The organism is Bacillus sp. VA15, from assembly GCF_055721145.1.
This window is the reverse complement of sequence record NZ_JBVQPQ010000008.1, coordinates 1-57,545: the sequence shown is the minus strand read 5'-3', so window position 1 is coordinate 57,545 and position 57,545 is coordinate 1. Positions and strand designations below refer to the sequence as shown.

Sequence of the window (57,545 nt, the reverse complement as noted above, 5' to 3'; positions counted from 1 at the left end):
GAACGAAGGTCAACAAGGATAAGGTGGTTGTCAGTTCCGCCTGAAACGAGCTGGATGCCCTCTTTCGTTAACGCTTCAGCCAGGCGTTTTGCATTTGAAATAACGTTTTGTGCATATGTTTTGAAATCGTCCTGCAATACTTCGCCGAATGAAACTGCTTTTGCGGCAATAACGTGCATCAGCGGGCCGCCTTGAATTCCAGGGAAGATTGATTTATCAATTTTCTTGCCGAACTCTTCACGGCAAAGGATCATACCGCCGCGAGGTCCGCGAAGTGTTTTATGTGTTGTTGTTGTCACGAAATCAGCGTAAGGAACCGGGTTCGGATGAAGGCCTGCCGCAACAAGTCCTGCGATATGCGCCATATCCACCATGAAGTAAGCGCCGACTTCATCAGCAATTTCACGGAATTTTTTAAAGTCGATTGTACGAGGATACGCACTTGCTCCTGCTACGATAAGCTTCGGCTTATGAGCGAGGGCTTTTTCACGCACGTCATCGTAATCAATATATTGAGTTTCTTTATCTACGCCGTACTCAACAAAGTTATATTGAACACCGCTGAAGTTGACTGGACTTCCGTGTGTTAAATGGCCGCCGTGGGAGAGGTTCATCCCAAGTACAGTATCGCCTTGCTCCAAAATCGTGAAGTACACTGCCATGTTTGCTTGTGCGCCTGAATGCGGCTGAACGTTTACATGCTCCGCTCCAAAGATCTCCTTCGCGCGGTCACGAGCGATATCTTCAACGACATCGACGTGCTCACATCCGCCATAGTAGCGTTTGCCCGGATATCCCTCAGCGTATTTATTTGTCAAAACAGATCCTTGTGCTTCCATAACCGCTTCACTTACAAAGTTCTCAGAAGCAATCAATTCGATCTTAGTCTGTTGGCGTTCACGCTCATTTTTAATGGCGTTAAACACTTGTTCGTCTTGCGCAGGTAAATGTTTCATCAGCGAGATCCTCTCCTATCCGTATCCTGTTCTTTGTTTTTACCACCACTATTGTACATGGTTTTTTAGGCCAATGTAAAAGATTATTTTTAAAAAATCAAAACTTTTATTGGTAAAAACGAATATTAATAACTTAAATTTAAGTTAAAGTTCGGAATTTATTTTCTTCCTTAAAACAAAAGAAAAGACTGGCATGCAGTCCTTTCATTCGCACTCATAAACGGCCCGTACTCCGCCGATCAGTTTCGGCCGCGTACGCGCTAATGTCACATGGGCTGCACCTAGACTGTTTTGAGAGACTCGTACAGGGACAGCCACCGGCTTCAGATGCATGCCGATAAACGTATCGCCGATGTCTATCCCGGCATCAGCCTGAATGGTTTCGACAAGAACAGGAGACTTCATCTGCTTAAACGCATAAGAAGCCATCGCCCCGCCCGCTTTCGGAACGGGTACGGCAGAAACGGTTGGAAGCCTTAACAGCCGGGCCGTTTCTTCCTCGATGACAAGTGCTCTATTCAAATGCTCACAGCATTGAAACGCGAGATGGATTCCCGTTTTTTCCTTAAGCCCGGCAAGCCCGCTGTAGATGCTTTCCGCGATGTCTACATTGCCCGATGTTCCGATCCGGCTGCCGGCCACTTCGCTCGTGCTGCATCCAAGGACAAAGAGCTGATCTTGTTTCAATCCCGCTTGTTCCTGAAATTCAGACAGCATCGTATTCCACGTTTGCTTGATCTCATTCATTGAACGCACCCCTACAGGTTTTTCTCTTCATAATCTGAGATTTTTCCAATACGGGTTTGATGTCTTCCGCCGGTAAACTCAGTGGTCAGCCAGATTTTCGCAATTTCCCGCGCCAAACCGGGGCCGATCACTCGTTCACCCATCGCGAGGATGTTTGTATCATTATGCTCTCTCGTCGCCTTTGCGCTGAATGTATCGTGCGCCAGCGCGCAGCGGATGCCTTTGACTTTATTGGCGGAAATGCTCATGCCAATACCTGTCCCGCAAATTAAAATCCCTCTGTCAACTTCGCCGCTAACCACTTTTTCGGCCACCGGAAAAGCATAATCCGGATAATCGACAGATCCGCTGCCACAGTCACAGCCCATATCAATATATTCAATTTGCAATTCGTCCATTAACTCTTTGATTTCATTTCGAATGTGAACGCCGCCATGATCCGATGCTATGGCTACTTTCATCTGCTTTTCCTCCCAGCGTGTGTGATACGGCCCCGCCCGCTATGTTAACCGCGCAGCCTGTCCGCTCTTTCATTCACACCATATGATGTGCTTTTCACTATATTCTACTCCTTCACGCAGGATTTGCAAATGACCTGTTTGCAGATTTTCTGACAACTTACCTACCGTCTTTTTTCAGTTGTTTTGCCAGCTGCCGAAGAAGCTCTTCAAGCTCATCTCTCGTTTGTTTATAGATGTCAATTGAACCGCCGAACGGATCGATGACATCCCCATGGCTGCCTGTGGCATATTCTTTTAGCGTAAACACTTTATCACGATAACGTCCAAATTGGCTGGCAATGATCTGTTTGTGCTGATGGGTCATAGCCAGAATCAAATCAGCTGATTTCATATGTTCTTCAGTTAATGGAGAAGACACATGATTCAGGGCAATGTGTTTTTCAAACAGCGCTTCGACCGCTTGAGGCGTCGCTCTCCCATTAGGCGAAGCAAACACGCCTGCCGAGCGGACACTGACATTCAGCCCTTCCGTTTCTGCAATTGATTTAAAAAGCGCCTCAGCCATTGGGCTGCGGCACGTATTTCCAGTACAGACAAAAATAATATTCATGTCAGTCACCCCTTATTTTTCTCTATTATATATGAAGAAAAAAGAAACGGCGACTTCGTTTCTTTTATTGGTATATTAAATTGGCAAAAGCAGCTTTAGGCCGAATACGATTAATATGATGCCCCCGAGCGCTTCGCTGTATGTGCCAAGCCATGACTGCACTTGTTTTCCGATCAGCAGGCCCAGCCATGTCAAAATCATGCTGAAAAGCCCGAACAGGGTAATTGTAAGGAGCGGATGTGATCCGTATATCCCCAAGCTCAAACCGACGGAGAAGCTGTCAAGGCTGACGCCGATGGCAAACAGCAATAAGCCCGGCCCTGTCGGCGACATGAATCGTTCTTCTGACTGTTTAAAAGAGGCCATAAGCATTTGAACCCCCAGAACAAATAGCAGCGAACCCCCGATATAAACCGCTAACACACCGAGGAGCCCTGACAGCATGTTACCGGCCGCCATCCCCCCGAGAGGCATGATGACGTGGAAGAGGCCGATGATGAAACCAATATAGAATATCTGCTTTTTCCTGAGTTTGACCATGCCCATTCCGAGACCGACAGAAAAAGCATCCATCCCTAAAGCAAACGCCATGATGCTTAAAGTAATCAGTTCGCCTATGAACAAATCCGACATACATGAATAACCCCCTTGGACACGCCCCGCTTTTTTAGCCTATGCGTGTCCAAAAAGGGTTAGAACATCTGACTGTGTTCAGCGAATCACTCTTCCTCCGGCGGCTTTCATCAGCCTGTTCATAATGGCGAGACCCACGCCCGTGTCTGGAAAGGATTCCGCGATAATAAAATCCACCTTATTCTCATCGAAGCTGCGTAAAGCATCGTACAGCGCAGCCGCAACAGTCTCAAGCTGAGCCCGTCTGCCGCAGCTCTTCACATAATCAGCGGAATAAACACCCGCGTTTTCTTCTGTCGTCAGGACACCGACCCGTCTGCCGCCCTGTTGATATTCTTGAATGAGATGCTGAATGCGCTCTGGGCCGCCTTCGCAAATAGCAAGCGGCGCTGTCGGCGCATAATGTGTATATTTCATCCCTGGAGAAATCGGCTTCTCATTTTGATCGCTGAGTCCTTTATCCACAAGGATCGGCCCGATCTCCGCTTCAATTTGTTCTTTTGTAATGCCACCCGGGCGCAGGAGAACAGGGATGTCGCCTGCACATGAAAGTACGGTTGATTCGACCCCAATCCCAGTAGGGCCTCCGTCCATAATTCCAGCTATTCGGCCATCCAAGTCGTGAGCCACATGTTCCGCCTTTGTCGGACTTGGCTTGCCTGATAGATTGGCGCTAGGTGCCGCAATCGGCAAACCCGACTCGCGAATCAATGCTAGGGCAAGCGGATGATCCGGCATCCTAATGGCAACCGTTTCAAGCCCTGCCGTTACACGAGGTGAGAGCGCACCAGGTTTGCAAGGCAGAATGAGCGTAAGTGCTCCAGGCCAAAACCGTTTCATCAATGTTTTCGCCTTTTCGGGCGCCGGACCCGTTAAACCGTTCAGCTGACCAATGTCCGCAATGTGGACAATCAGGGGATTATCGCTCGGCCGCCCTTTTGCCTCATATATTTTTTTGACAGCATCTGTGTTTTTCGCGTTTGCGCCGAGACCGTATACCGTTTCTGTCGGGAACGCAACGACCTCATTTTCCCGAAGCAAAGCAGCTGCTTGTGCAATTTGTGGATCATTTGTGGATAACTCGCCAGTTACATCCACAAACCATCTTTTCGTTTTCATTTTCTGACCAAACTCCTTATTCACAACAATAAAACGATTGTTTTACGCGTGTAATCCTTTTGAAAGTATAAAAGATGTCCTGTAATAAAACAAGCGTTATCCACAAATTGTGGACAACGCTAATGAAGAAGTGGATAAGTATGTGTATAAATCACACTTATCCAGACGCTTTTTTCATCAAGACGGCCCCTTCGGTTTGCCGCGATTCACAGAAGTGATCAGAAGAAAACAGCTCTTCAGGTACGCTTTCAGCTGGTTCAAATCCCAGTGCCGTCAGGAAGTCAGCAGAGGAATGCTGATTCGCTATTAAATATACTGTTTTGATCTGGTGCTTTTCGCACAGCAGCTCCATGCTCTGAAAGAGCGTCACAACATGGCCTTGGTGAAGCTTGTCCGATATCACAAGTGATCGCAGCAGCCCTTGATCACAGCTTATTTTTTCAATTCCGAGACATCCGGCAATGTTTTTCTCGCTGTCCTCCAGCATAAGAAACTGGGTGAAGCCTTCTTTCACGCCTTCATGATTGGTTTTCGCCTGTTTTAAAAATTCCTCGAGCACGTCTCCGTCTTTTTCCCTTGCCACCCGCAGTTGATAAAACATCCGTTCACCCCGTTTTTGCATTCTTTCTTCCAATCTATGAGGCAAATCTATTTTTAGACCAGGTGTTTAGGAAAAAAGGTCGGAAATCCATTCGACTAAGAAGAATTTCACTTCTGTGCCGTCTTCCTTCTCTTCTTTCTCTGCTTTTTTGGCTTTTTCCGCTTTAGCGGTTACGTCCTCAAGCACTTTTTCAGTCTGCTTTTTTGAGGCTTCTTTATCTTCTTGTTCTTTGACGGCTTCCCCATTAGAAAAATCGAGAAAGCAGAGCGGCGGGAACAGCACACACCACCAGTTGGCGCCATCGCCGTTTCCAAGCGTAATCAGAATCGCTTCATACTCACCAGCCGGATATACCATGTTGCCGTAAAGCTTTGTCGGAAATGAGATTTTGTCAAAATCAACGGATATCGATTGGTTCGCTCCTTCTTTCTCCATTGTTTCCTTTGCAATTGCTTTGATTTCAGGGAGCTTTGAGCGAATCACACGCCGTGCTTCTTCAATAGAAGTAATATCTTTTACCCAAGTTGTGATTTCTTTATTCACTGCGTCTCTTATATGACGTTTTAATTGCTGATCTTTGTCACTGTCGCTATTTGCTAATATTCTCAGGCGAATCGCCTGATCCGGTATGACCACCGGCTGATTTTCTGATCGCTGTGCCGTCTCCTCTTTTGCCAGCCCTACAAGCGCTCCGGATAATAAAAGAAAGATATATATACATATGATTACTGTTTTTTTCATCGGTCCCCACCGTTCCTCTCCGTGCTTTGTTTCTAGCCCTATTATGGACAAGGAGAGCCTAAGGTAAACGTACAGGGTGAAAAAAATCTAGCAAGCTGTTAATCTAATTTATGGTACGATAGTGTTTTAGGAGGTTTAAGATGAAATATAATTATACAGTGCTGTTATCAGCATTCACGATGTCGGTTCTTTATTCGATTATCTATATTCATTCGTTTATCATTGCCGCTGTCATCACGATGGCATTTTATTTTCTGTTTCCTTATTTGATATTCGCGCTGCCGCTTCAATTCATGATGAATAAAAAACCGAAACGGTTCAGCCCTTTGTATCTGCTGTATTACCTTATTGCGGCTTTTATTGCCAACGCAATCATTTTCGGCGTGTTGCAGCCTTCGGGACAATCTCTGTTTCAAAATACAGCCTTTTACATCTTCGCTGTATTAACAGCTCTTGTCTATTGGATATGGGATTCTGTTTTACTGCAAAAAAAGGAAGCCTAAAGAGGCTTCCTTTTTCATTAAAACAAAACCGTCAGCAAATAACATAGAATAGAAGGTATCGCCGCAACAAAGAAAGCAGCCGCCATTTTCAAGCGGGCTGTACGGCCTTCTTTGGTTTCTGAATGGTAGTTTGCCCGCTGATCGCTTCCGCTTACAGCCAAACCCGATGTGATGATCGCAAGCCCAATCAAAACGAGAGACGCAACGCCAAACAGCGTTTCATATGAAAGAGCCTGCGGAAAAATAGTGCCAACCATGCTCTCAATCGCAATGAGCAAGATTCCTGCTGCCAGGGCCTTTTTCATCTTTTACATCCCCTTTGCCGGTGTTAACACAGCTTGATTCATCAACTCGCCAGCAAGCTGCTTATATATCTTTATGAATCACGGCGCATATGGTTCTGTCTTTTCCGTTAATATCTTTCAGCACTTCCACTTCCGCACCCTTAAACGCCTTGAGGATCAGCTCTTTGACCGCTGCGCCCTGTTTCCATCCGATTTCAAAAACGACAAACACTTTATCCTTCATGACAAGCGGGAGGTCTTCCATAAACCGCTTATAGAATTTCAGCCCGTCTCCGCCATCGGTGAGAGCGTGCAGCGGCTCATGAAAACGGACAATCTCTGATAGATCAGCCATTTCTTCTTCTGAAATATAAGGAGGATTCGAGACGACAATATCCGCTTTTTTGCCTGCCTTAATAAAAGGCTCAAGCAGATCGCCCTGATAAAAGCCCACATCTGCTCCGAGCGTTTCCGCATTGGCGGAGGCGACTTGCAGCGCCTCTTTCGAGATATCGACAGCCGACACAGAAAAGTTTTTGTTTTCAAGTGCAAGCGTGACGGCTATCGCGCCGCTCCCTGTACCGACGTCAACGACTTCGAGCCTGCTGTCTTCAGAAAAGACATGCCGATATTTTTCAAGCAGATGATAGACAACCTCTTCTGTTTCCGGCCGCGGGATCAGCACATCATCATTCACCATAAATTCCCGTCCGTAAAAAAACTCTTTTCCTATAATGTACTGAACCGGCACGCCCTCTTTATGCATCTCAACGTGACGCTTAAAGCGATACAGTTCGTCTTCGCCAATCGGTTCCTGTAAGCTGGCGAGCAGCTTGCTTCTGTCCATTCCGGTATCATAAAGCAAAAGAAGCTCGGCCGCATTTTCTTCTCTTCCCGCTTCGGTTAAATAAGAAGAAGCCCATTTCAGGGCTTCAAATATCGTCTTCATCTTAACCTTCCGACTGCTGAAGCTTGCTTGCCTGATCTTCAACGATCAGCGCTTCAACCACTTCGTCAAGTTTTCCTTCAAGAATCTGATCAAGCTTTTGAATCGTCAGGCCGATTCTGTGATCCGTCACACGGTTTTGCGGGAAGTTGTATGTGCGGATACGTTCAGAGCGGTCACCTGATCCGACTGCTGATTTCCGTGTTTGATCATATTCAGCCTGGGCTTCCTGCTGAAATTTATCGTAGATTCTGGCACGGAGAACCTTCATTGCTTTTTCTTTGTTCTTGATTTGAGATTTTTCATCCTGGCACGATACAACAACACCTGTCGGCAAGTGCGTCAGACGAACGGCAGACATTGTTGTGTTAACGCTTTGTCCGCCCGGTCCGCTTGATGCAAACGTATCAACACGGATATCCTTCTCATGAATGTCAACCTCTACCTCTTCTGCCTCAGGAAGACATGCTACTGTTGCAGTGGATGTATGGATACGGCCGCCTGATTCTGTTTCAGGAACACGCTGTACGCGGTGGGCGCCGTTTTCATATTTGAGTTTAGAATATGCGCCGCTTCCCGTAATCATAAAGATGATCTCTTTGTAACCGCCCGTTCCGGTTACATTCGCTTCCATGACCTCTGTTTTCCAGCCTTGCAGCTCGGCATAACGGGAATACATTCTATACAGGTTACCCGCGAATAAAGCGGCTTCCTCGCCTCCCGCAGCTCCGCGGATCTCCATGATAACGTTTTTGTCGTCATTAGGATCTTTCGGGATCAGGAGCACTTTCAAGCGTTCTGACAGTGTTTCCGTTTCCTTCTGAAGTTCAGAAATCTCTTCCTTCACCATGTCGCGCATCTCAGCGTCCAGCTTCTCTTCAAGCATCGCTTTTGCATCAGCCAGCTGTTCTGACGCATCTCTGTATTGTCTATATACGTCAACTGTTTCTTGTATATCAGATTGCTCTTTTGAATATTCTCTTAGCTTTTTCGGATCATTTACTACTTCTGGATCGCTTAAAAGCTCATTTAATTTTTCGTATCGTTCTTCGATTGACTTTAAACGGTCTAACACGGTCTTCACCTCTGTTTTCCTGTGCGTAACATTCTCATTATAGTATAGTGCTTACCCCCAGTCAAAAGCATTTCAATCCCAGCTGGAAAAGCCTTCTCTGCTATACTGGGAATCAAGGAGGGATGATGTTGCTGAAATCCATACATCATATTGCAATCATATGTTCAGATTATGAAAAGTCGAAAGCTTTCTACGTACATAAGCTCGGTTTTCAGGTGATTCAAGAAACGTACCGCGAAGACCGCAGTTCCTATAAGCTTGATTTGTCGCTTAACGGCTCGTATGTCATTGAGCTGTTCTCGTTTCCCGATCCGCCCGCACGCCAAACACGGCCTGAAGCTGCAGGCCTGCGCCACCTCGCCTTCACAGTCAGCAACTTGGATGAGGCCGTTCAGGAGCTTCATGAAAAAGGAATCGAAACAGAGCCGATCAGAACAGATCCGCTGACCGGAAAGAGGTTCACCTTCTTTTTTGATCCTGACCAGCTTCCTTTAGAGCTGTATGAACAATAACGGTTTTTGAAGAAAAAAAGGAGATACCCACTTTCTTTGCCGAATCTTTTCTTGTTTTGTCTAACAAGAAGGGAACCGCATTCTATGGTCGAATACCTAGCTAAAAAGGAGGTATGGGATCATGAATACAAATATGGTAGCAAGTGAACTCGGCGTCTCCGCAAAAACGGTGCAGCGATGGGTGAAGCAGCTGAATCTTCCGGCCGAACGCAATGAGCTCGGGCACTACTCGTTCACTACAGAAGACGTGAAGGTTCTAAAATCTGTTCAAAAACAAATCTCTGAAGGCACGGCGATTCAGGATATTCATGTGCCGCAAAGCACTAAAAAGCGCACAGGCTTCATTGTCCAAAAAACAAATGGCGATACAGAACGGCGAATCGAACAGCTCGAACAGAAGCTGGACACCCTATTACAGCAAAGGCAGGACGAAACTGAACTGCTGACAAGGATTTCGGAACTGGAACGCCAGCTGAAACAAAAAGCCGATGAGGGTGTATCTTATCAGCTGCTTCAGCACCGCAGAGAAATTGATGACATCCTTGCAGACCTGCAATCACTGACCTCACAAATGAAAGAATTCACCGCTCAGCCGATCCCCGAGACTGCTGCTGCTTCCGAAAAAACCAAAACAAGAAAAAAACCGCTGCTGTCACTGTTCAAATTTCAAACCTAAAGCAAAAAGCTCCCCGTAAAGGGAGCTTTTTTGATTACGCAGTAAGCGCGATAATGATCGGAAGTGAAATCAATGACAGAATCGCACTGATCACAAACGCAGAAGCTGTTTCTTCCTCTTGTTTCTCGAAACGAGTTGCAATCATGGCCGCAACAGCAGAACCAGGGAATGCAACAAGAAGGATCGCTTTTGTTGTTTGGTCAGCTGGAAGTCCGACTGCAAGAGCAATCAGGAACATTAACGCAGGCTGAACCGCAACTTTGAGTAACGCAATACCAAATGCCGGTACGCTGAGTTTGATACTGCGGATACCAACGGTAACACCGACAGCAAAGAGAGCAACACCAGATGTTGTGCTTCCAAGCTGATCGAGCATTTTAACACCCAGCTCAGGAAGAGTGACCCCGCAAAGCACTAAGATCATACTGATTAACGGAGCAGCTGCAAGCGGCTCAGAAAGACCGTGCAGGATTGATTTTCCTGTCATCTTCCAGAAGCTGTCGCCGCCCTCTTCGTTTTTCTTAGAAGACTCACCAACAGTAGCAACAATAATCGCAAGCGGATCAAGAATCGCATTAACAACGATACCTGTAACCGCGATCGGAATCGCAACCTCTTGCGCACCGAACAAGCTTCCCAGTACAGGAATACCCATAAATGCGAATGTCGGCTGTGCAGAGTTCAAAGAAAATACGGATGAGTTCGTTAAATCATATTTAAACACAAATCTGCAAAGCAATAAAATAACGATATAGAAACCAACAATCCCAATAATTAAAGAAACCATTAATGGAATTTGAGATAAAAATTCACTTCTGGAAGTTGTCAAAATACCAGCGATAAAGTGAGCTGGAAGTGCGTATTTCGTTACTAACGTACTTACCCCTTTTGCCGACTTGGCATCATAACTTCCAAAATGTCCTGCAAACCAACCCAGCACGATAACAAAGAAAATCGGCGCCAGGAGGATTAAGATATCTAAGATGCTCAAAATATTCTCCTCCAAATCCTATGTCCGTATACTTTAGCTTTACAAAAAGCTTTCCCTCGGACGAAAAAATTTACTCGCTAATTATTTCGCGATGACTTTTTTGTATTCCGGTGTCCACATTGCATCAAGAACCGCTTGTTTCACATCTTCAGGCTGACGATTTGCTACGCCGTCTTTAATTGCTGCTTCAGCAACGGCAATTGCAACTTGAATAGAAACTTCTTGAAGCTTGTCAATGCTTGGAAGCAATCCTGCTCCAGGTGTTTCAAGATCAACCATTTCAGCAATCGCATCAGCAGTTGCAGCAAACATAGCAGGTGTAATGATACGCGCTTCAGCTACAATTGAACCAAGTCCAAGACCAGGGAACGCGAATGCGTTGTTAGATTGTCCGATTTCATAAGAAACACCGTTGTATTCTACATTGTCAAATGGGCTTCCTGTTGCAATAAGCACTTTTCCGTCAGTCCATTTGAACAGATCTTCAGGAACTGCTTCAGCAAGGTGAGTCGGGTTAGACATTGGCATGATAACCGGACGGTCTACGTGAGATGCCATCTCTTTCACAATTTCCTCTGTGAACGCACCTGAAACCCCTGAAGTACCAATCAAGATAGTTGGTTTCGCTTGGCGAACCACTTCATCGAATGGAATTTGGCCTTTTTCATCGCGTTTCCAGTCTTGTACTTCATCTGTACTGCGAAGATAAGGTTTTTGGAAATCAAGGATGCCTTCGATTTCTTCAGTCAGCAAGCCTCTGTAATCAATTGTGTAGAAGCGTTTGTTAGCTTCTTCTTCAGATAATCCAGCAAGCACCATTGTGTCACGGATTTGGTCGGCAATACCGATACCAGCAGAACCAGCACCAAAGACAACAACACGCTGATCTTTAATAGAAGCGCCAGTTTTCTTCATAGCAGCAAGCACACCAGCGAGTGTGATCGCGCCTGTACCTTGGATATCATCATTAAATGTAAGAACTTCATGGTTGTATTTTTTCATGATATTGCGTGCATTTTTGTTACCAAGGTCTTCCCAGTGAAGAAGCGCTTTAGGGAAGAATTTCAATGCTGCTTTTACATAAGCGTCAATGAAAGCTTCATAGCGTTCGCCTTGAACACGTTCATGCTTGTTACCAATATATAAAGGATCATTCAGAAGTTTTTCGTTGTTTGTACCGACATCAAGCACTACCGGGATAACACGGCTAGGGTCAATGCCAGCTGCAGCAGTGTAAACCGCCAATTTACCGATTGCGATGTTAATACCGCCTACACCCCAGTCACCGATACCGAGAATACTTTCAGAGTCAGTAGCAACGATCAGATCAATATCCCCTGCTGTCGCATGAAGGTTTTCAAAAGCTTTTTCAATACCGTCAATATTGTCGATTGACAAGTAGATACCTTGAGGTCTTCTATATTCATGGCTGTATTCCTGAATCGCTTCACCAACTGTTGGTGTGTACACAACAGGAAGCATTTCGCGAAGATGGTTTTTCAGCAATTTATAGAAAAGAACTTCGTTACGGTTTGCAAGATCACTTAAGTAAACATTTTGACGAAGGCGGTCAGGCTGCGCTTGGAATTGCTCGTATGCGCGTTGTGCTTGTTGATCAAGAGAAAGTACAGTTGGCGGCAGAAGTCCTTCTAAGCCAAGTTCTTGTCTTTCTTCTATTGAAAAAGCAACACCTTTATTTAAAGTAGGAATAGATAAAACTTCTTTTCCTCTAAGAGTTGTTTCTAAGTGGCCTTCTTTCGTTTTTTTTATGTTATTCAAGCAAATCTCCTTCTTTCTTGAAATAGTTAACCAAGTTAAGTAATAACCCATCTAAAAAATACCGATCATGATCTTTATGCGACTTTGTGACAATTATTCGAACAATGTCTCAAAACTATTTACATTACGTAAGCTATTGTATGCCTGTCCAAATCAAAATTCAAGGGAAGAAAATTAGTTAATTTTTTAATACACTTAATTAAATTTTTTAATTATGTATTATCAGAATATAAAAAAAACACCGGTGTTTTTAGCCGGTGTTTTCTATCTTTAGACCCATGTTTTGGACTATTTTTTAAATTTTCCTGGGACTTCGTGGTGATGTCTGCATCTTGCTTCATACGATTCGGATGCGCCCACCAAAATGACCGGATCATCGTAAGAAGCAGGTTTACCGTCAATCAGGCGCTGTGTTCTGCTTGCCGGTGATCCGCAGACAGAACAGACGGCTTGCAGCTTCGTCACACTTTCCGCAATCGCCATAATACTAGGGACGACGCCGAACGGCTCTCCCCTAAAATCCATATCAAGGCCCGCCGCAATCACACGGTAGCCTTTATCGGCAAGAGATGATAAAACCGCAACAATTTCCTCATCAAAAAACTGCACTTCATCAACCGCAATCACATCCGTACTCTCACTGATGTGATCCCAAATGTCCGCAGCAGAAGAAATGGCATAGCTCGTCATGGATGTTCCATTATGGGAGACAACAGCATCTTCGCTGTATCGATTATCAATCACAGGTTTAAATACCCTGACTTCCTGCTTGGCGTAAGTCGCTCTCTTCACTCTTCTGATCAGCTCTTCAGATTTCCCCGAGAACATGCTGCCACAAATCAGCTCAAGCCACCCGCTTTGTTTCATTATGTACATAGGCTTCGCTCTCCTCTCTGCCAGCTGTGTGTTTTAGACAATATAAAAAACAGGCAAGAGTGCTTCTTGCCTGTTGAAAAATCTATTATTACTTAAGACCGTATTTTTTGTTAAAGCGATCAACACGACCATCAGCAGAAGCGAATTTTTGACGGCCAGTGTAGAATGGGTGGCATTCAGAGCAAATCTCAACGCGTACCTCTTCTTTTACTGAGCCTGTTTCAAATTCATTTCCGCAAGCGCATTTAACTGTTGCTTTTTTGAAATTAGGATGAATTCCTGCTTTCATTGTATCCATCTCCTTCCGCCCTGAATCCAGTGTGGAAACAGAGTTATTATTTCGGAGCATTGTCCGAAACGCATATGAGAAAATTATATCAGTGATTTACTTCTTTTGCAAATACAATTTATCGTCTAGTAGATGATAGATTTGCCTGTTTCCATTCTTGATTGAGAATATCGAAAAATTCCTGGTTTGTTTTGGTTTTTTTCATTTTTCTCATGAATTTTTCTGCGAAATCAGGTGAATCAGACATCGTTTTGCGGATAGACCATAAACGATCAAGGTGCTCTTTAGGCACAAGCAGCTCTTCCTTGCGCGTTCCCGAACGGCGGATATCGATGGCCGGGAAGATGCGGCGCTCTGCCAGAGAACGGTCAAGGTGAAGTTCCATGTTGCCTGTTCCCTTGAATTCTTCATAAATGACATCATCCATACGTGACCCTGTATCAACAAGAGCCGTAGCAAGGATAGTTAAGCTTCCGCCCTCTTCGATATTTCTCGCAGCCCCGAAGAAGCGTTTCGGACGGTGGAACGCTGCTGGGTCAATCCCCCCGGAAAGCGTTCTTCCGCTCGGCGGAATCACTAAGTTGTAGGCGCGGGCAAGGCGTGTGATGCTGTCCATCAGAATGATGACATCTTTTTTGTGTTCCACGAGACGCATCGCGCGCTCAAGCACAAGCTCGGCTACTTTAATATGGTTTTCCGGCACTTCATCAAACGTTGAGCTGACGACATCCCCAGCTACAGAACGCTCGATATCGGTCACTTCCTCCGGTCTTTCGTCGATCAAAAGCACGATCAGCTCTGCTTCAGGCTGGTTTGCTGTAATGCTGTTGGCAATTTCCTTCAGCAGCATCGTTTTTCCAGCTTTTGGAGGCGCGACAATCAAACCGCGCTGTCCAAATCCAACCGGCGCCATCATGTCCATTATTCTAGTAGACAAGAAGTTCGGCTTTGTTTCAAGCACCATTTGACGGTCAGGATAAAGAGGTGTAAGAGCCGGGAAATGCACACGCTCTTTTGCCGATTCGGGATCATCCCCGTTTACTGCTTCAACGTGCAAAAGTCCATAGTAACGCTCATTTTCTTTTGGCGGGCGAACCTTGCCTGATACTTTGTCTCCGTTCCGCAAATCGAAACGGCGGATTTGTGAAGCTGAGATGTAAATGTCTTCTGAGCTTGGAGAGTAGTTGATCGGTCTCAGGAAGCCGAAACCTTCAGACTGGATGATCTCAAGAACGCCTTCCATAAACAGCAGATCTTCCTGTTCTGCATTTGCTTTCAGAATGGCGAAAATGAGTTCTTTTTTTGTCAGTTTGCTGTAGTAGGAGATTTTATAATGTCTTGCAAGTTCATAAAGTTCTTTCAATTTCATATTTTCCAAAGAGGAAATAGATACGTCTTTCATAAAAACACCACGCTTTTCATAGTCAATATCTTACTTGCACATGTAATCTGCTGCTTTTGCACAACATCCGCCAAAGCACATTCTTTTTTTAACATAAAGGAACTTCTATCGGTAACACTTCCACCCATGATCGGCGCTTTTGTTAAAAGGATTGTCTTAATGAGTTTTGAAGGAAGCGAGGACAAAAACATGAGAAGATCAATACTTATATCGTCTGTATGCGGTAGAAATTGAAACTTTCCTAGTGCTTAAAAGAAGGAATTACGCAGTAAAATTCGCAGCACTCTTTATTTTTACCTTATTTCAAAAAATTATTCAACTGAAATAAGGTTTTGACACGGAATTGATAGAGTTGACGCTTTTCTGCAAAGGAAAAGCGGGCTCACACCCGCTTTTTCTGTTTGTTATGGACGGATTACAAGATTTGGTTTCTTTTTCAGGCTGTGTCTGCCGTCAACGAAGCGGACAGTGCCTGATTTTGCACGGATAACTAAGCTTTCAGTTGTGCCGACAGAGCCTTTGAATTGAACGCCTTTTAACAGCTCGCCGTCCGTTACACCGGTAGCTGCAAAAATCGCGTCATCACCCTTCACAAGGTCTTCCATGCGGAGGACTTTGCTTAAATCAAGGCCCATTTTGTGACAGCGTGTGATTTCTTCTTCGCTTTGCGGAAGAAGTTTACCAATAATTTCTCCGCCGAGCGCTTTTAACGCAACAGCGGATAGCACACCCTCAGGAGCTCCACCTGATCCGAACAGGATATCAACGCCCGTGTGGTCGAAAGCCGTGTTGATGGCGCCTGCGACATCGCCATCATTGATCAATTTGATTCTGGCGCCGGCCTCACGAAGTTCAGAAATAATTTTTGCGTGTCTTTCACGGTTTAAGATTGTGGCAACGACGTCCTCAACGTCCTTGTTTTTCGCTTTTGCCACCGCTTTAAGGTTATCAATGACGGGTGCTTCAATATCAATGCAGCCCACCGCTTCCGGACCGACTGCGATTTTTTGCATATACATGTCAGGAGCGTTCAGAAGCGTGCCGTGGTCTGCTACCGCAATAACCGTCAGCGCGTTCCAGCCGCCGCTTGCTAGGATGTTTGTGCCTTCAAGAGGGTCAACTGCGACATCGACGCGCGGGCCGTACCCATTTCCGAGTTTTTCCCCGATATACAGCATCGGCGCTTCGTCCATTTCGCCTTCACCGATCACAACGGTCCCTTTCATCGGAACTGTATCAAAAACGTCTCTCATTGCGCTCGTTGCCGCTTCATCAGCCTCATCTTTTTTTCCCCGGCCCATCCATCTTGCAGATGCCAATGCCGCAGCTTCGGTCACACGTACCAATTCCATTGATAAACTTCTTTCCATTTCAACACGATCTCCTCTCACAAGAAACCATTATGAATTTTGAAGCTGTTCTATTTCTTCGTCAGTCATTCTTTCACGCCAGATTGTCGCTCCAAGCCCCTCAAGCTTCTTCTCAAGGCTGCTGTATCCGCGGTCAATATGCTCCAGGCCCGTAATTTCCGTGACGCCGTCAGCCATCAGGCCGGCTACCACCAGACAAGCTCCGGCACGCAGATCGCTCGCCTTCACTTTTGCGCCTTGAAGCTCGACAGGACCTGTGATGATGGCAGATCTGCCTTCTACTTTCATATTGGCACCCATTCGTCTCAGCTCATCAATGTGCTTGAATCTTGCCGAGTAGATGGTGTCTGTTACGACGCTTGTCCCTTTTGCCCTTGTCAGGAGCGCCGTCATCGGCTGCTGCAAATCAGTCGGAAAGCCCGGGTATACAAGGGTTTTGACATCAACCGGCTTTAAGTGCTTCTGCCCGCCGACAATGAGAAGCTGGTCGTCGCTTGTTTCGATATGATAACCCATTTCTCTCAGCTTTGCCGTTAACGACTCAAGATGAGTGGGAATCACATTATCGATAATAACTTCCTTTCCCATTGCAGCTCCTGCAATCATAAATGTCCCGGCCTCAATTCTGTCCGGTATGATCGTATGCTTGCAGCCGTGCAGTTCCTTCACGCCGTCAATTCGGATCACATTGGTTCCCGCACCTTTGATTTTGGCTCCCATGCTGGTAAGCAGTGTCGCGACATCAATGATCTCAGGCTCCTTGGCAGCGTTTTCGATGATCGTTTTTCCTTCTGCCAAAACAGCGGCAAGCATAATGTTAATGGTTGCCCCTACGCTTACGACATCTAAATAAATACGTGCGCCTCTCAGCCTTTCAGCACGCAAATAAATAGCACCCTGTTCATTGGTCACTTCAGCCCCTAGCGCTTCAAAGCCTTTGATATGCTGATCAATCGGACGGGGCCCTAAGTGGCAGCCGCCGGGCAATCCGATGACGGCCTGCTTGAAGCGGCCGAGCATCGCCCCCATTAAATAATAGGACGCGCGAAGCTTTTTTACTTTCCCGTTAGGAAGCGGCATGCTGATCATCGACGTGGGGTCAACAACCATTTCCCCATTCTCAAAATGCACGTTGCCGCCGATTTCCTTTAACAGGTCACGCAGCGTTTCAATATCTGAAATCTCTGGAAGCCCTTCAATTGTCACCTCGGAATTTGCCAAAATGGTTGCAGGTATTAATGCAACAGCACTATTTTTAGCGCCGCTGATATGTACTGTACCGTTTAACGAGTCACCGCCGGCAATATTCAACTTTTCCATGATAGTCTCCTTCCATAAGAAGATAGCTGCGGAGCTAAATAAAATGTCATTTTATTCTGTCTCTGCAAATAAAGCTCATGTCCAAAATCTAGCCAATTCGAAGAGAAAGAATACAACACATTGTAAAATATCAGGAAGAAAATAGCGAAGCTTTGCGGGGTACAGGTTTCGAAAGTTGCACAGAGACCCGCCGGCTCAAGAGACATCGTCTTCATCCGGCAAAAGCAGTACGCAAACCCTTCATCCCGATATCAGCTTCTGCAGCCCAATGATTCCTTCTCTGTAAAGCGGCGTCAGCATCTGTAGGTCCGCTGTATCAGACGGTGAAAAACAAAGACCGCGGCAAACAGGCATAAAGCTGTTTGCCGCCCTTTGCAATTATTTATTCCAGTCTGCCAGGAATTGTTCAATTCCTTTGTCTGTTAACGGATGCTTAGTGAGCGCATGAATGACTTTCAGCGGCATTGTGCCGATATGAGCCCCTCTTAGAGCGGCTTCTGTCACGTGCTGCGGATGGCGGATTGACGCTGCAATGATTTGCGTGTCAAGACCGTGAATGTCAAAAATCGTCTTGACGTCTGAAATCAGGTCAAGTCCGTTGTGGCCGATGTCATCTAAACGTCCCAGGAATGGAGATACATACGTTGCCCCAGCTCTGGCAGCGAGAAGCGCCTGGTTGGCATTGAAGATCAATGTGACGTTTGTTTTGATGCCTAAGTCAGTAAGTGCTCTTACCGCTTTTAAGCCATCAGTCGTCATCGGGATTTTCACCGTAATGTTCGGAGCGATTTTCGCCAGTTCTTTTCCTTCCTCGATCATTTCCTCAGCTTTCAAAGAAATAACCTCTGCGCTTACAGAGCCTTTCACGACATCTGTGATCTCGCGAAGACGGTCGTGGAATGATACGTTAGCTTCTTTTGCTACTAAACTAGGATTCGTCGTTACACCGGCGAGAATTCCTAATTCATTCGCTTCTTTAATTTCATCGATATTGGCTGTATCAACAAAGAATAACATTTTCAAAAAGCCTCCCTGATTAAGAAATTTTCTGAACTGTGAATATGATTGCGCTTTCTAAAGATAGACGGAAAACCGCCTGTCAAGCTGTCAGGCGGCTATAAACGTTCCAATTGAATTAAGCTTGGTTTGAAGAACCAAATTCACGCATTTTACCGATAACTGTTTCTTTGATCGCTTCACGAGCTGGTCCAAGGTATTTACGTGGATCGTACTCGTTAGGCTTAGCTGCCAATGTTTCGCGAACAGCTTTTGCAGAAGAAATTTGGTTTTCAGTATTCACGTTGATTTTAGCTGTACCAAGTGAAATTGATTTTTTGATGTCATCAGTCGGAATTCCAGTACCGCCGTGAAGAACTAGCGGAAGACCAGTTGACTTTCCGATCTCTTCCATCTCTTTGAAACCAAGGTTTGGCTCACCTTTGTAAGGGCCGTGAACAGAACCTAAAGCAGGTGCAAGGCAGTCGATGCCAGTGCGCTCAACAAGCTCTTGGCACTCTTTCGGATCAGCGTAGATTACGCCTTCAGCGATAACGTCATCTTCTTGTCCGCCGACTGTTCCAAGCTCAGCTTCTACAGATACTCCGTGGAAATGAGCAAGCTCAACAACTTTAGAAGTTGTTGCTACGTTTTCTTCAAATGGATGGTGAGAAGCGTCGATCATTACAGATGTGAAACCTGCATGAATCGCTTTCGCACAAGATTCAAAGCTTGAACCGTGGTCTAAGTGAATCGCAACAGGAACTGTCACTTTGTACTCTTCCATAAGTGCTTTTACCATAGCAACGACTGTTTTGAAGCCGCCCATGTAGCGTCCCGCACCTTCGGAAACACCAAGGATCACTGGAGATTTTTCTTCTTCAGCTGCTTGTAAAATCGCTTGAGTAAACTCAAGGTTGTTTAAGTTAAATTGTCCTACAGCATAACCTTTTTCTTTAGCTGTATTCAACATTTCCGTCATAGAAACTAAAGGCATGTCGAATGTCCTCCTTATGTAGCCTGATTGTCTTCTAGCGAAAAAAGCTTTCCACCCTAGCATGACCCATCTATTGCTGTCATATGTAAATACCAGATCGCTTTTTCTCCATAACTAGAATACCAACTTTTCGACAAATCGGCAACACAATGACATGATTCATTTGTTTCTTCTTTTTGTCAATTAGACTTCAGGGGCAGATATTTTTTCACGGCGTCTCTGATTTCGTCGATGTCAAACGGCTTCGCAAAGTGCGTCAAAGCGCCCAGTTCCTTTGATTCCTGGATCATGTCGAGCTCTCCGTATGCCGTCATGATAATCACCCGGATGTTTTCGTCAATGACCTTCATCCGTTTTAAGATTTCGATACCGTCCATGCCGGGAATTTTCATGTCCAGAAGCACAAGGTCGGGCCGTTCTTTTGTCACGATGTCAAGCGCCTGCAGGCCGTTTGCAGCCTGAAACGTCTGGTAGCCTTCTTTATTGAATACTTCATTAAGCAAAATACGTATGCCGTATTGATCATCAACGATTAAAATTTTTTCATTCATCATTTTACACCCCAATATTATGATTTTCGTCAAAAGTAAGCAGTAGTGTATGTATTCTGTTTGATTTTCCTATTTCCTTTAATTATAATAGTCTACTTTACGACATTTTCTGAGCATTTTCTCTTTTGTTGTATACTGATATTGTACGTTATAAAGGAGGATTCACTTATGTTGAAAATATTTACGACGCAGTTAACAGGTATTTTTTCCCGCATTCAGGATAAGGAATCTGACGCGATTGAAGATGGGGCGCGGCTGCTTGCACAAGCGGTGATCAGCGGGCATTCCATTTATTTATACGGTGCCAATGAGCTTCAGGGCGTCTTTTATGAGGCCACCGAAAGCAGCGAACCCTTCCCATCTGTCAAAGCCTTTCCACAAAGCGCTGAGGAAGTGACAGAAAGCGACAGGGTGCTGATGTTTTGCTCTGGGACGGGGACAGCCGAAGAGCAGGCGCTCGCGAAAGAGCTTTATGAAAAAGGCACGGGAGTCGTATGCGTATCGCCGGCAGCTAAAGACAGTGCGGGAATTGAACAATATTGCGATGTGCATATTGATTCTAAATTAAAAATGCCGCTCGTTCCCGATGAGGACGGCACCCGTTACGGATTTCCCTCTTTAATGACAGCACTGTATGTCTACCATGCATTATCGTTTACATTAAAAGAAATTCTGCAAGAGTATGCATAATATCTTATTGTACATGCTGTATCTTGCAGGAAACAAATAAAAAAGACTTGCCCGCTTTTGACAAACGGCAAGTCTTTTTTGATTACTTCTGATTTGCAGCTTCGACAGACGCTCCGATAAAGCCTTTGAAAAGAGGCTGAGGTCTTGTCGGTCTTGACTTGAACTCTGGGTGGAACTGAGAAGCCACGAACCAAGGGTGGTCTTTCAGCTCGATGATTTCAACAAGGCGTCCGTCAGGGCTTGTGCCTGAGAATACAAAGCCTTGGTCTTCCATTTGCTGTCTGAATTCGTTGTTGAATTCATAACGGTGGCGGTGACGCTCGTACACCACTTCATCCTGATACACTTCAAAGGCTTTCGTGCCCTCTTCAAGCTTACATGGGTAAAGGCCGAGACGAAGCGTTCCTCCGAGATCCTCAACATCCTTCTGTTCAGGAAGAAGGTCAATGATCGGGTATTGAGTTGACGGATCAATTTCCGCAGAGTGAGCGCCTTTTAAGCCTAATACATTACGTGCGTATTCAATAGACGCAACCTGCATGCCCAAGCAAATACCCAAGAATGGAATGTTGTTTTCGCGCGCGTATTTTGTTGCAACGATTTTACCTTCAACACCGCGGTCTCCGAATCCGCCCGGCACGATGATGCCGTCCGTTCCGCTTGTGAGCTCTTCGATGTTGCTTTCTGTCACTTCTTCTGCGTTGATCCATTTCACTTTTACATCTGTGTCAAACGCATATCCCGCATGGCGGAGAGACTCGACAACAGAGATGTATGCGTCAGGAAGCTCAACGTATTTACCGACAAGGCCGATCGTAATTGTTTGAGACAGATTGCTAACCTTGTTAACAAGCTCTTTCCACTCTGACATTTCAGCCTCTTTGCATGCCAATTGCATGTGCTCGCAAACAAGCTTGTCTAGTCCTTGTTTTTGCAGCTCAAGCGGAATGGAGTATAGGTTGTCCGCATCCTCACACTCGATCACCGCTTTTGTATCGATGTCGCAGAATAGCGCAATTTTATCTTTCATATCTTGAGAAATCGGCATTTCTGTACGCACGACGATGATGTTTGGCTGAATGCCCAAGCTGCGTAATTCTTTTACGCTGTGCTGTGTCGGTTTTGTTTTCAATTCGCCCGCAGCTTTAATGTAAGGAACAAGCGTACAGTGGATGTACATTACGTTTTCACGGCCGATGTCGCTCTTCATTTGGCGGATCGCTTCAAGGAATGGCAGTGATTCGATGTCCCCGACAGTACCGCCGATTTCTGTAATGACGACATCCGCGTTTGTTTCTTTCCCCGCGCGGTAAACACGGTCTTTCAGTTCGTTTGTGATGTGCGGGATAACCTGTACGGTTCCGCCAAGGTAGTCTCCGCGGCGTTCTTTTTTAAGAACTGTTGAATAGATTTTACCAGTTGTCACGTTGCTGAATTTATTGAGGTTGATGTCGATAAAACGCTCATAGTGACCAAGGTCCAAGTCTGTTTCGGCGCCGTCATCCGTTACGAATACTTCACCGTGCTGGTATGGGCTCATTGTCCCCGGGTCGACGTTGATGTATGGATCAAATTTTTGGATCGTCACGTTCAGTCCACGGTTTTTCAGCAAACGTCCCAATGAAGCTGCTACAATACCCTTTCCAAGTGAGGATACGACTCCCCCGGTTACAAAAATATATTTCGTCATTTCGTTTGCTCCTCTCTTCGCTCTTAGCTACATTTTTAAAATGTACTGTTTTATAGAAAATCATTTAGCATTTTAAATGATTTATAAGAAAAATGAGGGGTGAAAATAAGAAAGCTCCCTTTCAATTTCTTGAAAGGGAGCATAACGCACTATGTTCTCTCTTCGTTTTTGAAGAGCCCAAAATACATACTACATAGTTCGACTTTGAAAGTCAAGATGGTTTTGATGATGATCTATTACTATTTGAGATCCTCATCTTCATCATCAAGATCTTCATCATCTTCCTCAATAATATCCTCTTCAATCTCAAGATCATCATCGTCTTCATCAAGATCTTCATCGTCAAAATCGTCGGTGTCAAGATCAAGTTCTTCCTCGACTTCATCTAAATCAATGTCGTCTTCGTCGATCACTTCAAACTCGTCAAGGTCAAGATCTTCTTTGACTACTTTCTTCGCTTTTTTCTTTTTCGCCTTGACGGTCGGCTGCGTTTCTTCGTCAAGCTGATCATACGGATACCAGCTGCGAAGTCCCCAAGTCTGGTCAGAAAGCGCCAGGAAGCGGCCGTCAATGTTTAAATCTGTATAAAATTGAGCGATGCGGTCTCCAAGCTCTTCTTTTGTCACGCCGAGCAAAGATGCAATTTCATTTAAAAGCTCCTGAAAAGGAACTGGTTTTTTATGTTCTTCAAATAATTCGTGAGCGATTTCAACTAAAGCCATTTCCTTTAGCTCTTCCTGTGAATATTGTTTGATACCCAAGGTCGGACACTCCCTTTCTATTACTTATGTATCTGTTTTATCAATAATGAAAGCGATTTTGTATCGTTCTTATACAAACCATACCTCTCATTATAAACAAAATAAAACAGAATATGCTACCCTTAACAGCGTTAATTTAAATAATTTTACAAGAGTGTTCCGACTGATAGATGTTTTGCGTCAATCCGCGAGCATTCTGGAGATGACAAGTCTTTGAATTTCTTGAGTGCCTTCATAGATTTGCGTGATTTTTGCATCACGCATATAGCGTTCAACCGGATAATCTTTTGTATAGCCATAGCCGCCGAAAATCTGCACGGCTTCGGTCGTCACCTTCATCGCCGTATCCCCCGCCAGCAGTTTGGACATGGCGGAAGCTTTTCCATATGGAAGGCCTGATGATTCAAGCCACGCCGCCTGATAGGTCAATAGCCTTGAAGCTTCTATCATTGTAGCCATATCTGCGAGTTTAAAAGCGATGCCCTGCTGCTCGGCGATCGATTTTCTGAATTGCTTTCTCTCTTTTGCGTATTGAAGCGCCGCATCAAGCGCCCCCTGAGCGATGCCCACAGCTTGAGCGGCAATGCCGTTTCTGCCTCCGTCAAGCGTCTTCATCGCGATTTTGAAGCCTTCCCCTTCTTCTCCGAGTCGGTTTGCTGCAGGCACAACGCAATCTTCGAACGTGATTTCCGTTGTCGGGGACGAACGAATGCCCAGCTTCTTTTCTTTCTTGCCTGTCAAAAATCCTTCGAAATCCTTTTCTACTATAAAAGCGGAAATGCCTTTTTTCTTTTTCTCGGGATCGGTGACTGCAAAAACAATGTAAATATCCGCAATCCCGCCGTTTGTGATAAACACTTTTGAACCATTTAACACATAATCATCGCCGATTCGTTCAGCAGTTGTTTTCATGCCGCCGGCGTCAGAGCCGGACCCTGCTTCGGTCAAAGCAAAAGCGCCGATTTTCTCTCCTAGGGCCAGTTGTGTCAAATACTCTGTCTTCTGTTCTTCCGTCCCAAAGGCAAACAGCGGCCAGCTGCAAAGAGAGATATGGGCGGAAAGCGTCACACCGGTGGAGGCGCACACTTTTGACAGTTCCTCCACCACGATGACGTAGGCCAGATAGTCACTTCCGATTCCTCCATAATCTTCAGGCCACGGAATTCCCGTCAGCCCCAGATTCGCCATTTCCCGAAACAGCTCGCGGTCGAAGCGTTCTTGTTCGTCGCGTTCTGCGGCTGTCGGGGCCACCTCATGCTTCGCAAAATCACGCACCAATTTTTGTATCATCTCGTGTTCTTCTGATAATGAAAACTTCATGGCTTCTCCCCCATTTTCATATCAGCACCTAAGACAGATTGAGCCAGAAGCTCGGCGACATCATACGTTTTGACTTGGTCTTCGGCTTCTTTCGCCTTTGTGCCATCTCCGAGCATCGTGAGACAGTACGGACAGCCTGAGCTGATCACCGATGGGTTGACCGCGAGCGCTTGCTCTGTCCTGGCGACATTAATCCTATTGCCCGTTTCTTCCTCCATCCACATTAATCCCCCGCCGGCGCCGCAGCACATGCCGGTTTCCCGGTTTCTCTCCATTTCAATCAGCTGTACGCCAGGAATGGCTTTCAAAATCTCCCTCGGCTGATCATAGACTTCGTTGTACCGGCCCAAGTAGCATGAATCATGGAAGGTAATCACCTCTTGAAGGGGGTGCTGCGGTTTTAGTTTCCCGTTCCTCACCAGCTCGGCCAGCACTTCTGTATGATGATAAACCTCGCCTTCAAAACCGAAATCAGGGTACTCATTTTTAAATAAATTGTATGCATGCGGATCGATCGTAACGATTTTTTCCACATGATTTTTTTCAAATTCAGAGATATTCTTCTCAGCCAGCTCTTGGAATAAAAATTCATTTCCGAGGCGGCGCGGCGTGTCTCCTGAATTTTTTTCTTTATTACCGAGGATCGCGAAGGACACGCCCGCGTGATTGAGCAGCTTGGCAAAGGAAATCGCGATTTTCTGGCTTCTGTTGTCGTATGACCCCATGGAACCGACCCAGAAAAGATACTCAAATTCTTTTCCTTCTTTTTTCATTTCTTTCACGGTCAGAATCTCAGCATCCGGCGCCGCGTCACGCCAATTTTCACGTTCCTTGCGGTTGAGGCCCCACGGATTTCCCTGCCGCTCGATACTGGTCATGGCGCGCTGTGCGTCACTGTCCATTTTTCCTTCTGTCAGTACGAGGTAGCGGCGAAGGTCAATGATTTTATCCACGTGCTCGTTCATGACCGGACATTGATCCTCACAATTCCGGCAAGTGGTGCACGCCCAAATTTCTTCCTCTGTGATGACGTCGCCGATCAAGCTCGGATTGTAATCTAGCGCTGCAGCGGCCTCCTGCGATCCGCTGCCCGCTGACGCCGCCGCCAGCTGATTGCCTCTCGTATGCCGGAACGCTGCCGCGGGCACCCATGGCGAACGCGAGGTGACAGCGGCGCCTTTTTCAGTAAGATGGTCTCTGAGACGCAAAATCAAGTCCATCGGCGACAGCATTTTTCCGGTGCCTGTTGCAGGGCACATATTGGTGCAGCGGCCGCACTCGACACACGCGTACAGATCAAGCAGCTGAGTCTGCCGAAAATCTTCAATTTTCCCCGCTCCGTAGCTTTCTTTCGTTTCATCGGTAAAATCAATTTTTTCAAGCTTTCCGGCTGATTCCATTCTATTGAAGAAGACATTGGCAGGTCCGGCGATTAAATGGGCATGCTTCGACTGAGGCACGTACACTAAAAAGCTCAGCAAAAACAGAAGATGCACCCACCATGCGATATAGAAAATCACCGCCGCACCTGTTTCCCCGACCCCGCTAAGCAAAAACGCGATACCTGATGCAATCGGCTCGCTCCACGAAAGCCCGTGCTCATGCCAGATCAGATTCATCCCGTTTCCAAGCAGAACCGTCAGCATTAATCCCCCGATAAAAATGAGAACGAGCCCTGCTTTGAAACCGCGTTTCAGCCTGACGAGCTTTTCAATATAACGTCTGTAGAATGCCCAGCCTACAGCAATTAAAATAAGAAATGTAACGATTTCCTGAAAAAAGGTGAAGGCGGGATAGACAGGGCCAAGCGGCAGATTCCGATCGGGAGCCAGTCCTTTGATAATAAAGTCAATTGCTCCGAACTGAACCAATATAAATCCGTAGAAAAACATGACGTGAATGATTCCGCTTTTCTTGTCCTTGAGCAGTTTTTTCTGTCCGAATACATTCACCCATATGGCGCGAAGCCGTTCCTTGATCCGTTGATCAAAATGTTCTTTCTGCCCGAGCCTGATGTAGGCCAGTCTCGTTTTAACCAAGTAGACAAACAAATAGAAAGCGTAAGCGGTTACAATCAGAAATAACAATGCATTTGCGATGAGAAAGCCGCTCATTCTAATTCCCCCTTTTTACTGATAAAGACCGCGATCCCCTACCCTCGAATCTGTATAAGATTATCTTTATGATAAATAATGAATGAGTGTTCAGTCAATAATTAAATTCCAGCTGATCGGGCACACTACCTTTACTACGGAAAGGAGTGCCGGGATGAAGGTATTTTTCGTGATTATGATCATTGTCGTTATTCTTTTTGCTTTGATTCTGCTTGATATCTTCATGGGCCGCGCAGGATACAGAAAGAACGCGTACGAGCCTGTTTTTTCAAAAAAGAAGAGTGACATCGAATTGATCCACTGCGGCGCTGATCTTGTCGAACGGATGATGGAAGACATCCGCCAGGCTGTTTCCTCTGTTCACGTGATGTTTTTTATTATGAAAAATGATGAGGTCAGCCACAATATGTTTACGCTGCTGAAAGCAAAAGCTAAAGCCGGTGTTTCTGTTTATTTGCTGCTGGATTGGTCAGGCAGCCAAAAAATTAAAAAACCGGCGCTGAAGACGATGAAAAATGCCGGGGTCCATGTTCATTTTCTTAACAAGCCCCGTTTTCCTTTTCTCTTTTTCCATATGCAAAAACGAAATCACCGAAAAATCGCTGTGATAGACGGGAAGATCGGTTATATCGGCGGGTTTAACATCGGTGAGGAATACCTTGGAAAGAAGGCGAAGTTCGGCAATTGGGAGGATTATCATCTGCGCATGAAGGGAGAAGGTGTCCGCGATCTTCAGACGCTTTTTACAGCCGATCTAAAACGAAATACCGGATCAGCTGAACTGGCCCCGGATGTTTGGCCGGAGCTTCCGCAAGGGAATATCTCTCTTAAGATTTATGCGACTGATGGTTATTCTCTTGAAAAAACATATTTGGCAAATATCGCGCAGGCAAAAGATCGCATTACCATTTGCACACCTTATTATATTCCGACAAAACCGCTTCAGCAGGCATTGGTCAAAGCAAGAAAAAACGGTGTAACTGTTACGCTCATCGTGCCGATGAAATCAGATCATCCGCTGGTCAGAGAGGCAGCTTTTACGTATTACTCAGAGCTCTTGGATGCCGGCTGTCTTATCTACCGTTTTTACCAGGGGTTTTATCATGTGAAAGCCCTGATCATTGACGATCACTTCAGCGTCATCGGCACCGCCAATTTTGATCAGCGAAGCTTCTTTTTAAATGAAGAGGTGAATGTTGAAATCGATGATAAGGCTTTTACAAAAGAAGTCTATGCCACGATTGAAGAGGATATTAATAGGTCGGAGCTGCTGACAAAGGAGAATTTCAAAAAGCGTACGTTCAGACAGCGCCCGGCGGAATGGCTTGGCAGAGCATTATCTTATTTTTTATAAAGGAGAGTTCCTATGATTTTCAGATTCGGGTTCGTTTCAAACGCGATGAGCCTTTGGGATGCGTCTCCCGCTAAAACATTGACATTCGCGCGTTATTCCAAGCTTTCAAAGGATGAAAGAAAAGAAGCCCTGCTGACTGTGACAAGAGCCAATTTGAACAATACGATGAGAACCCTTCACTATATCATCGGCCACGGTATTCCTTTGTACCGTTTTTCCAGTTCGATTGTGCCGCTGGCCACACATCCTGATGTAATGTGGGATTTTGTAACGCCGTTTCAAAAGGAGTTTCGGGAGATTGGGGAGCTTGTTAAAACACATCATCTGCGAACAAGCTTTCACCCAAACCAATTCACTCTGTTCACGAGCCCGAAGGAAAACGTCACAAAAAATGCGGTAACCGATATGGCGTATCACTACCGCATGCTTGAAGCCATGGGCATTGCTGATCGCTCCGTTATCAACATTCATATAGGCGGCGCTTACGGAGATAAAGACACCGCCACTGCTCAATTTCATCAAAATATGAAGCAGCTGCCGCAGGAGATCAAACAGCGGATGACGCTGGAAAACGATGATAAAACCTATACGACAGAAGAAACGCTTCAGGTCTGTGAACAAGAGGATGTTCCGTTTGTCTTTGACTTTCATCATTTTTACGCCAATCCAGATGATCACGCCGACCTGAATGAAGCACTGCCCCGGATGATCAAAACGTGGGAGCGGATAGGGCTGCAGCCAAAGGTTCACCTGTCTTCCCCAAAATCGGAGCAAGCCATACGCAGCCATGCCGATTATGTTGACGCCAACTTTTTGCTGCCGCTGTTAGAGCGCTTCAGACAATGGGGAACAAATATTGATTTCATGATTGAAGCAAAACAGAAAGACAAGGCACTTCTCCGCCTGATGGATGAATTAAGCTCCATCCGCGGTGTCAAACGCATCGGCGGCGGCACGCTGCAATGGAAATCATAAATGTGCAATATCAGGTTTACAGTTCGTCCGCTCTGGGAACATACGCTATATAAGACAACAACCGATGGAGGAGAAAGATTATGAAAAACATCAAGTCTCTGAAAGTAGCCGCACAGGCATTTACTTTAAGAAATTTGATTCATCTTTATAAAATGTGCCATTCCGGAAGCCACGAGGTTTATATTTATTCAAAGAAAACAATGTGCAAAATCAAAAGCTTAATTGAGCTTGAGACGTTCCGTATGGCTCATGATGAAAAGGAATATCTGATTGTAGTGGAAGGAACTAAAGCATCACAGCTGATTGAAAAGTTCCAAAATATTATCGAGCCTGCTGAAAGAGAAGCGCTTTAACTTACATATAAAAAGGATAGACATCTTGTCTATCCTTTTTCTTACGGTCTTACATAATGAAGCTGAACCGCCTGCCCGAATTGTTTCATCCCTTTTAACCGGAGTTTTGTTTCATTCGTCAGTTCATGAAACAGCGGGATGCCGCTCCCTAAAACAACAGGAATAACAGTGATGATGAATTCATCGATGGCATCTTCTTTCATAAAGGCATTCACCAGCTCTGCCCCGCCTGCTATCCAGATGTTTAAGCCTTTATCCTGTTTCAAACGGTCAGTGAAGCCCTTGGCTCCCTCATTGATAAACGTCACGTGTTCATCCCGATAGCTGTCGGGCGTTCTCGTGAAAACGTAGCATGTTTTATCCTGGTACGGGAAAACCGGTGTAAGAATTTTGACGTGTTCATATGTGCTCCGGCCTAAGATGACGGTATCGACAGTCTGATAAAACGCGCTGTACCCGTTATCGCCTTCACCTTCAAATTCATCCAGCCAATCGATGCTTCCATCTTCTCGTGCGATCATCCCATCCAATGAAACAGCAATGTACAGCACATTTTTTCTATTCATATTCTCCTCCTATTGCTGCACCTTTTGCCCGAATTGCGCTTGATGCAGCCTGCTGTATAGGCCTCCGGCTTCGATCAGGTCTTGATGGCGGCCTTGTTCTTCAATACCGTTGTTTGTGACGACCACAATTCTGTCCGCGTCTTTGATCGTCGCCAGCCTGTGAGCGATGACGAGCGTCGTGCGCCCCTCGGACAATTCTTGAAGCGCCTTTTGGATCGCCGCTTCTGTTTCTGTATCAAGCGCTGAGGTCGCTTCGTCGAGAATCAGGATCGACGGATTTTTCAAGAACATCCGTGCAATTGACAAGCGCTGCTTTTGTCCGCCGGAAAGCTTCACGCCCCGTTCGCCGATGATGGTATCCAGCCCATCCGGCATGTTATGGACGAGCTCTTCCAGATGCGCTTGCTTCACAGCCTGCCAAATGTCTTCTTCTGATGCGTCTAATCGGCCGTAGGCGATATTTTCTCGAAGCGTGCCCGAGAACAAGAAAACATCCTGCTGTACGACGCCAATCTGCCCCCGCAGCGAAGACAGCGTCATGTCTTTAATGCTGATGCCGTCGATGGTAATGTCACCCTCCGATGCTTCATAAAAGCGCGGAAGCAGACTGCAAAGCGTTGATTTTCCCGCACCTGACGGACCGACGAACGCAACCGTTTCCCCCGCTTGAATGGACAGGTTAATGTCATTGAGGACATTGTGATGGTCATCATATCCAAATGAAACATGTTCATAGCAGATATTGCCCTTCAGGCCGAAAACGTCTCTCGCATCAGGAGAATCCTGAATATCCGGCTCTGTCTCCATCAGTTCCATATAGCTTTTAAAACCGGCGATTCCTCTCGGATACATTTCGATAATGGCGTTAATTTTGTCAATGGGCCTGAATAGCACATTCGTCAGGAGCACAAACGCCACGAATTCCCCGTACGATAAGGAGCCGCGAATGACAAACCACGTTCCGCACAAAAGCACAAACAGCGTGACAAACCGAGTCAGCATATAGCTGATTGAGCCGTTTTTCGCCATAATTTTATATGAGGAAAGCTTTGTGACACGGAAGCGCTGATTGTTGACAGCGAAGCGCTCTTTTTCAAATGATTCATTGCCGAACGCCTGCACGAGCCGGATGCCGCCGATATTATTCTCTACACGCGCGCTAAAGTCTCCGATATCTTTGTTCAGCGTGGTAAACGCTTTGGTCATTTTTTTGTTGAAATAAAGCGCTAGCCAAATGACAATCGGCATGATGATAAACGTTAATAATGCAAGCTGCCAGTTAATAAACAGCATGACCCCGAACGCTCCGAGAATGGTCATGATGGCAATGAATAAGTCTTCCGGGCCGTGATGGGCAACTTCGCCGATGTACATTAAATCGTTCGTCAGCTTCGACATCAGTGTTCCCGTCTTGTTGTTGTCGTAAAATTTGAACGAGAGCTTTTGCAAATGGTCAAAAAGCGATTTTCTCATATCGGTCTCGATATTGATCCCGAGCATGTGTCCCCAGTATGTGACGATATACTGGAGAGCCGAGCTGAGCGCGTACACTGCAAATAAGCCGACTGAGGTCGCGATGATCAGCCCCCAGTCCCTGCCCGGAAGCAAGGTGTCAATAAAATAATTGACGATCAAAGGAAAACTCAGCTCCATTAAGCCTCCCGCGATCGCCGAGAAAAAATCGAGAAAGAACAACGTTTTGTATGGTTTATAATACGAAAAAAATTGCCGCAGCACTCTATCTTCCCCCAATGCCTGAATAACTGATAATATTTCTCAATTATACTATACACCGGCGGTTTTTAAAGATCAGATTTCCTTTTTTTACAGAACACCTGAAAACAGACGGGCTAAGGATTCTTTTGTCCGGTCGGTCATTCCCCTTTTATAAAAGCCAACAGGGCTGAGTTGTTCACTGTCCAGCATATCCTCTTCGAAATGGGCTTCAAGGGTGCGGATCGCTTCGGCATCCGTGAAGAACACGTTCACTTCAAAGTTGAGCTGGAAGCTGCGCATGTCCATATTCGCGGTGCCGACGGAGGCGAGATCGCCGTCAACGATCATGACTTTTTGATGCATGAAGCCTTTTTGATAGGAATACACTTCAATTCCCTCAAGTAGCAGCTCTGGGAAATAGGATCTTGACGCGTATTGCGTCAAAAAGCTGTCGTTCTTCTCCGGCACCATGACCCTTACCTGTACGCCTTTTGTCGCCGCTGCTTTGAGCGCCGTGCGAATGGATTCATTCGGGACGAAATAGGGCGTGGCGATCCATATTGATTTCTGCGCTGAAGAAATCATTTCATAATAAAGATCGCTCATGCTTTCCTTCATGTCAGGGCCTGTCGCGACAACTTGGTAAATGCCCTCTCCTTCCACGGGAACCGGGGTATTGTACTCCTCTTGATCAATTAACACTTCATTGGAGACGTATTCCCAATCGAGCATAAAGATGGCGTGAAGCGTTTGCACAATTTCTCCTTCCAGCCGCAGGTGAGTATCTCTCCAAAATCCGATGTACGGATCTCTGCTGATATATTCCTCCCCGACATTTAATCCGCCCACAAAACCGGTTTTTCCGTCGATGATCACGATTTTCCGGTGATTTCTGAAATTCAGCTTCTGGTTGAAGAACCCGTATTTCAGCGGAGAAAACGGAACGATGTCCACTCCCGCTTGTTTCATTTTCATGATATCTCTTCTTGCCAGCTTGATGCTTCCTGCAGCGTCATATAAAAACCTCACCTCGACACCTTGGCGCGCTTTTTCCATCATAATGTCCATCATGCCGCGGCCAAGCATGTCTGACTTAAACATGTAGTATTCAATATGTATATAAGATTCTGCTTTCCTCATCGCTTTGAAAATGTCCGGAAAGGTTTCTTCGCCGTTTTTCAGCACTTTGATATTGCTTTTCGTATTGATATTCATATGGGCAGCCCTGATGGAATACGTAAAGAACCTCTCCTGATTGTCCTTCAGCCCTGTCACTTCCGGCGTTTCTTCCATGTCAAACAGCTTCCTGAGCTTTTCCCTGTTGTGCATTCGTTTTGTCTTGAACAGCTTTCCTTTTACATAAAGCTGTCCGGAAAACAGATAAAACATGTAGCCGGCGATCGGAAAAAAGACAAGAATGTGGATCCATAACAACGTGTGCTGCGAGGTACGGTTTTCAAGAATTAACGAATAGATGCTGAACAAAATAATGCTTACATAGCAAAGCAATCCTCCGTAAAACTCAAGCCTGGAAACCGGAAAAAACCATATGACATATGCCCCGATAAGCATCATATATAAAAAGAAAAATTCCAGTCTCCTTTTCAGCATCCTGATTCTCTCCAATCTGATTCAATTACCTCCGTATTACCTCTTTTTTCTAATCGGTAAACCTTCTATGTAAAAAGCCTCTCCGCAAGATGCGGAAAGGCTTATGATGAAGCTTCCTGAGATTGGCCGGGTGTGATGTTCTGGAGCAAGGCCGGCTTGAGGGAGTAGCTGCTTTTGATTTTATGTTTGAAGAAGCTGACGATCAGGCCCGTGACCGCAATCGACACTAAGGAAAAAAGCCCTTTCAGCAATCCGACGGAGAAAATGCCGACCAGCACTACGCCAAAATCGAAGAGGAAATTAACCGTACCTGGATTCCATCCGTAGCGCTGTTGCAGAAATAAAGCGAGAATATTGGCGCCGCCGAGCGAAGCCTGATGATAAAACATGAGCTACAAGCCGATTCCAATCAGCGCCCCGCCACCAATCGCCCCGGCAAGCGGTGAAAAAGAGACAGACGGCAGCCAGTGATCCGCGCTTGTAAACAGAGTCAGCGCTGTGACTGCAAATACAGTAGATAGGGTGAATGTGATGCCCATTCTGATGAGAGAAAATACGTAAAACGGGATATTGATCAGAAAGAAGATCATGGCAAACGAGGAGTGAAACAAGTATGTCAGGCTTAGTGACAGTCCGGCTGTCCCGCCGGTTAATACGTGAGAATGTCTGAGTGTCAGGACCCCCGCGCTTGTCAGAAGACAAGCAGTTAAAATGAGTAAAATCCGCTTCATTCTTCACTCTCCCTTTTAGAATGTTATTTCCAAATACAAACATAACAGGATTTCTGGCCGCCCAGCCATTACCTTGGCAGAAAATATCTTGCGTTTTTATTTTTTTATCAAACTGTTTTGTAAGACTTGTTTCCATCATCATAAAAAATCCCCCTCTTTCAAGGGGGATTTTTACGAGCGTTTTCGATACACGACATAGCTTCGTGTCAAATACTTGAGCGGCAGACTGAACACGTGTACCAATCTCGTAAACGGCCACAGGATAAAAACGACGTATCCGATCATGATATGAAGCTTAAACCATAGCGGGACACTCTCCATCAAAGAGGCGTCAGGGCTGAACAAAAAGATCTCCCTGAACCACGGCCCGACTGTTGTCCTGTAATCAAATCCTTTCGAATCAATGTTAAGAAACGTGGCGGCAACGCCTGACAGCATCATGAACAGCAGCAGGATGAGGATAAGGATATCCGATGGCGAGCTGGTGTTGCGGATTCGTTTGTCAAACAGCCGTCTGTACGTCAGGATGAAAAGTCCGGTACATGCCACAATCCCCGCCGGCAGGCCTGCGCCAATTGCCACTTTGTGATAAGCATGCTCTGAAATGCCAATGGAGGTGTACACAGCTTCCGGGATCAGAATTCCCATGAGATGCCCGCCGATAACGCACAGCATACCCCAGTGAAAAAGTGTGCTGCCCGCAGCGAGTTTTTTCTTTTCTAACAGCTCGCTTGATTTCGCCGTCCAGCCAAATTGGTCATGCTGGTAGCGGTAAATATGGCCGCCGATAAAGATTGTCATTACAATGTATGGCATCACGCCCCACAGGATTTGCCCGCTCATGCCTGAACAGCCCCTTCAATGCTTTCACGTACGCCGATGTTTTCCAGCGCGGCCAGCAGCACGTACAGCAGCTCCGCATATATGCTGTCATTTTTTTCGAGACGGGATGCCAGCTCCCTCACATTGGACAGATATTTCTCAAACACGCTTCTCGCTGCTTCAATCTCTGCAACCGCGGCAAATTCTAGCATAAGCGGCAGATAATCAGGCAGCTCTTTCTCTGTCGGCAGGAAACCGGATTGCTGGTACGTGCTTTTTAAATGCAGTAATTCAATCCCGCGTTCCCTTTGCTCGCCTGAGTTAAAGTAAGTGACGTACATATTCGTTTTTTTCCCGAAGTCGAACGTATAGACATAGTGTTCAATCAGTGCTTCTTGAGAAAAGCTGGCTGACGCTTCGAAAAAGTGCAGCAGCTTCTCCCGGATTTGCTGGTTGCTGATTTCATGGACAAGAGCCTTCCAATCGGGAAGCTCGGCTCTCCACTCTTCATCCGGATAGGAAAGAAGACAGGAAAGAGCGGAGAACGTGATTTGCCGGTCTGTGGTGTTCATCTTGTTACACCTCGTTTATCAAAAGTTACAAACAAGAGCCGGGGCCGCCTGAAAATGATAAGCCGCAGCTCCCTTGTTCAGCGTATAAATCAGACACTTCTTCTCGGTGGCTGCTCGGAATTACAAAGCGGTCATCATATTTGGCAATCGCAAGCAGCCGATACATGTCTTCAATTTGCTGTTCTGTTAAGCCGACACTGGAGATCAGTGCCGGGTCGATGGATTTATTCGTCTGGACTGCTCTCATATACTGGCGCATGACAGACATTTTCTTTAACGTTGACCGAATATGATCCGTATCACCGGCCGTTAATAGCTGCGCCAAATAGTCAATTGGAATTCTCATTTGGTCGATAGCCGGAAAAATATCTTCCGCAGATTGCTGGCTGCCTTTTCCTTCAAAGAGATTCATAATCGGGCTCAGCGGCGGAATGTACCAAACCATCGGCAGCGTACGGTACTCAGGATGAAGCGGCAGCGCAATCTTCCAGTCGATGATCATTTTATAGATCGGCGATTGCTGTGCAGCCTCTATCCACTCAGCCGGGATGCCTTGTTCTTTTGCCAGTTTGGCAACCTCAGGGTCATTCGGATCAAGAAAAACGTCCAATTGGGAATGGTAGAGATCCTTTTCATTTTCAACAGATGCCGCTTCCTCCACTTTGTCCGCGTCGTACAGCATGACGCCAAGATAGCGGATTCTGCCTACACACGTCTCGGAGCAGATGGTCGGCAGTCCCGCCTCCAAGCGCGGAAAACAGAGGGTGCATTTTTCCGCTTTGTTCGTTTGCCAGTTAAAATAGACTTTTTTATAAGGGCAGGATGAGACACAATATCTCCATGAACGGCATGCGTTTTGATCCACAAGCACAATGCCGTCTTCCTCGCGTTTGTACATGGCGCCGGACGGACAAGAGGAAACGCACGCCGGGTTGATGCAGTGCTCACAAATACGCGGCAGATACATCATAAAGACCTCATCGAATTCTGTTTTGATTGATTCCTCCATCTTTTGCACGTTTGGGTCCTCAAGCCCCGTAATGTGGCCGCCTGCAAGATCATCCTCCCAGTTCGGGCCCCATTCGATATTCATGAAATCCCCCGTCAAGGATGATTTCGGGCGCGCCACAGGCTGGTGCTTTTTCTGTGGGCTGTTTGTTAATGTTTCATAATCATAGTTCCAAGGTTCATAGTAATCATCAATCGACGGCTGATTCGGGTTATAGAAAAGGCCAGCAAGCCGATTGGTTTTCGGGCCTGATTTCAGCTCGAGCTTTCCTTTTTTCAATGTCCAGCCGCCTTTATATTTGTCCTGGTCCTCCCATTGCTTCGGGTAGCCGATGCCCGGCTTTGTTTCTACATTATTAAAGTACATATATTCCGCACCGGCACGGTTTGTCCACGTGTTTTTGCAGGTGACGCTGCACGTGTGGCAGCCGATGCATTTATCCAAGTTCATGACCATACCGATTTGCGCTTTAATCTTCAAGCCAATCGACCTCCTTCAGCTTGCGGATGACGACATTCAGGTCGCGCTGATTCCCTGTTGGACCGTAATAGTTAAAGCCGTAGCTGAGCTGGGCATAGCCCCCGATCATCTGTGTCGGCTTGACGTGAATCCTTGTCGGGCTGTTATGGGTGCCTCCGCGGTTATTCGTTAGTTTTGTGCCGGGCACGTTGATGTGGCGGTCCTGGGCATGATGCATAAACGCCATTCCTTTAGGAATCCGGTGAGACAAAACCGCTCTTGCGACGACAACACCATTTCTGTTAAAGCATTCAATCCAATCGTTGTCTTTGATATCTGTGTCCTCTGCATCATCTTTATTCATCCACACAGTCGGCCCGCCACGGAATAGCGTCAGCATCGGCAAAGAATCAAAATACATGCTGTGGACAGACCATTTATTATGCGGCGTCAAATAATTGAGGACGATTTCTTTGCCCTCTTGATCAGGCCGCTTGCTCAGAAACGGACGATGCTGGAGGATCGGTTTAAATGTCGCCATTGTTTCACCGAATTCCATCATCAGTTCATGATCGACATAATAAGATTGCCTTCCGGTCAGTGTTCGCCACGGGATTAATTTTTCTACGTTCGTTGTAAACGGCGAGTACCTGCGTCCGCCTTTTTCTGAGCCTGTAAATGCCGGAGACGTGATGACCGTTTTCGGCTGGGCTGTAATTTGCTCGAACGTAAAGCATTCTTCCTCCCGTTCTTCCGCCAGGTCTTTCAGCTTCAGGTTTGTGATGTTTTCAAGTGATTCCCATGCTTTCACGGCGACTTTTCCATTTGAAGTGGACGATAGGGTTAAAATCGCTTCTGCCGCCTGCTTTGCTTCACTTATATTCGGACATCCCTTTGCAACGCTGTCCGAGGTAATTTCTCCCAGTCTCTTTTTGAGTGATTCATATTCATCGGCTATCGACCAGCTCATCCCTTTTGTGCCGCTCGGTTTTAAACCGGCCTGAGGTCCGAGCGCGGTCATTTTATGAAAAATGTGCTTGTAATCCCGTTCAACGACTTGGATGTTCGGCATCGTTTTTCCCGGAATGGCTTCACATTCACCCTTGCTCCAGTCATTGATTTTGCCGAACGGCTGGGCCAATTCCTGCATGGTGTCATGGAGGAGCGGTGTCGCTACAACTTCTTTCACCGGCTCCATATCGACTTCTTCTGCCAGATCAGAAACGGCTTTTGACAGTGCTTTGAAAATATCCCAGTCTGACTTTGATTCCCACGGAGCCGAGATCGCCGGAGCAAAAGGATGAATGAACGGGTGCATATCTGTGCTGCTGAGATCGTGTTTTTCATACCATGTCGCCGCCGGCAGCACGATATCGGAATACAGCGCCGTACCGGCCATTCGAAAATCGAGATTGATTAACAAGTCGAGCTTTCCTTCCGGTGCCTGCTCCCTCCATTTGATTTCTTCAGGACGGATGCTGTCGCTGTCGTCATTCATCAAGCCATTCGTCGTCCCCAGCAGGTGCTTGAGAAAATATTCATGCCCTTTTCCTGAGCTGGAAATCAGATTTGCCCGCCATACAAAGAGATTTCTTGGGAAATTCACTTCATTGTCAGGATCTTCAATTGCAAATTTCAGCTTTTTCTCTTGAAGTTGTGAGGCCACGTACGCACCAACGTCTTCAGGTGTTGTTGCACCCGCTTTTTCAGCTTCTTTGTACAGATCAATGCCATTTTGATTGAACGTCGGATAAGACGGCAGCCACCCTAATCGCGCTGCCAGCACATTGTAATCGGCGTGATGCTTGTAGCGGGATGACGCAGCGATCGGTGAAGCCAAGTCACTGATCGGCTGGTCCTCGTAACGCCACTGGTCTGTCGCAAAGTAGAAAAATGAGGTGCCGTTTTGCAGCTTGGGCACGCCCTCCCAGTCCTTTGCATTTGCAATCGTCTGCCACCCTTCAGCAGGACGGAGCTTTTCCTGCCCCACATAATGGGCCCAGCCTCCGCCGTTTACGCCTTGGGCGCCTACCAGTAATACGAGATTTAACACTGCCCGGTAGATCGTGTCGGAGTTGAACCAGTGGTTAATCCCCGCCCCTACGATAATCATGGATCGGCCGTCTGTATCGATCGCATTTTGGGCAAACTCTCTGGCTATCTTAATGACGGCTTCTTTTTTGATTCCTGTCATCTGTTCCTGCCAGGCAGGCGTGAACGGCTCAGGATCATCATAAGAGACAGCTGATTGTTCGCCGAAGCCCCGGTTCACGCCGTAGTTGGCCAGTATCAAGTCAAACACGGTCGTGACACAAACCTCTTCGCCGTTCAGGTTCAGTTTTTTTATAGGAAGATCCCGCTCAAGCACTTTGTTTCCGTCATTTGAAAAATACGGAATGCGCACCGTGCCGATTTCATCCTCTATTCCCAGCACAGAGAGACGGGGTTCAATCGGGTCTCCGGTTTCTTCATCGATCATGTGCAGGTTCCATTTCTGCTGTCCGTCCCAGCGGGAGCCCATTGTCCCTTGCGGTATGGCAAATGCGCTTGTCTGTTCATTCCAGACCGCAGGCTTCCACTGATCATGCTTTGTCTGCCGCCCGATGTCTTTCGCATGCAGAAAACGCCCCGCTGTGTATACGCCATTTTCTTTTGACAGGGTGACGAAGAACGGAAAATCCGTGTATTGCTTTGCGTACTCAATGAAACGTTCCGTCTCTTGGTTCACGTAAAATTCCTGTAAAATGACGTGGCCCATCGCCATCGCAAGCGCCCCGTCAGTCCCTTGGCGGATACTCAGCCAGTCATCCGCGAACTTTGAGGATTCCGCAAAATCCGGACTGATCGAAATGACTTTAGCGCCTTTATAGCGGGCTTCCGCCAAAAAATGCGCGTCAGGCGTTCTCGTTAACGGAACGTTGGAGCCCCATGTGATGATATAGCCTGAATTGTACCAATCACTGCTTTCCGGAACGTCCGTCTGGTCCCCCCAAATTTGCGGGGACGCCGGAGGAAGATCCGCATACCAGTCATAAAAACTGAGCATAGGGCCGCCGATTAAAGACATAAACCGGGAGCCTGACGCGTGGCTGATCATGGACATGGCCGGAATCGGGGAAAAGCCGACGTTCCGGTCAGGCCCGTATTTCATGACTGTATAGAGCAGAGAGGCTGAAATCAGCTTCAGCACCTCCGGCCATTCAGCGCGCACAAAACCGCCTTTCCCTCTCGCCTGTTTATAGGACTTTGCTTTTTCAGGATTTTCAACGATCGATTTCCAAGCATCCAATGGATTTTGATGGGCCTGCAGTGCTTCCCGCCATAAATTGATCAGCACACCGCGCACGTATGGATATTTCACACGGAGCGGGCTGTAGATGTACCATGAAAAACTTGCCCCCCGCGGACAGCCCCTCGGTTCGAAATCAGGCATATCCGGGCCTGTTGATGGATAATTCAAGTTTTGTCCTTCCCACGTGACAATTCCGTTTTTCACATAAATATTCCAGCTGCAGGACCCCGTGCAGTTGACGCCGTGGGTGGAGCGAACGACTTTGTCGTACTGCCATCTGTTTCTGTATACATTCTCCCAATCGCGATCTTCGCGGGTGGTTTGGCTATGTTTATTTGAATGGTGTTCTATAGGAGAGAAATAGTTCAATCTCCTAAACAACGGACTCATTTTCTTTTTCTTCATGAGAGTTCACTCCTTCCGAGTCAGGTGATGCTAAGTTCACTATAAACAGAGACAGCGTGTTTCCTTGTGAACTAAGTCACACACTTTGCTTTTTTCACAAAATGTTCACATAAAGGAGAAGGAAGGGCTTTCACAGCATGTGATGAAGGCGGCGTTCAGGCAGGACGCCTGAGTCATTAGCCGCCTTTCATTCAAAGATCAAAAAAACCGGCTCTATTTAAGAACCGGGCTCGGCATTTTCATCCTGTGATGTGTGCAGATAACGCAAAAATAATTGATAGGAACAAAAGACATTTTGCTGAAGCATGCCCAAAAAATTCATTTGCAGCTGCGGATTGTAAGACATCATTTTTTTAAATGTGCAGTAAGGGATATTGAGAATCAGAATGTCTGAAGTGGCATTGACTGAGATAAAAGGCGATAAATACAGCCCGCCTTTTTCATCAATCGGAAACACATCGCCTTTTTCCCACAGCGCAACGGTTTTCGATCCTTCAGGGAGCCTGCTGTCCATAAAACGGACACTGCCTTTTAATACAATATAAACGGATTGAGAATGAAGAAAGGGTGGAGACTGCTCAGATGTTCCGCGGATAAACGTCCCGTTTTTCAGCAAGGTTTCGACAATGGATAGAGGCACTTCATTAAACATAGGAAGTTGTTTCAGAAATAATAAATAGTCACACTGATTCATAGGAAATCCTCCTGTGCTAAGGATAGCTTTAGTGTAGCTCGATTGAGCCTGTACAGCAGTGATGTATTTCACAGCCTGTATGATGAATGTCACTTATCGGGAGGATGACTGCATCTATAATGAAATAAAAAAGGAGGATTTCGATGAAGGCGCTGATTCCGAACCAGCACGGCGCATGGGCAATGCTGCTGATTCCATTTTTACTCGGGATGATCAAGGGAGGCCCCGTTTTCTGGCATATTCCGCTCTTCTTAGGCTGGCTTTTCCTTTACTTGGCGGTTTATCCCATCACGCTTGCTTTGAAAAAGAAGCAGATCAAATCCTATCAAAAGTGGATATATTATTACGGTGTTCCGGCCTGCTGTTTTTTGATTATTCCTGTCTTTCATAAGCCGCCGCTCATCTGGGTTGGCGTTTCTTTATTGCCGCTGTTCCTCATTCATATGTATTATGCCCGCCGAAAAAATGAACGGGCGCTAGTGAACGATATTGCGGGTGTCTTGTTCTTTTGTTCAGGCGGGCTTGCGAGCTGCTGGCTGGGGACGGGAACCCTTGACGGCTGGGCTTGGTTTATTTTTTCTCAATCTGCTTTATTTTTTATCGGAAGTTCCTTTTATGTGAAGTCGGTGATCCGGGAGAGAAAAAACAGCGTATTTGCATACTGGTCATGGGGATACCATCTGCTGTCCCCCTTTCTATCCGCTCTTCTCGGAGCAGGATGGGCATTTCTTGCTTTTATCCCAAGCAGTTTGCGGGCATGGTTTTTTCACGGAAGGGACTGGCCCGCGAAAACGATCGGCATTCTAGAAATCGTGAATGCCTGCTTCTTTTTTGCCGTCATTTGTATGTTTATCACTAGATAAAAAACCAAGGACCGCCGGCGGTCCTTGGTTTTTTCAGTCAATATTGCAAATCTCCAGCGGACAGTTTTCACACTCGATCTCGCATCGCAAATAGTCCCGCTTGTGCAAAATAATTTTTCCGGATTCTTCTATCGAAATCACCCCTTGTTTGCGGAGGTCCCCCAGCATACGGTTGACGCTTTCCCTTGCCGCTGCGCAAAACTTTGCCAAATCTTGATTTGTCAGCACAATGTTAATCAGAATGCCATCGCTTCGTTCCACACCGTAGCTGTTTGATAAGCGGATAAGGGTGGAGTAGAGCGCCCCCTTTTTGCCGTGAAGAAGCAGATCCCTTATTTTGGACTGGATTTTCCGGAGGTGAGTGCTCATCCATTTCATAAATTCAAATGTCAAAGCACCGTTTTGGATTAATTCCTTTTCCAGCTTGTTTTTATTAATGACGAGCACCTCGCCATCCTCTAGCACTTTTGCACTGAGCATATATCTCGGCTCTTCAGTGAAAAGTGTTAATTCCCCGACGATATCATGCTTTTGGCAGATTCTAAGTGTCAGGTCTTTGCCGTCAGATGTCAGCTTGCCGATTTCAATGAGTCCTGATTGAATCAGATAAAGCTCTTCTGCATCCATTCCTTCCCGAAACAAATACGTGTGTTTTTCCATTTTTCTTTTCGTACTAATCGATTCCAGCAATTCATGCAGATCGCTGGAAATAAGATCACTATCAGATGGTCGAACAGAGAGAAAATTCATGAGCTCACCTCGAAGAAAGTCACGTTGTATATTTATTGTAACGTGAATTGATTTGCACCCATCCAGAAAAAACTAACAATCTTGTGAATGCCCAGTGTTAGTTGACGCTCTGACTGTTTCTCTCCGTGTGCGTTTTCATTCTTTCCTGCCAATACATCCATATGACAAGGACAAAGCTGGCTAACGCCACTTCCGAAAGCGCCATAAAACCGATCGCATATTGGCCTGTCGCCTGAAATACACTCGCCAATATCAGCGGAGGGAAAAAACCGCCTAATCCGCCCATAGCAGACACAATCCCATTGGCAATCCCCGCTTGCTTCGAAAAATAGAAAGGCACCAGTTTAAAAACGGTCCCGTTTCCTATGCCTGAGCAGACGGCCACCGTTAATGACCCAAACGTATAAAGGCCGATCGTCGGCGAGAACGATAAGATAATGCCTGATAATGTAAGTCCCGCAAAAACGAACATCAAGATGCGGAGCGGGCTCATTTTATCAGCCAAGAGTCCTCCCACAGGCCTGAGCAGCGTTGATACGGCAATAAAGCCAGCCGTCCGCAAACCGGCGTCCGCAGGATTCAGCCCAAAGTACTCCACCAGAAAGTTCGGCAGATAGATGGTGAAGGCGACAAAGGCGCCAAACGTAATAAAATAAAACAGGCTCAAAAACCACAGGATATGATTTCGGTAAACGGCTTTGATTTGAGTTTTTACGGAAACATTCACTTTCTTCTCATGCCTGTCGCCGAACAATACATGCAGCAATGCAAAGACAGCAAGCAGAACCATATACATCTGCACGGTTGCTTTCCATCCCACAGCTTGAGCGATAACCGGCGCCGCAAATGTGGTAATGGCGGTTCCGATGTTTCCGGCCCCGTAAATCCCATTGACGACACCGTGCTTTTCTTTCGGATAATATTTCGGAAGGGATGTCACCCCAATGGAGAATACCGCTCCCCCGGTCCCTAAGAAAAAACCGCCCGCGATTAAATCAAACAGAGAATCCGCGATACTGATCCAAAAGACAGGAAACAAAAGCAGGATGAAGCTGATCATAAACATCAGCCGCGCGCCAAACCTGTTCGTTAAATACCCTAAAGGAATGCGAAGAAGCGACCCGAGGATAACGGGAATCGCTGTCACCAAAGAAATCTCGCCTTTGCTTAAATGAATATCTAATGTAATTTGGGAAATGAGTGATGAAATCAGCACCCAAACCATAAACCCTGCCACCAAGCTTAATGACTGTAACGATAATTGAATGTGTTGACGGTTGATCATTCGGCTTGCCCCTTTCAATGATTCAATAATCAGTCTTATCATACAAAAACTCAGCAAACAGGATTGTGAATTACATCACACGTTTTACGCATAAAAAAAAGACAAAGCCCGAAGACTTTGCCCTTTGATCATGATTACATTTTTTCCGGAGCCGATACGCCGATCAGCTGAAGCGCATTGTTCAGCGTAATTTGCGTTGCCTTCATTAAAGCCAGGCGCGCGCGGCTTTTCTCTTCATTTTCAGGGTCGATGACTTTCTCTGCGTTGTAGAAGCTGTGCAGTGCAGAAGCCAGATCATAAATATAGTTTGTGACACGGTGCGGAATTCGTTTTTCCGCTGCTTCCGCCACCGCCTCTGGGAAGCCGCCGATTGTTTTCAGCAGGTCATACTCTTTTTCTGATTGAATATGGCTGAAATCAAGGTCCGCCGCAGGCTTAAGTCCCTGCTCTTCCCCTTGGCGAAGCATGCTGCAAATACGGGCATGTGCGTATTGTGCATAATACACAGGGTTTTCGTTAGATGTTGATACAGCAAGATCTAAGTCAAAATCCATATGCGTATCAGCACTGCGCATCGCAAAGAAGTAACGCACGGCATCCAAGCCGACTTCTTCAATCAGGTCGCGCATCGTTACCGCTTTACCTGTCCGTTTGCTCATTTTCATTTTCTCGCCGTTTTTGTAAAGGTGAACGAGCTGAATGATTTCTACTTCAAGCGTTCCTTTTTCATAGCCCAGCGCTTCAATTGCTGCTTTCATACGCGGGATGTAGCCGTGGTGATCGGCGCCCCAAACGTTGATCAGCTTATCAAAGCCGCGGTCAAGCTTGTCCTTATGATACGCGATATCAGGCAGCAGGTACGTATACGTGCCGTCCTTCTTGATCAATACGCGGTCTTTATCATCGCCAAACGTCGTAGAGCGGAACCAAGTCGCGCCGTCTTCTTCATAGACATGGCCTTTTTCGCGGATCGCTTCAAGCGCCTTATCGATTTTTCCGTTTTGGTACAGAGACGTTTCGGAATACCACACATCAAACGGCACACGAAAGTTTTCCAAGTCCTTGCGCAGCTTTTCCAGCTCGTATTTCAGACCGTATTCACGGAAAAATGCGAGGCGCTCGCTTTCCTCTTCGTTGACGAAACGGTCGCCGTATTCCTCAGCGAGACGCTTTCCGATCGCAATGATATCCTCGCCGCGGTAGCCATCCTCCGGCATCGGTTTTTCCAAGCCGAGCGCTTCAAAGTAACGGACTTCAACAGATAGCGCCAGGTTATTGATTTGGTTTCCGGCATCGTTAATGTAGTATTCGCGGCTCACATCGTAGCCCGCTTTTGAAAGCACATTGCACAAAGAATCGCCGACAGCTGCACCGCGGGCATGGCCGAGGTGAAGGTCTCCCGTCGGATTCGCTGAGACGAATTCCACCTGGACTCGTTCACCGTTTCCGATGTTCGTTTCCCCGTATGCTTCCCCTGCTTCTAATACAGACGGAATCAGCTTCGTTAAATATTGATTGTTCATATAAAAATTGATAAAACCCGGGCCAGCGATATCTAGTTTTTCAATCGAAGCCTTTCCTTTATCAAAATGAGAGACAATCTCTTCAGCAATTTGGCGCGGCGCTTTTTTTGCGATTCTTGCCAGCTGCATCGCCATATTTGTTGAATAATCGCCGTGTGTTTTATCTTTCGGTGTTTCTAAAACGACATTAGGAATCTGGCTTTCTTCAGCCAGTCCCGCTTTCAGAACGGCCGCTTTGATTTCTTCTTTCAGCACGTCCTTCATTTGTTCCGCAATGTTCATGCGTGAGTTCCTCCCTCATACGTGATCGTCATATTATGTAAATGCTGCTGTTCGTCTCCGACATGCATGTCATATGCGATGCTGACACGGCCTTTTTCTTCACCGAGATCAGATTGAATCGATTTTGTGCTTGTTTTCAGCTCAAGCTCACCAAATGACATTTTATATTTAGCAATTGTGGAAGCTCCCGTTACGAAACGCTGATTCATTTTGACAGCGCCTGACCTCATGACCAGGACTTCGCCTTCGCTTACTTTCACAATCGTTTTTACTTTGCCTAAGTCGTGTTCTTCATAATAAGATAGATACACTTTATTTTGTTTTACATAGTAAAATCCGGTGGTGCGGAATTCGATGACTTCCTGGTTTCCGTCATCCTCGATCACAGACTTCACATGGAGTGTTATCGGTGTCTCTTGCTTCATTTTGACACGTCCTTTTCATCATTCCACTTTGACTTGAATAGTATAATCATTCCGTTTGTAAACTTCAACTGCTTCTATCTTACCATCATTGCTCAACAGATTTGAAGATAAACCTCATAAAAAGCATTTCCTTAATAGAAGAGAAAATGATATCACTAATTCCCTTTAGGAAATGTTACATTTTTCCGAAATCTATCATTTCTATTTCACATTTTCTTCAAAATATATGTATTGAATTGGTAATTTAATAGTTTTATCATAAACGTACAACATAGATCTGCTAGAAAAAACAAAAAAAGGGAGGATTCAATTATGAAAAAAGCTGTCATTGTAGAAAACAAAGGTTGTGCAACATGCTCGATCGGAGCCGCTTGTCTAGTGGACGGTCCTATCCCTGATTTTGAAATTGCCGGTGCTACAGGTCTATTCGGTCTATGGGGATAAGATTCTCCAAAAGGGCATAGTCATTCTACTATGCCCTTTTTAGTAAATTACAATTTTTAACTAAAATCTACCTCTTGGTTATACATACACAATCGTTTTTCATTTGAATCATATGTATAGGGGATGGTATTTTGTTTATAGAGCAGATGTTTCCATTTATTAATGAAAGTGTAAGAGTTCACCAGCTCCCTGAGGGCGGCGTGTTAGAAATCGACTACTTGCGCGATAATGTCTCCATTTCTGACTTTGAGTATTTGGATCTTAACAAAACGGCTTACGAGCTCTGCATGCGAATGGATGGGCAAAAAACGGCTGAACAGATTTTAGCGGAACAATGCGCCGTGTACGATGAATCACCGGAAGACCATAAGGATTGGTATTACGACATGCTCAACATGCTCCTGAACAAGCAGGTCATCCAGCTTGAAAATCGGTCCAGCCGTCATGCGATCACCACGAGCGGAAGCAACGAATTTCCGATGCCGCTGCACGCCACCTTTGAGCTGACGCACCGCTGTAATTTGAAATGCGCCCACTGTTATTTGGAAAGCTCGCCGGAAGCGCTCGGCACCGTGTCGATTGAGCAATTCAAGAAAACGGCTGATATGCTGTTTGACAACGGTGTATTGACATGCGAAATCACGGGCGGAGAAATTTTTGTCCATCCGAACGCCAATGAGATTCTTGACTATGTGTGCAAAAAGTTCAAAAAGGTCGCTGTCTTAACAAACGGAACACTCATGCGAAAAGAGAGCTTGGAGCTTTTGAAAGCTTACAAACAAAAAATCATTGTTGGCATTTCTCTCGATAGTGTGAATTCCGAGGTCCATGACTCCTTTAGAGGGAGAAAAGGCTCTTTTGCCCAAACTTGTAAAACGATAAAATTGTTGAGTGACCACGGTATATTTGTCAGAGTCGCCATGTCCGTTTTCGAAAAAAACATGTGGGAAATCCACGATATGGCCCAAAAGGTTCGGGATCTCGGGGCAAAGGCGTTCTCTTACAATTGGGTTGATGATTTCGGAAGAGGCAGAGATATTGTCCACCCCACAAAAGACGCCGAGCAGCACCGCAAATTTATGGAGTACGAGCAAAATATCATTGATGAGTTTAAAGATCTGATTCCGATTATTCCTTATGAGAGAAAACGCGCGGCAAATTGCGGCGCTGGCTGGAAGTCCATTGTGATCAGCCCGTTCGGAGAAGTACGTCCGTGCGCGCTCTTTCCGAAGGAGTTTTCATTGGGAAATATCTTTCATGATTCATATGAAAGCATCTTTAACTCCCCTCTCGTCCATAAACTGTGGCAAGCGCAGGCGCCGCGGTTCAGCGAGCATTGCATGAAAGACAAATGCCCGTTCAGCGGCTATTGCGGAGGCTGTTACTTAAAAGGGCTGAACTCTAACAAATATCACCGGAAAAACATTTGCTCTTGGGCGAAAAATGAACAATTAGAAGACGTGGTCCAGCTTATTTAGGAGGGAAACGATTTGTCACCAGCACAAAGAAGAATTTTACTGTATATCCTTTCATTTGTCTTTGTCATCGGCGCAGTCGTCTATTTTGTCAAAAGCGATTATCTGTTTACGCTGATTTTCATTGCCATTGCCATTCTGTTCGGGATGCGCGCGCGGAAGGCTGACTCGCGATGAGCATTTTGGATATACACGATGTATCCGTTTGGTATGAACGGGACAACGTCATCTTAGAGCACGTGGACTTACACTTAGAAAAAGGCGCCGTTTACGGATTGCTTGGGGTAAACGGTGCCGGAAAAACAACACTGATCAATACGCTGACAGGAGTGAACCGCAATTACAGCGGGGGCTTTACGCTGTGCGGCATTGAAGCGGAGGCCGGCATGCCGCAGAAAACATCAGATCAACTGAAGACTTACCGTTACTTCGCCGCAGATTATCCGCTGCTGTTTACAGAAATTACGGCGAAGGACTATGTGTCTTTCGTCCATTCGCTTTATCAAAAGGATTTTTCAGAGCAGCAGTTTGCCAGTTTGGCTGAGGCCTTTCATTTTTCAAAATACATCAACAGGAGAATCTCGGAGCTGTCCTTGGGAAACAGGCAAAAGGTTGTGTTGATGACAGGGTTATTGCTGCGGGCTCCCCTGTTTATTTTGGATGAGCCGCTCGTCGGTTTGGATGTGGAATCAATAGAGGTCTTTTATCAGAAAATGCGGGAGTACTGTGAGGAAGGCGGAACCATTTTGTTTTCTTCCCATCTGCTCGATGTCGTGCAGAGATTTTGTGACTTTGCGGCCATTCTTCACAACAAACAGATCCAAAAGGTCATTCCGATTGGAGAGGAGACCGATCTGCGGCGGGAATTTTTTGAGGTGATCGGCCATGAATAACATATTCCCCATCATGTCTTTGCTGTTCAAACAGCTTTACAGCCGGCAAGGGAAAAAGGACGCTATCCGCATTGCTGCAGGGCTTGTGATTCTCACCGTGTTTGAAATCGGGCTGATCCGCCAGGCCGGCATTGACGAATCGGTGTTGGGAAAAACATATATCATACTCGCGCTTCTCTTGATGAACGCATATATGGTGTTTCTTTCCGTGACATCTCAATGGAAGGAATCCTATATGAAGCTGAGCTGCCTGCTGCCGATTTCTTCACGGAGCTTTTGGGTCGCCCAGAGTGTCGTTCTGTTTGTCGATACCTGTTTGAGAAGAACGTTATTCTTTTTTATTTTACCGCTGTTCTTATTTGGAAACGGAACGCTGTCAGGGGTGCAAACATTGTTTTGGCTTGGCAGATTTTCGTTTTTTACCGTTTACTCGATAATATTCGGAGTTATGCTAAGCAACCATTTCGTCAAAAAGAAGAACTCGATGTTTCTGCTGCATGCGGCGGTATTCGCCTGTGTATGCCTCAGTGCCGCTTTTATGCCGGCCGTCACGATCCCGCTATGCGCGGTTCACATGCTGTGGGCAGTGATCATTGACTTTCCGGTCTTTCTGCAGGCGCCTCCGCAGCAGAGCAAGATGCATTCTTTTATGCGGCGATCTGAATTTTCGTTTTACAAAAGAGAATGGAACCGATTTATTTCTTCTAAAGCGATGCTGTTAAATTACGTGGTGATGGCGGCGTTCAGCGGATTCTTTTCGTTCCAGATGATGAACACCGGCATCTTCAATCAGCAAGTGATTTATATTGTGATTTCCGCCCTTTTGCTAATTTGCTCGCCGATCGCCCTTTTGTACTCTATTGAAAAAAACGATAGCACGCTGCTCATCACGCTTCCAATTAAACGAAGAACGATGTTTTGGGCGAAATATCGCTTTTATTCAGGCCTATTGGCCGGCGGATTTCTCCTTGTCGCTATCATTGTGGGCTTCATCAGCGGCCGCCCGATTTCAGCCCTTACTTTTGTGCAGTGTATGGAATTGCTGCTGGCGGGCGCGTTTATCCGGTTAACCGCAGATGAAAAAAGGCCGTCCTTCGGCTGGCAGACGGAGCAGCAGCTCTGGAGCGGATTTTCAAAATACCGGTCTTATCTATTTTGTCTTCCCCTTTTCTTAGCCACATTAGCCGGCACCGCTGTCTCCTTGGCGGTGATTCCAATTGCGGCGCTGATCATAGTTTATTACCTGCAAAAACAGGATGGTGGTTTCTTTGATACAAGCAAAAGAGAACGGCTTGGAAGTTAACCTGCTGAAGACTCATCAATTTTCAACAATCTCAATCGCCGCGAGCTTTCTGAAGCCGATCGAAAGCGCGGCGGAGCCTGAAGAAGAAACAATCTATTTTTACGGCGCGGCTGCACACCTGAAGCAGCAAATCATTGACGCTTTCGGTTACGCCGCCGGCAGCCGCTTTATGTATTCAGCGAATCTCTTTTTTGACCAGCAGCTAAAAACCTGCGGAACCCGTTTGATTCACCCGTCATTTAACAAGAATCTTCAAGTTGATGCCCTGATGAAGACATTTGCAGACATGACTTTTCCTTCTTCTCTTTCAGCAGATGCTGTTGAAAAGGCAAAGGATGAACTGCTGCTCAAAATCGAAAAGAAATTCGCTGACCCCTTCTCCTACTCGGCCGCCCGCTTGGCGGAGGAAGCATTCGGAAACCCGATGTACGGCACAGCCATGTTTGGCCGAAAAGACAAGATACAGGCAATCCATCCACAACGGTTTCTTAATGCAACGGATTTCATCGTTGATTTATTGTCCCAACAAAAACAGCTGAACATATTGGGACATGTACAAGCATGTGATATTCCGGGACATGCATCGCAAACGTCCGCCATAACGGCCGGAAGATTCCTCGTGAACCGGCATGTTTTTGAAACAGAGACACGCAGCGCAACAGGTCCTTCCGTCTTGACTCTCGGATTTGACTGCGGGGAGTTGAAAGATGCCAGCGATTATATCAAAATCCAGCTAATAGACGGATTGCTCGGAAAGTACGGACATTCCGCTTTATTCAAGCATTTCCGCGAAAAGGATCTGGCAGTCTATCATGTCATCACCCGATACGACATCATGAACAATTTGCTGCTTGTTTCAATATGTACGGATCAGCTTCATGAGAAAGAGATCCCCCCGCGCGTTTTGGAAGCTGTCTCACATTTTTCAGCCGATGAGCGGGAACTAGAACAGGCAAAGCAATTTTTACGCAATGAAATGCTGCTGCAATTCGATTCTCCCGAAGGGCTTTTAGCCTATATGGGAATCCTGCGCCGCTTCTCCTGCACGAAAGAAGACTTGCTGGATGGCATCTCAGCGGTTACGTGCCGCGATGTATTGCCATTCATAGCGACTATCAATTATATCGGAGCTCATGTAGTAAGGGGATGAAGAGATGGAAAAGAAAGCCTTTTTTCAACAACTGGATGAACGAACCGATATCAGATACACAGACAGCGGGCTGAAAATATTCAGATTGAAGTTCCCCCGTGCCCATTTGCTGCTGTGCAATGTGAAAATCGATTTTGGAAGCCGGGATATCCGCTTACAGGCAGAATCAGGTGACACGCTTCTCCCGTATGGCACAGCGCATTTTTTAGAGCATCTTCTCTTCTGGCATAATGGCCGCAATCTGTACAATGATTTTTTTGCGCATGGCGCGCTTTTAAACGCGTTCACCACCTACACCGATACCAATTTCATGTTTACCTCATTGCCGGATCGGCTCGGACAGACGATCCCCATCCTGCTTGATGCGTTATGGAACCACTCATTTGACAAGAAGGTGATCACTCAGGAAAAAGCTGTGATTACAAGCGAAATTCAAACAGCACACCTCAATCATCAGCTCTCTTACCATTATCAGCTGATCAGCATGCTTTCTCCCGCCTCACCTGCTGCCGTCTTCCCCGCAGGCAGAATCGAGGACATTAAGGCGCTGGACATCTGTGATTTACAAAAAGCCTACAATGCCGCCTATCAGCCCCAGCGGATGACGCTGTTTTTGATCGGAGGCTCAGAAGACACGGAAGCCCTTTTGCCTCCTCACCTCCGGCTGGAAAAGCGTCCAGATCATAAAGCAGAAAGAAAAATCATCTCCGTTTCCTCTCCACCAGCCCTCTCACAAAAGATGGTGCTTGGTAATGAGGAGCGGATGGAAGACACATGGACCGGATTACAGATCGGCGCAATTCCCGGAGAAAACAATCTGTTGACGTTAAAGCTTTATTGGGACATCGCGTCTCGTATTCTATTTCAATTAGATTCACCGTTTTTTCAAGAGATTCAGCAAACATACCGCCTGGAAATCGATCGCTTATCAGCCGAGGCTCACATGTATGAGGATGGCGGTTTTTTGATCCTTCACAGTCAAGGGGCGCATTCTTCGGCTTATATTGATGTCGCTTCCTATTATGTCACACAGCAAAAACAACAGATTGAGGCCTGGCTCCAATACGGCAAGGATTCTTTGACGGACGCGATCATTTATGACAGCGATTATGTTCGTAAATGCTTCGAATGGGCGGCCGAGTGTGACAGGTGCGATTGCACGTTTCTCGACATGTACCGAATCATTCACGGTATGAATAGTCAAGATTTCTTGTCTCTCATTGATGCATTGGCATCTTCTAAAAAAGCGGTCATTCATGTTTCTCAGAAAGAGGCGATCGGACAATGAGAAAAAGCAATGTCTTTACCGTGTTGCTGCTGCTCTCAGGTATGGCGGCTTATTCCTTCGGCTGGGTTCAGGCCGTCGCCGAAGCCGCAGCGCAATATGTACAGATATTTAATAACGATGCTTTGCAGCTCGGACTGCTGGCTTGTATCGCTGCCGTTCTGATGCTGCCTGCTTTTCTCTATCTTCACTATGTCATCCAATCCGTGAAAAACATGACAGCAGCTTTTCAGAAACTCATACAGTCTCATCAAAGCTGCTGTGACTTCCAGCATCACAGATTGTGCAGCCGCTATGCGGAAGACGTCAAATCGCTGCGTGACAGCTATAAAAATGTCCGCCAAACATACGTGATGGCTTCTGTATTATGCCAAGTCATCATATTCGGCTGCATGTTCGAAATCGTTAAAGCCGTCCCTTTCCGCCTTCACACGCCCCCTGCCGTTTCAATGGGACTGGCATTGTTGCTGATTTTGTATTTATTGTTTTACATGCGAACATACTTGCTGCAGCTTTTCCAGCATGGTACCCTGTTCAAAAAAATTCTTGCGGGAGTGCTGACAGTAGCCGGGATTGGGTGGATGCTCAGTTTCACCATAAGTGAACTGCTGTTTCTGGTCATCCTGGCTGCCATCCAGCAGATCGGATCATTTATTTATAAACGATTCTCTAATCACGGCTTCACTTCTCTCGACCTGTGAAATAAGCTATATCGCTATCACAGACGGACCGTCCCCAACCGGAATCACCGTCACAGCTGTATCATCACTCGTGCGGTACACGGTCACGGTATTATTGTTAGGCTGTGCCGCATAAATATACTGATTGTAGATGTTGATTAAATTGCAATGGCCCCCGGTGAAACCCCAAGAGATATCACAGTTTCCTCAGAATAATCATCTGTGTTGTAAACAATGATGCTCTGCTCTATAAAACGAGTTGCATACAGAAATTCGCCATTCGGGGTAAACGCATAGTCTGTTGCTGATTGCGGAAGATTTCCAATTACGCCTGCTCCATTCGGACTGACAGAATATAAATTGCCAGTGAAGCTGTCATGTAAATACACCTCTGATCCACTCGTAAACATTACATATAGCCCGTCAGGCTCCAGCTCTTGGGTATCCCTGATCGTAAACGTATTTAAATCAATAACCGTCAAATAATTGAATAAGAATTCTTGTTCTAATACATACGCATACCGCTCCGTAGAATCTGTTTCTATGGATGATACGATAAGCTCTCGTTCAATCGTTCCTGTGACTTCGCCGGTGAATAGGTCCACTTTTTGCACTAAACCAAAATTAAGAACATAGGCGAATAACCCATTGGGATCAATTGCAATATCAAAACCTTCTACAGGAATAGACCTCTCGACAGCCAACGTATCAATTCTAATCACATAAATGACAGTGCCGGCGAAAGCATAAGCAAATTCATGATTAGGGATAAATGTAATCGATTGAGGCTGCTGCAAAATAGATGCTGTCACCGTTAATGTCTCATAGTCGATGACAGAAATCACATTATTGTTGAAATGCAAGACAAACACAGCGCTTTTATCCGGAGTTATTTCAATATCTGTCGGCCGGTACGGAAGAGCAATCGTTGTCACAACAGTATGAGTGTTTGTATCAATCACAGAAACTGATTGATCATTTGGATTCGCCGTAAACGCATAAACAGGCTCCGGCTCCGGTACAAGCACAATCGTCCCCGTCACCGATAAAGGACTGCCGTAGAACGGCGGAACGACAACAAGGTTCTCGATCGTGATGCCACTGAAATCCGGGCAATCATCCGGGTTATCAGAATAATAGACGACTTGATCGATCTCTGCATTGTGAATGACAGAAACGGCCCCGTCCCCTTGTCCATATTGATTTCGCACTGGTGAGACACTGACGAGAAGCGTAACGGTTCCCTGCAGGCGTACTGCAAATTGAACACCGATTTCATCAGGCTCAGGCCCCGTCTCAATTAAGCAACGTTCACTGACACAAGAAAGGCTGTCTGCATTCCACGTGACGTTTGCAACAGCTTCAGCCGGATCAACAACAAACCCCTCAGGCAATTCAATCGGCGCTTGAAACATTGCTTCACGGCTAGCTTCTTCCTCACAAAAACATAAACATTCTTCTTGTGTGGCTCCTGCTTTTTCTTTAAAGGAAAGCTTGTTTTTTCTCATACCTTCACTTCCTTTTCAGAAATACACTGCTCACGCAGATACAACAGAATATGGAAGGTGAATGTGTTTGCTTGTACAAATTGCTGAGGGCAAAAGCAGTTTTTGAAAAAATCCCCATCAATGCGGTGTAACGAAAGAAAAGATTGCGGTTTTTTTGCGCTTCTCACAAGAATGATGATGATAAAATATGACATATATAGAATAATGAAGGGAGGGATTTGCAAACGTGACAGGTGTCATATCTTCTTCTTCCGTCGGAGAAAAGATTAACGAATGGTATATGTACATACGCCGATTCAGCATACCCGATGCAGAGTATTTGCGAAGAGAAATCAAACAAGAGCTGGATCAAATGGAAGAAGATCAGGATCTTCATTTGTACTATTCACTGATGGAATTCCGGCACAACCTGATGCTTGAGTACCTTGAACCACTAGAGAAAATGCGGATCGAGGAACAGCCGAGATTGTCAGATTTGCTGCTTGAGATTGATAAAAAACAGGCGCGTTTAACTGGAGTCCTTGATTATTATTTTAATTTCTTCAGGGGCATGTATGAGCTAGACCAGCGGGAATATCTGTCGGCTATTAAATTTTTTAAAAAGGCCGAAAGCAAGTTGATATTTGTTAAGGATCGGATAGAGAAGGCAGAGTTTTTCTTTAAGATGTCTGAGGTTTACTATTATATGAAACAAACCTATGTATCAATGGATTATGCTAGACAAGCGTATGAAATTTATACAGCACAGACTGCATATGATATAAGGCTTACTCAGTGCCACTCCTTGTTTGGGGCAAATTTCTTGGATCTAAAACAATATGATCAAGCGATATCTCATTTTCAAAAAGCTTTTTCGATGGCTGATGCGGAACAGCTGCCTCAATTAATGGGAAGAACTCTATATAATGTTGCGCTTTGTCACAATAACCAAAAAGACTATCAAAATGCTATAGATCACTTGGTAAGAGCTATCACTGTATTTGAGAATGCAGAAATCATAAATTCCCTTCCTCAGCCATACTTCTTGATTACACAAATATATTTTAATTTAGGTAATCTGATAAAAGCAGAAGAATATTATAATAAGGGATTAGCCCATTCTCTAAAAGCTGAGGATAATGTTTATCTCCTCAAGTTTGAATTTTTAAAATCTTTACACTTATCTGGTCCTGATGAAGAACAAATTAATAAATGTTTTCTTTTCCTTGAAAGTAAAATGATGTACGCTGATATGGAGGATTTAGCCCTTGATGCAGCCAAATACTACTATAAGTTAGAGGATTTTAAGAAAGCCTCCGCTTATTTTTTGAAGGTTGAAGATATCAGACAGCACATTCAAGGAGGAGTGAATTTGTATGAAATTGAAGTATAAGTTACTAATCGGTTGTTTGACAGTAAGTGCTGCTGTATTGTTTTGGAGTGGGGTAACACCCATGTTTATACACGATATTGAGATTGCTGAACGAGCCATGATATAAATAAAAAACCGCTGTCCATCGGCGGTTTTTTTGACCCCTCTTTGCCCAGTCTTCCAATCCATGCTAAGATTTTTCAACACATCATGGGAGAGGATGGCAAGGTACTATGTCTCTGGAAAGTGTGAAAACCAACTTTAAACAGTGGAATCGGAAACAGGATGTCATGGAGCGCAACAGTTGAACAGGCGGCTGAAACCATCGGCGTAAGGCCGGCAAGGATCGCCAAGAAGCTGTCCGGCAAACATTTGGCTTTAAAGCAAGAATGTTCTCTCCTGATGAGGTACTTGAGCAGACAGGCCATGAAATTGGAGGAGTTTGCCCGTTTGGATTGGCTCATGACCTGGAGGTTTATTTTGATGTATCGCTGAAACCGTTTGAAACTGTTTTTCCGGCATGCGGCAGCAGAGACTCCGCTATTGAATTAACGTTAGAAGATCCGAATTTTCTTACTCAAAAGAGTGGGTTGATGTTTGTAAAGGCTGGAAATAAAAAAACATCCAGACAAGGGGACTGACCCCCGTTTTTGAGACAGGGATCAAAACACCTTTTAAACAGCCAATTGCCGATAGTTTATCGGTGATTGGTTGTTTAGTTTCGTTTGAATACGAATATTGTTATAATAATGAATGTAT

57 protein-coding genes and 3 pseudogenes (1 of these 60 running past the window's edge) are annotated in these 57,545 nt (G+C 45.8%); 18 read left to right on the top strand and 42 right to left on the bottom strand.

Going from position 1 to position 57,545, the window contains the following annotated elements:
• From glyA to spoIIR, 8 genes are all read right to left on the bottom strand, one after another.
• Window positions 1-956: the 5' portion of a serine hydroxymethyltransferase gene (gene glyA, locus AC0DBE_RS18320; RefSeq protein WP_072181852.1), read on the bottom strand. The gene continues 292 nt to the left of window position 1, outside the view; 956 of the gene's 1,248 nt are visible here — the first part of the coding sequence; it begins with the start codon at window positions 954-956; the stop codon falls past the left edge of the window.
• Between the two features lie 204 nt (window positions 957-1,160).
• On the bottom strand, window positions 1,161-1,703 hold the full coding sequence (locus tag AC0DBE_RS18315) for a TIGR01440 family protein (RefSeq protein WP_061186484.1): 543 nt from the start codon (window positions 1,701-1,703) through the stop codon (window positions 1,161-1,163).
• An 11-nt stretch (window positions 1,704-1,714) separates the two neighbouring features.
• On the bottom strand, window positions 1,715-2,164 hold the full coding sequence (rpiB, locus tag AC0DBE_RS18310; protein ID WP_003221910.1) for a ribose 5-phosphate isomerase B: 450 nt from the start codon (window positions 2,162-2,164) through the stop codon (window positions 1,715-1,717).
• 157 nt (window positions 2,165-2,321) lie between these two features.
• A complete protein-coding gene (locus AC0DBE_RS18305; RefSeq protein ID WP_014115508.1) occupies window positions 2,322-2,774 on the bottom strand; it encodes a low molecular weight protein arginine phosphatase in 453 nt (150 codons plus the stop codon).
• Between the two features lie 75 nt (window positions 2,775-2,849).
• Window positions 2,850-3,407, bottom strand: a complete 558-nt coding sequence (locus tag AC0DBE_RS18300) for a manganese efflux pump MntP (protein WP_014115509.1) — start codon at window positions 3,405-3,407, stop codon at window positions 2,850-2,852.
• 78 nt (window positions 3,408-3,485) lie between these two features.
• On the bottom strand, window positions 3,486-4,526 hold the full coding sequence (locus tag AC0DBE_RS18295; RefSeq protein ID WP_061186486.1) for an L-threonylcarbamoyladenylate synthase: 1,041 nt from the start codon (window positions 4,524-4,526) through the stop codon (window positions 3,486-3,488).
• A 157-nt stretch (window positions 4,527-4,683) separates the two neighbouring features.
• The gene (locus tag AC0DBE_RS18290; protein ID WP_472963361.1) at window positions 4,684-5,127 is read right to left on the bottom strand and encodes a GNAT family N-acetyltransferase; all 444 of its coding nucleotides are present in this window, start codon (window positions 5,125-5,127) and stop codon (window positions 4,684-4,686) included.
• Between the two features lie 66 nt (window positions 5,128-5,193).
• On the bottom strand, window positions 5,194-5,868 hold the full coding sequence (spoIIR, locus tag AC0DBE_RS18285; RefSeq protein ID WP_041521093.1) for a stage II sporulation protein R: 675 nt from the start codon (window positions 5,866-5,868) through the stop codon (window positions 5,194-5,196).
• Between the two features lie 140 nt (window positions 5,869-6,008).
• Between spoIIR and AC0DBE_RS18280 the strand changes: the two genes are divergently transcribed.
• A complete protein-coding gene (locus AC0DBE_RS18280) occupies window positions 6,009-6,371 on the top strand; it encodes a UPF0715 family protein (RefSeq protein ID WP_072565414.1) in 363 nt (120 codons plus the stop codon).
• 17 nt (window positions 6,372-6,388) lie between these two features.
• On the opposite strand, the gene AC0DBE_RS18275 is transcribed toward AC0DBE_RS18280, so the two are convergent.
• From AC0DBE_RS18275 to prfA, 3 genes are all read right to left on the bottom strand, one after another.
• On the bottom strand, window positions 6,389-6,676 hold the full coding sequence (locus tag AC0DBE_RS18275) for a DUF5316 family protein (protein ID WP_014115513.1): 288 nt from the start codon (window positions 6,674-6,676) through the stop codon (window positions 6,389-6,391).
• Window positions 6,677-6,737: 61 nt separating this feature from the next.
• Entirely contained in the window at window positions 6,738-7,604 is an 867-nt protein-coding gene (gene prmC / locus AC0DBE_RS18270; RefSeq protein WP_061186488.1) for a peptide chain release factor N(5)-glutamine methyltransferase, read from the bottom strand.
• A gap of 1 nt (window position 7,605) precedes the next feature.
• Window positions 7,606-8,676 carry a peptide chain release factor 1 gene (gene prfA, locus AC0DBE_RS18265; RefSeq protein WP_003227645.1) on the bottom strand — a complete coding sequence of 357 codons (1,071 nt, stop codon included), beginning with the start codon at window positions 8,674-8,676 and terminating at the stop codon, window positions 7,606-7,608.
• A gap of 125 nt (window positions 8,677-8,801) precedes the next feature.
• Between prfA and gloA2 the strand changes: the two genes are divergently transcribed.
• Entirely contained in the window at window positions 8,802-9,188 is a 387-nt protein-coding gene (gene gloA2 / locus AC0DBE_RS18260) for an SMU1112c/YaeR family gloxylase I-like metalloprotein (RefSeq protein ID WP_326200385.1), read from the top strand.
• 121 nt (window positions 9,189-9,309) lie between these two features.
• Window positions 9,310-9,864, top strand: coding sequence for a chromosome-anchoring protein RacA (gene racA / locus AC0DBE_RS18255; protein WP_079287526.1), 555 nt, complete (start codon window positions 9,310-9,312; stop codon window positions 9,862-9,864).
• A 34-nt stretch (window positions 9,865-9,898) separates the two neighbouring features.
• On the opposite strand, the gene AC0DBE_RS18250 is transcribed toward racA, so the two are convergent.
• The 11 genes from AC0DBE_RS18250 to spo0F all read right to left on the bottom strand — a co-directional run bounded on the left by AC0DBE_RS18250 (window position 9,899) and on the right by spo0F (window position 20,438).
• Entirely contained in the window at window positions 9,899-10,855 is a 957-nt protein-coding gene (locus AC0DBE_RS18250) for an AEC family transporter (protein ID WP_014115517.1), read from the bottom strand.
• 81 nt (window positions 10,856-10,936) lie between these two features.
• The gene (malS, locus tag AC0DBE_RS18245) at window positions 10,937-12,634 is read right to left on the bottom strand and encodes an oxaloacetate-decarboxylating malate dehydrogenase (protein WP_014115518.1); all 1,698 of its coding nucleotides are present in this window, start codon (window positions 12,632-12,634) and stop codon (window positions 10,937-10,939) included.
• A gap of 288 nt (window positions 12,635-12,922) precedes the next feature.
• Window positions 12,923-13,510, bottom strand: coding sequence for a thymidine kinase (locus AC0DBE_RS18240; RefSeq protein ID WP_061186490.1), 588 nt, complete (start codon window positions 13,508-13,510; stop codon window positions 12,923-12,925).
• An 88-nt stretch (window positions 13,511-13,598) separates the two neighbouring features.
• Complete coding sequence (gene rpmE, locus AC0DBE_RS18235; RefSeq protein ID WP_003151132.1) at window positions 13,599-13,799, bottom strand: 50S ribosomal protein L31; 201 nt, start codon at window positions 13,797-13,799, stop codon at window positions 13,599-13,601.
• Window positions 13,800-13,917: 118 nt separating this feature from the next.
• The gene (gene rho, locus AC0DBE_RS18230; protein WP_079287528.1) at window positions 13,918-15,201 is read right to left on the bottom strand and encodes a transcription termination factor Rho; all 1,284 of its coding nucleotides are present in this window, start codon (window positions 15,199-15,201) and stop codon (window positions 13,918-13,920) included.
• Window positions 15,198-15,392 (bottom strand): hypothetical protein, encoded by a 195-nt coding sequence (locus AC0DBE_RS18225; RefSeq protein WP_013308072.1) that lies wholly within the window; start codon window positions 15,390-15,392, stop codon window positions 15,198-15,200. Before AC0DBE_RS18225 ends, rho begins: the two co-directional genes overlap by 4 nt.
• 213 nt (window positions 15,393-15,605) lie before the next feature.
• Window positions 15,606-16,571 carry a class II fructose-bisphosphatase gene (glpX, locus tag AC0DBE_RS18220; RefSeq protein ID WP_003242962.1) on the bottom strand — a complete coding sequence of 322 codons (966 nt, stop codon included), beginning with the start codon at window positions 16,569-16,571 and terminating at the stop codon, window positions 15,606-15,608.
• A 30-nt stretch (window positions 16,572-16,601) separates the two neighbouring features.
• Window positions 16,602-17,891 (bottom strand): UDP-N-acetylglucosamine 1-carboxyvinyltransferase, encoded by a 1,290-nt coding sequence (locus AC0DBE_RS18215; RefSeq protein WP_014115520.1) that lies wholly within the window; start codon window positions 17,889-17,891, stop codon window positions 16,602-16,604.
• 378 nt (window positions 17,892-18,269) lie between these two features.
• Window positions 18,270-18,908: a fructose-6-phosphate aldolase gene (gene fsa / locus AC0DBE_RS18210; RefSeq protein ID WP_014115521.1), complete on the bottom strand. Its 639-nt coding sequence runs from the start codon at window positions 18,906-18,908 to the stop codon at window positions 18,270-18,272.
• Window positions 18,909-19,026: 118 nt separating this feature from the next.
• Window positions 19,027-19,884, bottom strand: coding sequence for a class II fructose-bisphosphate aldolase (locus tag AC0DBE_RS18205; RefSeq protein ID WP_014115522.1), 858 nt, complete (start codon window positions 19,882-19,884; stop codon window positions 19,027-19,029).
• A 179-nt stretch (window positions 19,885-20,063) separates the two neighbouring features.
• Entirely contained in the window at window positions 20,064-20,438 is a 375-nt protein-coding gene (gene spo0F, locus AC0DBE_RS18200; protein WP_003227621.1) for a sporulation initiation phosphotransferase Spo0F, read from the bottom strand.
• A gap of 165 nt (window positions 20,439-20,603) precedes the next feature.
• On the opposite strand from spo0F, the gene AC0DBE_RS18195 reads away from it, so the two are divergent.
• Window positions 20,604-21,125, top strand: a complete 522-nt coding sequence (locus tag AC0DBE_RS18195) for a DUF2529 domain-containing protein (RefSeq protein ID WP_472963206.1) — start codon at window positions 20,604-20,606, stop codon at window positions 21,123-21,125.
• An 82-nt stretch (window positions 21,126-21,207) separates the two neighbouring features.
• Here the strand turns inward: AC0DBE_RS18195 and pyrG are convergent, their stop codons facing one another.
• The 4 genes from pyrG to AC0DBE_RS18175 form a co-directional block, all read right to left on the bottom strand.
• Entirely contained in the window at window positions 21,208-22,815 is a 1,608-nt protein-coding gene (pyrG, locus tag AC0DBE_RS18190; RefSeq protein WP_014115524.1) for a glutamine hydrolyzing CTP synthase, read from the bottom strand.
• Between the two features lie 239 nt (window positions 22,816-23,054).
• The gene (gene rpoE / locus AC0DBE_RS18185; protein ID WP_472963203.1) at window positions 23,055-23,576 is read right to left on the bottom strand and encodes a DNA-directed RNA polymerase subunit delta; all 522 of its coding nucleotides are present in this window, start codon (window positions 23,574-23,576) and stop codon (window positions 23,055-23,057) included.
• A 180-nt stretch (window positions 23,577-23,756) separates the two neighbouring features.
• Window positions 23,757-24,896 carry an acyl-CoA dehydrogenase AcdA gene (gene acdA, locus AC0DBE_RS18180; RefSeq protein WP_472963201.1) on the bottom strand — a complete coding sequence of 380 codons (1,140 nt, stop codon included), beginning with the start codon at window positions 24,894-24,896 and terminating at the stop codon, window positions 23,757-23,759.
• Complete coding sequence (locus tag AC0DBE_RS18175) at window positions 24,893-27,010, bottom strand: heterodisulfide reductase-related iron-sulfur binding cluster (RefSeq protein ID WP_472963199.1); 2,118 nt, start codon at window positions 27,008-27,010, stop codon at window positions 24,893-24,895. Before AC0DBE_RS18175 ends, acdA begins: the two co-directional genes overlap by 4 nt.
• Window positions 27,011-27,164: 154 nt before the next feature.
• On the opposite strand from AC0DBE_RS18175, the gene cls (AC0DBE_RS18170) reads away from it, so the two are divergent.
• From cls (AC0DBE_RS18170) to AC0DBE_RS18160, 3 genes are all read left to right on the top strand, one after another.
• On the top strand, window positions 27,165-28,364 hold the full coding sequence (cls, locus tag AC0DBE_RS18170) for a cardiolipin synthase (RefSeq protein WP_472963196.1): 1,200 nt from the start codon (window positions 27,165-27,167) through the stop codon (window positions 28,362-28,364).
• Between the two features lie 12 nt (window positions 28,365-28,376).
• Window positions 28,377-29,339: a UV DNA damage repair endonuclease UvsE gene (gene uvsE, locus AC0DBE_RS18165; protein WP_061186496.1), complete on the top strand. Its 963-nt coding sequence runs from the start codon at window positions 28,377-28,379 to the stop codon at window positions 29,337-29,339.
• 80 nt (window positions 29,340-29,419) lie between these two features.
• Window positions 29,420-29,692: a hypothetical protein gene (locus tag AC0DBE_RS18160; RefSeq protein ID WP_003221969.1), complete on the top strand. Its 273-nt coding sequence runs from the start codon at window positions 29,420-29,422 to the stop codon at window positions 29,690-29,692.
• Window positions 29,693-29,733: 41 nt separating this feature from the next.
• Here AC0DBE_RS18160 and AC0DBE_RS18155 read toward each other — a convergent pair whose 3' ends face one another.
• The 9 genes and pseudogenes from AC0DBE_RS18155 to arfM form a co-directional block, all read right to left on the bottom strand.
• Complete coding sequence (locus tag AC0DBE_RS18155) at window positions 29,734-30,258, bottom strand: dihydrofolate reductase family protein (RefSeq protein WP_061186497.1); 525 nt, start codon at window positions 30,256-30,258, stop codon at window positions 29,734-29,736.
• A 9-nt stretch (window positions 30,259-30,267) separates the two neighbouring features.
• Window positions 30,268-31,995, bottom strand: coding sequence for an ABC transporter ATP-binding protein (locus tag AC0DBE_RS18150; RefSeq protein WP_472963191.1), 1,728 nt, complete (start codon window positions 31,993-31,995; stop codon window positions 30,268-30,270).
• Between the two features lie 87 nt (window positions 31,996-32,082).
• Window positions 32,083-33,585 (bottom strand): cardiolipin synthase, encoded by a 1,503-nt coding sequence (gene cls / locus AC0DBE_RS18145; RefSeq protein WP_014115533.1) that lies wholly within the window; start codon window positions 33,583-33,585, stop codon window positions 32,083-32,085.
• Window positions 33,586-33,686: 101 nt separating this feature from the next.
• Window positions 33,687-34,316 (bottom strand): annotated as a pseudogene (locus tag AC0DBE_RS18140) (YitT family protein).
• A gap of 171 nt (window positions 34,317-34,487) precedes the next feature.
• A complete protein-coding gene (narI, locus tag AC0DBE_RS18135; RefSeq protein ID WP_061186500.1) occupies window positions 34,488-35,159 on the bottom strand; it encodes a respiratory nitrate reductase subunit gamma in 672 nt (223 codons plus the stop codon).
• Window positions 35,156-35,710, bottom strand: a complete 555-nt coding sequence (gene narJ, locus AC0DBE_RS18130) for a nitrate reductase molybdenum cofactor assembly chaperone (protein WP_090556990.1) — start codon at window positions 35,708-35,710, stop codon at window positions 35,156-35,158. Before narJ ends, narI begins: the two co-directional genes overlap by 4 nt.
• A 25-nt stretch (window positions 35,711-35,735) precedes the next feature.
• On the bottom strand, window positions 35,736-37,199 hold the full coding sequence (gene narH, locus AC0DBE_RS18125; RefSeq protein ID WP_061186502.1) for a nitrate reductase subunit beta: 1,464 nt from the start codon (window positions 37,197-37,199) through the stop codon (window positions 35,736-35,738).
• Complete coding sequence (locus AC0DBE_RS18120; protein ID WP_472963185.1) at window positions 37,189-40,875, bottom strand: nitrate reductase subunit alpha; 3,687 nt, start codon at window positions 40,873-40,875, stop codon at window positions 37,189-37,191. The genes narH and AC0DBE_RS18120 overlap by 11 nt, the downstream gene beginning before the upstream one ends.
• A gap of 217 nt (window positions 40,876-41,092) precedes the next feature.
• Window positions 41,093-41,569 (bottom strand): Crp/Fnr family transcriptional regulator ArfM, encoded by a 477-nt coding sequence (arfM, locus tag AC0DBE_RS18115; protein WP_079287536.1) that lies wholly within the window; start codon window positions 41,567-41,569, stop codon window positions 41,093-41,095.
• Window positions 41,570-41,712: 143 nt separating this feature from the next.
• Here arfM and AC0DBE_RS18110 point away from each other — a divergent pair, with 143 nt between their 5' ends.
• Window positions 41,713-42,432 carry a YwiC-like family protein gene (locus tag AC0DBE_RS18110; RefSeq protein ID WP_472963181.1) on the top strand — a complete coding sequence of 240 codons (720 nt, stop codon included), beginning with the start codon at window positions 41,713-41,715 and terminating at the stop codon, window positions 42,430-42,432.
• 33 nt (window positions 42,433-42,465) lie between these two features.
• Here the strand turns inward: AC0DBE_RS18110 and fnr are convergent, their stop codons facing one another.
• The 4 genes from fnr to AC0DBE_RS18090 form a co-directional block, all read right to left on the bottom strand.
• Window positions 42,466-43,182: a fumarate/nitrate reduction transcriptional regulator Fnr gene (gene fnr, locus AC0DBE_RS18105; protein ID WP_014115542.1), complete on the bottom strand. Its 717-nt coding sequence runs from the start codon at window positions 43,180-43,182 to the stop codon at window positions 42,466-42,468.
• A 97-nt stretch (window positions 43,183-43,279) separates the two neighbouring features.
• Window positions 43,280-44,467, bottom strand: a complete 1,188-nt coding sequence (narK, locus tag AC0DBE_RS18100; protein ID WP_472963177.1) for a nitrate transporter NarK — start codon at window positions 44,465-44,467, stop codon at window positions 43,280-43,282.
• Between the two features lie 134 nt (window positions 44,468-44,601).
• The gene (gene argS / locus AC0DBE_RS18095; RefSeq protein ID WP_079287538.1) at window positions 44,602-46,272 is read right to left on the bottom strand and encodes an arginine--tRNA ligase; all 1,671 of its coding nucleotides are present in this window, start codon (window positions 46,270-46,272) and stop codon (window positions 44,602-44,604) included.
• A complete protein-coding gene (locus AC0DBE_RS18090) occupies window positions 46,269-46,697 on the bottom strand; it encodes a YwiB family protein (protein ID WP_014115545.1) in 429 nt (142 codons plus the stop codon). The genes argS and AC0DBE_RS18090 overlap by 4 nt, the downstream gene beginning before the upstream one ends.
• A 312-nt stretch (window positions 46,698-47,009) precedes the next feature.
• On the opposite strand from AC0DBE_RS18090, the gene sboA reads away from it, so the two are divergent.
• The 8 genes from sboA (at window position 47,010) to AC0DBE_RS18050 (ending at window position 53,948) form a co-directional block, all read left to right on the top strand.
• On the top strand, window positions 47,010-47,141 hold the full coding sequence (gene sboA / locus AC0DBE_RS18085; protein WP_003222002.1) for a subtilosin A: 132 nt from the start codon (window positions 47,010-47,012) through the stop codon (window positions 47,139-47,141).
• A gap of 131 nt (window positions 47,142-47,272) precedes the next feature.
• On the top strand, window positions 47,273-48,619 hold the full coding sequence (gene albA, locus AC0DBE_RS18080) for a subtilosin maturase AlbA (RefSeq protein ID WP_014115546.1): 1,347 nt from the start codon (window positions 47,273-47,275) through the stop codon (window positions 48,617-48,619).
• 12 nt (window positions 48,620-48,631) lie between these two features.
• Complete coding sequence (gene albB, locus AC0DBE_RS18075) at window positions 48,632-48,793, top strand: antilisterial bacteriocin subtilosin biosynthesis protein AlbB (RefSeq protein WP_061186507.1); 162 nt, start codon at window positions 48,632-48,634, stop codon at window positions 48,791-48,793.
• Window positions 48,790-49,509 carry an ATP-binding cassette domain-containing protein gene (locus AC0DBE_RS18070; protein WP_014115548.1) on the top strand — a complete coding sequence of 240 codons (720 nt, stop codon included), beginning with the start codon at window positions 48,790-48,792 and terminating at the stop codon, window positions 49,507-49,509. The genes albB and AC0DBE_RS18070 overlap by 4 nt, the downstream gene beginning before the upstream one ends.
• The gene (gene albD, locus AC0DBE_RS18065) at window positions 49,502-50,812 is read left to right on the top strand and encodes an antilisterial bacteriocin subtilosin biosynthesis protein AlbD (RefSeq protein WP_472963170.1); all 1,311 of its coding nucleotides are present in this window, start codon (window positions 49,502-49,504) and stop codon (window positions 50,810-50,812) included. Before AC0DBE_RS18070 ends, albD begins: the two co-directional genes overlap by 8 nt.
• The gene (locus AC0DBE_RS18060; RefSeq protein ID WP_090557195.1) at window positions 50,802-51,962 is read left to right on the top strand and encodes an insulinase family protein; all 1,161 of its coding nucleotides are present in this window, start codon (window positions 50,802-50,804) and stop codon (window positions 51,960-51,962) included. Before albD ends, AC0DBE_RS18060 begins: the two co-directional genes overlap by 11 nt.
• Before the next feature lie 4 nt (window positions 51,963-51,966).
• Window positions 51,967-53,250 carry a M16 family metallopeptidase gene (locus tag AC0DBE_RS18055; RefSeq protein ID WP_242733686.1) on the top strand — a complete coding sequence of 428 codons (1,284 nt, stop codon included), beginning with the start codon at window positions 51,967-51,969 and terminating at the stop codon, window positions 53,248-53,250.
• A complete protein-coding gene (locus AC0DBE_RS18050) occupies window positions 53,247-53,948 on the top strand; it encodes a bacteriocin biosynthesis protein AlbG (RefSeq protein WP_472963167.1) in 702 nt (233 codons plus the stop codon). The genes AC0DBE_RS18055 and AC0DBE_RS18050 overlap by 4 nt, the downstream gene beginning before the upstream one ends.
• A 6-nt stretch (window positions 53,949-53,954) precedes the next feature.
• On the opposite strand, the pseudogene AC0DBE_RS18045 reads toward AC0DBE_RS18050, so the two are convergent.
• Together AC0DBE_RS18045 and AC0DBE_RS18040 are read right to left on the bottom strand one after the other, a co-directional pair.
• Window positions 53,955-54,074 (bottom strand): annotated as a pseudogene (locus AC0DBE_RS18045) (hypothetical protein); the annotation flags it as partial.
• Between the two features lie 11 nt (window positions 54,075-54,085).
• Window positions 54,086-55,435, bottom strand: a complete 1,350-nt coding sequence (locus AC0DBE_RS18040) for a YncE family protein (protein WP_472963164.1) — start codon at window positions 55,433-55,435, stop codon at window positions 54,086-54,088.
• Window positions 55,436-55,661: 226 nt separating this feature from the next.
• On the opposite strand from AC0DBE_RS18040, the gene AC0DBE_RS18035 reads away from it, so the two are divergent.
• A complete protein-coding gene (locus AC0DBE_RS18035; RefSeq protein ID WP_242733680.1) occupies window positions 55,662-56,807 on the top strand; it encodes a response regulator aspartate phosphatase in 1,146 nt (381 codons plus the stop codon).
• Between the two features lie 212 nt (window positions 56,808-57,019).
• A pseudogene (locus AC0DBE_RS18030) lies at window positions 57,020-57,402 on the top strand (YbaK/EbsC family protein).
• Window positions 57,403-57,460: 58 nt separating this feature from the next.
• Here the strand turns inward: AC0DBE_RS18030 and AC0DBE_RS18025 are convergent.
• The coding region (locus AC0DBE_RS18025; RefSeq protein ID WP_131121716.1) for an IS3 family transposase at window positions 57,461-57,545 on the bottom strand (85 nt) is incomplete at its 5' end.

Coding starts and splice junctions, on each gene's coding strand:
- AC0DBE_RS18315 (WP_061186484.1), bottom strand. CDS start 1,703: ATGAATGAGATCAAGCAAACGTGGAATACGATGCTGTCTGAATTTCAG.
- rpiB (WP_003221910.1), bottom strand. CDS start 2,164: ATGAAAGTAGCCATAGCATCGGATCATGGCGGCGTTCACATTCGAAAT.
- AC0DBE_RS18305 (WP_014115508.1), bottom strand. CDS start 2,774: ATGAATATTATTTTTGTCTGTACTGGAAATACGTGCCGCAGCCCAATG.
- AC0DBE_RS18300 (WP_014115509.1), bottom strand. CDS start 3,407: ATGTCGGATTTGTTCATAGGCGAACTGATTACTTTAAGCATCATGGCG.
- AC0DBE_RS18295 (WP_061186486.1), bottom strand. CDS start 4,526: ATGAAAACGAAAAGATGGTTTGTGGATGTAACTGGCGAGTTATCCACA.
- AC0DBE_RS18290 (WP_472963361.1), bottom strand. CDS start 5,127: ATGTTTTATCAACTGCGGGTGGCAAGGGAAAAAGACGGAGACGTGCTC.
- spoIIR (WP_041521093.1), bottom strand. CDS start 5,868: ATGAAAAAAACAGTAATCATATGTATATATATCTTTCTTTTATTATCC.
- AC0DBE_RS18280 (WP_072565414.1), top strand. CDS start 6,009: ATGAAATATAATTATACAGTGCTGTTATCAGCATTCACGATGTCGGTT.
- AC0DBE_RS18275 (WP_014115513.1), bottom strand. CDS start 6,676: ATGAAAAAGGCCCTGGCAGCAGGAATCTTGCTCATTGCGATTGAGAGC.
- prmC (WP_061186488.1), bottom strand. CDS start 7,604: ATGAAGACGATATTTGAAGCCCTGAAATGGGCTTCTTCTTATTTAACC.
- gloA2 (WP_326200385.1), top strand. CDS start 8,802: ATGTTGCTGAAATCCATACATCATATTGCAATCATATGTTCAGATTAT.
- racA (WP_079287526.1), top strand. CDS start 9,310: ATGAATACAAATATGGTAGCAAGTGAACTCGGCGTCTCCGCAAAAACG.
- AC0DBE_RS18240 (WP_061186490.1), bottom strand. CDS start 13,510: ATGTACATAATGAAACAAAGCGGGTGGCTTGAGCTGATTTGTGGCAGC.
- rpmE (WP_003151132.1), bottom strand. CDS start 13,799: ATGAAAGCAGGAATTCATCCTAATTTCAAAAAAGCAACAGTTAAATGC.
- rho (WP_079287528.1), bottom strand. CDS start 15,201: ATGAAAGACGTATCTATTTCCTCTTTGGAAAATATGAAATTGAAAGAA.
- AC0DBE_RS18225 (WP_013308072.1), bottom strand. CDS start 15,392: ATGTTTTTGTCCTCGCTTCCTTCAAAACTCATTAAGACAATCCTTTTA.
- glpX (WP_003242962.1), bottom strand. CDS start 16,571: ATGGAAAGAAGTTTATCAATGGAATTGGTACGTGTGACCGAAGCTGCG.
- AC0DBE_RS18215 (WP_014115520.1), bottom strand. CDS start 17,891: ATGGAAAAGTTGAATATTGCCGGCGGTGACTCGTTAAACGGTACAGTA.
- fsa (WP_014115521.1), bottom strand. CDS start 18,908: ATGTTATTCTTTGTTGATACAGCCAATATCGATGAAATTAAAGAAGCG.
- AC0DBE_RS18205 (WP_014115522.1), bottom strand. CDS start 19,884: ATGCCTTTAGTTTCTATGACGGAAATGTTGAATACAGCTAAAGAAAAA.
- spo0F (WP_003227621.1), bottom strand. CDS start 20,438: ATGATGAATGAAAAAATTTTAATCGTTGATGATCAATACGGCATACGT.
- AC0DBE_RS18195 (WP_472963206.1), top strand. CDS start 20,604: ATGTTGAAAATATTTACGACGCAGTTAACAGGTATTTTTTCCCGCATT.
- pyrG (WP_014115524.1), bottom strand. CDS start 22,815: ATGACGAAATATATTTTTGTAACCGGGGGAGTCGTATCCTCACTTGGA.
- acdA (WP_472963201.1), bottom strand. CDS start 24,896: ATGAAGTTTTCATTATCAGAAGAACACGAGATGATACAAAAATTGGTG.
- AC0DBE_RS18175 (WP_472963199.1), bottom strand. CDS start 27,010: ATGAGCGGCTTTCTCATCGCAAATGCATTGTTATTTCTGATTGTAACC.
- cls (WP_472963196.1), top strand. CDS start 27,165: ATGAAGGTATTTTTCGTGATTATGATCATTGTCGTTATTCTTTTTGCT.
- uvsE (WP_061186496.1), top strand. CDS start 28,377: ATGATTTTCAGATTCGGGTTCGTTTCAAACGCGATGAGCCTTTGGGAT.
- AC0DBE_RS18160 (WP_003221969.1), top strand. CDS start 29,420: ATGAAAAACATCAAGTCTCTGAAAGTAGCCGCACAGGCATTTACTTTA.
- AC0DBE_RS18155 (WP_061186497.1), bottom strand. CDS start 30,258: ATGAATAGAAAAAATGTGCTGTACATTGCTGTTTCATTGGATGGGATG.
- cls (WP_014115533.1), bottom strand. CDS start 33,585: ATGCTGAAAAGGAGACTGGAATTTTTCTTTTTATATATGATGCTTATC.
- narI (WP_061186500.1), bottom strand. CDS start 35,159: ATGAGCGGGCAAATCCTGTGGGGCGTGATGCCATACATTGTAATGACA.
- narJ (WP_090556990.1), bottom strand. CDS start 35,710: ATGAACACCACAGACCGGCAAATCACGTTCTCCGCTCTTTCCTGTCTT.
- AC0DBE_RS18120 (WP_472963185.1), bottom strand. CDS start 40,875: ATGAAGAAAAAGAAAATGAGTCCGTTGTTTAGGAGATTGAACTATTTC.
- arfM (WP_079287536.1), bottom strand. CDS start 41,569: ATGAATCAGTGTGACTATTTATTATTTCTGAAACAACTTCCTATGTTT.
- AC0DBE_RS18110 (WP_472963181.1), top strand. CDS start 41,713: ATGAAGGCGCTGATTCCGAACCAGCACGGCGCATGGGCAATGCTGCTG.
- fnr (WP_014115542.1), bottom strand. CDS start 43,182: ATGAATTTTCTCTCTGTTCGACCATCTGATAGTGATCTTATTTCCAGC.
- narK (WP_472963177.1), bottom strand. CDS start 44,467: ATGATCAACCGTCAACACATTCAATTATCGTTACAGTCATTAAGCTTG.
- argS (WP_079287538.1), bottom strand. CDS start 46,272: ATGAACATTGCGGAACAAATGAAGGACGTGCTGAAAGAAGAAATCAAA.
- AC0DBE_RS18090 (WP_014115545.1), bottom strand. CDS start 46,697: ATGAAGCAAGAGACACCGATAACACTCCATGTGAAGTCTGTGATCGAG.
- sboA (WP_003222002.1), top strand. CDS start 47,010: ATGAAAAAAGCTGTCATTGTAGAAAACAAAGGTTGTGCAACATGCTCG.
- AC0DBE_RS18070 (WP_014115548.1), top strand. CDS start 48,790: ATGAGCATTTTGGATATACACGATGTATCCGTTTGGTATGAACGGGAC.
- albD (WP_472963170.1), top strand. CDS start 49,502: ATGAATAACATATTCCCCATCATGTCTTTGCTGTTCAAACAGCTTTAC.
- AC0DBE_RS18055 (WP_242733686.1), top strand. CDS start 51,967: ATGGAAAAGAAAGCCTTTTTTCAACAACTGGATGAACGAACCGATATC.
- AC0DBE_RS18050 (WP_472963167.1), top strand. CDS start 53,247: ATGAGAAAAAGCAATGTCTTTACCGTGTTGCTGCTGCTCTCAGGTATG.
- AC0DBE_RS18040 (WP_472963164.1), bottom strand. CDS start 55,435: ATGAGAAAAAACAAGCTTTCCTTTAAAGAAAAAGCAGGAGCCACACAA.